50 protein-coding genes, 1 tRNA gene and 4 pseudogenes are annotated in these 45,758 nt (G+C 66.4%); 19 read left to right on the plus strand and 36 right to left on the minus strand.

All coding sequences use genetic code 11. The annotated features are described in order from the left end of the window. The 3 genes from B9S58_RS02630 to B9S58_RS02640 all read right to left on the minus strand — a co-directional run. Nucleotides 1-3,043 (minus strand): DNA repair ATPase (locus B9S58_RS02630; RefSeq protein WP_181009160.1); only part of this gene is annotated, 3,043 nt, incomplete at its 3' end. A 319-nt stretch (nt 3,044-3,362) separates the two neighbouring features. Then, nucleotides 3,363-5,507 carry a hypothetical protein gene (locus tag B9S58_RS02635; protein ID WP_103530530.1) on the minus strand — a complete coding sequence of 715 codons (2,145 nt, stop codon included), beginning with the start codon at nt 5,505-5,507 and terminating at the stop codon, nt 3,363-3,365. Between the two features lie 161 nt (nt 5,508-5,668). Then, nucleotides 5,669-6,355 carry a hypothetical protein gene (locus B9S58_RS02640; RefSeq protein ID WP_103530531.1) on the minus strand — a complete coding sequence of 229 codons (687 nt, stop codon included), beginning with the start codon at nt 6,353-6,355 and terminating at the stop codon, nt 5,669-5,671. Nucleotides 6,356-6,710: 355 nt separating this feature from the next. Between B9S58_RS02640 and B9S58_RS02645 the strand changes: the two genes are divergently transcribed. After that, the gene (locus B9S58_RS02645; RefSeq protein ID WP_103530532.1) at nt 6,711-7,784 is read left to right on the plus strand and encodes a CdaR family transcriptional regulator; all 1,074 of its coding nucleotides are present in this window, start codon (nt 6,711-6,713) and stop codon (nt 7,782-7,784) included. A gap of 55 nt (nt 7,785-7,839) precedes the next feature. On the opposite strand, the gene B9S58_RS02650 is transcribed toward B9S58_RS02645, so the two are convergent. Then, the gene (locus tag B9S58_RS02650; protein ID WP_103530533.1) at nt 7,840-8,295 is read right to left on the minus strand and encodes a tellurite resistance TerB family protein; all 456 of its coding nucleotides are present in this window, start codon (nt 8,293-8,295) and stop codon (nt 7,840-7,842) included. A 276-nt stretch (nt 8,296-8,571) separates the two neighbouring features. On the opposite strand from B9S58_RS02650, the gene hemC reads away from it, so the two are divergent. Further along, nucleotides 8,572-9,504 (plus strand): hydroxymethylbilane synthase, encoded by a 933-nt coding sequence (gene hemC, locus B9S58_RS02655; protein WP_103530534.1) that lies wholly within the window; start codon nt 8,572-8,574, stop codon nt 9,502-9,504. 128 nt (nt 9,505-9,632) lie between these two features. Here the strand turns inward: hemC and B9S58_RS02660 are convergent, their stop codons facing one another. From B9S58_RS02660 to B9S58_RS02670, 3 genes are all read right to left on the minus strand, one after another. Beyond that, complete coding sequence (locus B9S58_RS02660) at nt 9,633-10,907, minus strand: cation:proton antiporter (RefSeq protein ID WP_103530535.1); 1,275 nt, start codon at nt 10,905-10,907, stop codon at nt 9,633-9,635. A gap of 2 nt (nt 10,908-10,909) precedes the next feature. Continuing rightward, a complete protein-coding gene (locus B9S58_RS02665; RefSeq protein ID WP_103530536.1) occupies nt 10,910-11,380 on the minus strand; it encodes a cation:proton antiporter regulatory subunit in 471 nt (156 codons plus the stop codon). 146 nt (nt 11,381-11,526) lie between these two features. Next, nucleotides 11,527-12,096 (minus strand): flavoprotein, encoded by a 570-nt coding sequence (locus B9S58_RS02670; protein WP_103530537.1) that lies wholly within the window; start codon nt 12,094-12,096, stop codon nt 11,527-11,529. Between the two features lie 197 nt (nt 12,097-12,293). On the opposite strand from B9S58_RS02670, the gene B9S58_RS02675 reads away from it, so the two are divergent. After that, nucleotides 12,294-12,938, plus strand: coding sequence for a dihydrofolate reductase family protein (locus B9S58_RS02675; RefSeq protein WP_103530538.1), 645 nt, complete (start codon nt 12,294-12,296; stop codon nt 12,936-12,938). Nucleotides 12,939-13,009: 71 nt separating this feature from the next. Here B9S58_RS02675 and B9S58_RS02680 read toward each other — a convergent pair. The 4 genes from B9S58_RS02680 to B9S58_RS02695 all read right to left on the minus strand — a co-directional run bounded on the left by B9S58_RS02680 (nt 13,010) and on the right by B9S58_RS02695 (nt 14,838). Next, nucleotides 13,010-13,100 (minus strand) — tRNA-Ser (locus B9S58_RS02680). Nucleotides 13,101-13,167: 67 nt separating this feature from the next. Next, nucleotides 13,168-13,596: a tRNA adenosine(34) deaminase TadA gene (gene tadA / locus B9S58_RS02685; protein ID WP_103530539.1), complete on the minus strand. Its 429-nt coding sequence runs from the start codon at nt 13,594-13,596 to the stop codon at nt 13,168-13,170. 203 nt (nt 13,597-13,799) lie between these two features. After that, nucleotides 13,800-14,354 carry a hypothetical protein gene (locus tag B9S58_RS02690; RefSeq protein WP_103530540.1) on the minus strand — a complete coding sequence of 185 codons (555 nt, stop codon included), beginning with the start codon at nt 14,352-14,354 and terminating at the stop codon, nt 13,800-13,802. Nucleotides 14,355-14,595: 241 nt separating this feature from the next. Continuing rightward, the gene (locus B9S58_RS02695) at nt 14,596-14,838 is read right to left on the minus strand and encodes a hypothetical protein (RefSeq protein ID WP_103530541.1); all 243 of its coding nucleotides are present in this window, start codon (nt 14,836-14,838) and stop codon (nt 14,596-14,598) included. Between the two features lie 185 nt (nt 14,839-15,023). On the opposite strand from B9S58_RS02695, the gene upp reads away from it, so the two are divergent. Next, the gene (upp, locus tag B9S58_RS02700; RefSeq protein WP_103530542.1) at nt 15,024-15,659 is read left to right on the plus strand and encodes a uracil phosphoribosyltransferase; all 636 of its coding nucleotides are present in this window, start codon (nt 15,024-15,026) and stop codon (nt 15,657-15,659) included. 169 nt (nt 15,660-15,828) lie between these two features. Here upp and B9S58_RS02705 read toward each other — a convergent pair whose 3' ends face one another. The 4 genes and pseudogenes from B9S58_RS02705 to B9S58_RS02720 form a co-directional block, all read right to left on the minus strand. Continuing rightward, a complete protein-coding gene (locus B9S58_RS02705) occupies nt 15,829-16,431 on the minus strand; it encodes a LytR C-terminal domain-containing protein (RefSeq protein WP_103530543.1) in 603 nt (200 codons plus the stop codon). 206 nt (nt 16,432-16,637) lie between these two features. Further along, nucleotides 16,638-16,934 carry a type II toxin-antitoxin system VapB family antitoxin gene (locus tag B9S58_RS02710; protein WP_003967677.1) on the minus strand — a complete coding sequence of 99 codons (297 nt, stop codon included), beginning with the start codon at nt 16,932-16,934 and terminating at the stop codon, nt 16,638-16,640. Between the two features lie 271 nt (nt 16,935-17,205). Continuing rightward, entirely contained in the window at nt 17,206-18,726 is a 1,521-nt protein-coding gene (locus B9S58_RS02715; protein ID WP_181009161.1) for a M28 family metallopeptidase, read from the minus strand. A 185-nt stretch (nt 18,727-18,911) separates the two neighbouring features. Next, nucleotides 18,912-19,451, minus strand: a pseudogene (locus B9S58_RS02720) (HhH-GPD-type base excision DNA repair protein); the annotation flags it as partial. 57 nt (nt 19,452-19,508) lie between these two features. Here B9S58_RS02720 and B9S58_RS02725 point away from each other — a divergent pair. The 3 genes from B9S58_RS02725 to B9S58_RS02735 all read left to right on the plus strand — a co-directional run bounded on the left by B9S58_RS02725 (nt 19,509) and on the right by B9S58_RS02735 (nt 22,356). After that, a complete protein-coding gene (locus B9S58_RS02725) occupies nt 19,509-21,071 on the plus strand; it encodes a recombinase family protein (protein ID WP_146063447.1) in 1,563 nt (520 codons plus the stop codon). A 331-nt stretch (nt 21,072-21,402) separates the two neighbouring features. Then, nucleotides 21,403-21,729: a hypothetical protein gene (locus B9S58_RS02730; RefSeq protein ID WP_103530546.1), complete on the plus strand. Its 327-nt coding sequence runs from the start codon at nt 21,403-21,405 to the stop codon at nt 21,727-21,729. A gap of 270 nt (nt 21,730-21,999) precedes the next feature. Then, a complete protein-coding gene (locus B9S58_RS02735) occupies nt 22,000-22,356 on the plus strand; it encodes a hypothetical protein (RefSeq protein ID WP_103530547.1) in 357 nt (118 codons plus the stop codon). Nucleotides 22,357-22,394: 38 nt separating this feature from the next. Here the strand turns inward: B9S58_RS02735 and B9S58_RS37415 are convergent, their stop codons facing one another. The 4 genes from B9S58_RS37415 to B9S58_RS02745 form a co-directional block, all read right to left on the minus strand. Further along, entirely contained in the window at nt 22,395-22,724 is a 330-nt protein-coding gene (locus tag B9S58_RS37415) for a hypothetical protein (RefSeq protein ID WP_146063448.1), read from the minus strand. Nucleotides 22,725-22,813: 89 nt separating this feature from the next. Then, nucleotides 22,814-23,698: a hypothetical protein gene (locus tag B9S58_RS02740; RefSeq protein WP_103530548.1), complete on the minus strand. Its 885-nt coding sequence runs from the start codon at nt 23,696-23,698 to the stop codon at nt 22,814-22,816. A gap of 39 nt (nt 23,699-23,737) precedes the next feature. Beyond that, nucleotides 23,738-23,869 carry a hypothetical protein gene (locus B9S58_RS38660; RefSeq protein ID WP_258044161.1) on the minus strand — a complete coding sequence of 44 codons (132 nt, stop codon included), beginning with the start codon at nt 23,867-23,869 and terminating at the stop codon, nt 23,738-23,740. A gap of 268 nt (nt 23,870-24,137) precedes the next feature. Further along, a complete protein-coding gene (locus tag B9S58_RS02745) occupies nt 24,138-24,914 on the minus strand; it encodes a ParA family protein (RefSeq protein WP_103530549.1) in 777 nt (258 codons plus the stop codon). 427 nt (nt 24,915-25,341) lie between these two features. Here B9S58_RS02745 and B9S58_RS37420 point away from each other — a divergent pair, with 427 nt between their 5' ends. The 3 genes from B9S58_RS37420 to B9S58_RS37425 all read left to right on the plus strand — a co-directional run bounded on the left by B9S58_RS37420 (nt 25,342) and on the right by B9S58_RS37425 (nt 26,738). Next, entirely contained in the window at nt 25,342-25,554 is a 213-nt protein-coding gene (locus B9S58_RS37420) for a hypothetical protein (RefSeq protein WP_146063449.1), read from the plus strand. Nucleotides 25,555-25,588: 34 nt separating this feature from the next. Then, nucleotides 25,589-25,849, plus strand: coding sequence for a hypothetical protein (locus B9S58_RS02750; protein ID WP_146063450.1), 261 nt, complete (start codon nt 25,589-25,591; stop codon nt 25,847-25,849). Between the two features lie 388 nt (nt 25,850-26,237). Next, entirely contained in the window at nt 26,238-26,738 is a 501-nt protein-coding gene (locus B9S58_RS37425; RefSeq protein ID WP_146063451.1) for a hypothetical protein, read from the plus strand. A gap of 399 nt (nt 26,739-27,137) precedes the next feature. Here B9S58_RS37425 and B9S58_RS02755 read toward each other — a convergent pair whose 3' ends face one another. Continuing rightward, complete coding sequence (locus B9S58_RS02755; RefSeq protein ID WP_103530551.1) at nt 27,138-27,812, minus strand: NPCBM/NEW2 domain-containing protein; 675 nt, start codon at nt 27,810-27,812, stop codon at nt 27,138-27,140. A 160-nt stretch (nt 27,813-27,972) separates the two neighbouring features. Further along, a complete protein-coding gene (locus tag B9S58_RS37755; protein ID WP_181009162.1) occupies nt 27,973-28,143 on the minus strand; it encodes a hypothetical protein in 171 nt (56 codons plus the stop codon). Nucleotides 28,144-28,310: 167 nt separating this feature from the next. Here B9S58_RS37755 and B9S58_RS40130 point away from each other — a divergent pair, with 167 nt between their 5' ends. Continuing rightward, the gene (locus tag B9S58_RS40130) at nt 28,311-29,204 is read left to right on the plus strand and encodes a DUF6602 domain-containing protein (RefSeq protein WP_374935649.1); all 894 of its coding nucleotides are present in this window, start codon (nt 28,311-28,313) and stop codon (nt 29,202-29,204) included. Between the two features lie 129 nt (nt 29,205-29,333). On the opposite strand, the gene B9S58_RS02760 is transcribed toward B9S58_RS40130, so the two are convergent. From B9S58_RS02760 to B9S58_RS02785, 8 genes are all read right to left on the minus strand, one after another. Further along, entirely contained in the window at nt 29,334-29,546 is a 213-nt protein-coding gene (locus B9S58_RS02760; protein ID WP_103530552.1) for a hypothetical protein, read from the minus strand. Further along, a complete protein-coding gene (locus B9S58_RS37430) occupies nt 29,543-29,812 on the minus strand; it encodes a hypothetical protein (protein ID WP_146063452.1) in 270 nt (89 codons plus the stop codon). Before B9S58_RS37430 ends, B9S58_RS02760 begins: the two co-directional genes overlap by 4 nt. A gap of 674 nt (nt 29,813-30,486) precedes the next feature. Then, nucleotides 30,487-31,167: a replication-relaxation family protein gene (locus B9S58_RS02765; protein WP_103530553.1), complete on the minus strand. Its 681-nt coding sequence runs from the start codon at nt 31,165-31,167 to the stop codon at nt 30,487-30,489. Between the two features lie 131 nt (nt 31,168-31,298). Then, entirely contained in the window at nt 31,299-33,512 is a 2,214-nt protein-coding gene (locus B9S58_RS02770) for a type IV secretory system conjugative DNA transfer family protein (protein ID WP_181009163.1), read from the minus strand. Nucleotides 33,513-33,664: 152 nt separating this feature from the next. Then, on the minus strand, nt 33,665-33,823 hold the full coding sequence (locus B9S58_RS37760) for a hypothetical protein (RefSeq protein ID WP_181009164.1): 159 nt from the start codon (nt 33,821-33,823) through the stop codon (nt 33,665-33,667). A 205-nt stretch (nt 33,824-34,028) separates the two neighbouring features. Beyond that, entirely contained in the window at nt 34,029-34,295 is a 267-nt protein-coding gene (locus tag B9S58_RS02775) for a hypothetical protein (protein WP_103530555.1), read from the minus strand. A 6-nt stretch (nt 34,296-34,301) separates the two neighbouring features. Then, nucleotides 34,302-34,559, minus strand: a complete 258-nt coding sequence (locus B9S58_RS02780) for a hypothetical protein (RefSeq protein WP_103530556.1) — start codon at nt 34,557-34,559, stop codon at nt 34,302-34,304. Beyond that, nucleotides 34,560-34,886 carry a hypothetical protein gene (locus B9S58_RS02785; protein ID WP_103530557.1) on the minus strand — a complete coding sequence of 109 codons (327 nt, stop codon included), beginning with the start codon at nt 34,884-34,886 and terminating at the stop codon, nt 34,560-34,562. It lies immediately after the preceding gene. A 161-nt stretch (nt 34,887-35,047) separates the two neighbouring features. On the opposite strand from B9S58_RS02785, the gene B9S58_RS02790 reads away from it, so the two are divergent. Both B9S58_RS02790 and B9S58_RS02795 read left to right on the plus strand, forming a co-directional pair. Further along, nucleotides 35,048-35,782 carry a TetR/AcrR family transcriptional regulator gene (locus tag B9S58_RS02790; RefSeq protein WP_103530558.1) on the plus strand — a complete coding sequence of 245 codons (735 nt, stop codon included), beginning with the start codon at nt 35,048-35,050 and terminating at the stop codon, nt 35,780-35,782. 187 nt (nt 35,783-35,969) lie between these two features. After that, nucleotides 35,970-36,548: a TetR/AcrR family transcriptional regulator gene (locus B9S58_RS02795; protein WP_103530559.1), complete on the plus strand. Its 579-nt coding sequence runs from the start codon at nt 35,970-35,972 to the stop codon at nt 36,546-36,548. A gap of 233 nt (nt 36,549-36,781) precedes the next feature. Here the strand turns inward: B9S58_RS02795 and B9S58_RS02800 are convergent, their stop codons facing one another. The 3 genes from B9S58_RS02800 to B9S58_RS02810 are packed head-to-tail and all read right to left on the minus strand — an operon-like array spanning nt 36,782 to nt 38,186. Beyond that, complete coding sequence (locus B9S58_RS02800) at nt 36,782-37,366, minus strand: ATP-binding protein (RefSeq protein ID WP_258044162.1); 585 nt, start codon at nt 37,364-37,366, stop codon at nt 36,782-36,784. Beyond that, entirely contained in the window at nt 37,363-37,749 is a 387-nt protein-coding gene (locus B9S58_RS02805; protein ID WP_103530560.1) for a hypothetical protein, read from the minus strand. The genes B9S58_RS02800 and B9S58_RS02805 overlap by 4 nt, the downstream gene beginning before the upstream one ends. Beyond that, complete coding sequence (locus B9S58_RS02810) at nt 37,746-38,186, minus strand: ATP-binding protein (protein ID WP_103530561.1); 441 nt, start codon at nt 38,184-38,186, stop codon at nt 37,746-37,748. Before B9S58_RS02810 ends, B9S58_RS02805 begins: the two co-directional genes overlap by 4 nt. A 210-nt stretch (nt 38,187-38,396) precedes the next feature. Here B9S58_RS02810 and B9S58_RS02815 point away from each other — a divergent pair, with 210 nt between their 5' ends. Together B9S58_RS02815 and B9S58_RS02820 are read left to right on the plus strand one after the other, a co-directional pair. After that, nucleotides 38,397-39,257 carry a helix-turn-helix transcriptional regulator gene (locus B9S58_RS02815; protein WP_103530562.1) on the plus strand — a complete coding sequence of 287 codons (861 nt, stop codon included), beginning with the start codon at nt 38,397-38,399 and terminating at the stop codon, nt 39,255-39,257. Between the two features lie 4 nt (nt 39,258-39,261). After that, nucleotides 39,262-39,471: a DUF397 domain-containing protein gene (locus B9S58_RS02820; RefSeq protein WP_103530563.1), complete on the plus strand. Its 210-nt coding sequence runs from the start codon at nt 39,262-39,264 to the stop codon at nt 39,469-39,471. Nucleotides 39,472-39,723: 252 nt separating this feature from the next. On the opposite strand, the pseudogene B9S58_RS02825 reads toward B9S58_RS02820, so the two are convergent. Both B9S58_RS02825 and B9S58_RS40135 read right to left on the minus strand, forming a co-directional pair. Continuing rightward, nucleotides 39,724-39,846: pseudogene (locus tag B9S58_RS02825) on the minus strand (Fe-S cluster assembly protein HesB); the annotation flags it as partial. A gap of 241 nt (nt 39,847-40,087) precedes the next feature. Further along, complete coding sequence (locus B9S58_RS40135; protein WP_374935650.1) at nt 40,088-40,498, minus strand: hypothetical protein; 411 nt, start codon at nt 40,496-40,498, stop codon at nt 40,088-40,090. Nucleotides 40,499-40,699: 201 nt separating this feature from the next. Here B9S58_RS40135 and cbiE point away from each other — a divergent pair, with 201 nt between their 5' ends. From cbiE to B9S58_RS02840, 3 genes and pseudogenes are all read left to right on the plus strand, one after another. Next, nucleotides 40,700-41,977, plus strand: a complete 1,278-nt coding sequence (gene cbiE / locus B9S58_RS02830; protein WP_103530568.1) for a precorrin-6y C5,15-methyltransferase (decarboxylating) subunit CbiE — start codon at nt 40,700-40,702, stop codon at nt 41,975-41,977. Further along, a complete protein-coding gene (gene cobM / locus B9S58_RS02835) occupies nt 41,974-42,723 on the plus strand; it encodes a precorrin-4 C(11)-methyltransferase (protein ID WP_103530564.1) in 750 nt (249 codons plus the stop codon). The genes cbiE and cobM overlap by 4 nt, the downstream gene beginning before the upstream one ends. 69 nt (nt 42,724-42,792) lie before the next feature. Beyond that, nucleotides 42,793-42,984 (plus strand): annotated as a pseudogene (locus B9S58_RS02840) (short-chain dehydrogenase); the annotation flags it as partial. Between the two features lie 107 nt (nt 42,985-43,091). Here the strand turns inward: B9S58_RS02840 and B9S58_RS02845 are convergent. Beyond that, nucleotides 43,092-43,556, minus strand: coding sequence for a hypothetical protein (locus B9S58_RS02845; RefSeq protein WP_103530565.1), 465 nt, complete (start codon nt 43,554-43,556; stop codon nt 43,092-43,094). Between the two features lie 228 nt (nt 43,557-43,784). Here B9S58_RS02845 and B9S58_RS38665 point away from each other — a divergent pair. Continuing rightward, nucleotides 43,785-44,288, plus strand: a pseudogene (locus tag B9S58_RS38665) (BTAD domain-containing putative transcriptional regulator); the annotation flags it as partial. A 151-nt stretch (nt 44,289-44,439) separates the two neighbouring features. Here the strand turns inward: B9S58_RS38665 and B9S58_RS38670 are convergent. Continuing rightward, nucleotides 44,440-45,435 carry an endonuclease/exonuclease/phosphatase family protein gene (locus B9S58_RS38670; protein WP_258044163.1) on the minus strand — a complete coding sequence of 332 codons (996 nt, stop codon included), beginning with the start codon at nt 45,433-45,435 and terminating at the stop codon, nt 44,440-44,442. Between the last annotated feature and the right edge of the window lie 323 nt (nt 45,436-45,758).

The following is a 45,758-nucleotide window of genomic DNA, read 5'->3' on the forward strand; positions in this document are numbered from 1 at the left end:
AGAACAGCTGGGCGGCCGCCCGCGCCCCGGGCTCGTGGCGCAGCAGCCCGGCGTCCGCGTGCAGGCGCAGCAGGGCGGCCAGGATCGCGGTGGCGTCCTCGTCGTGGACGCCCCGTGTGTACCCCTCGTCGTACGCCTCGGCCGCCGACTCCCGAACCATCAGGGACAGTTCGGCGTCGGCGAGGGTGGTGAGGTGTCCGGCCCCGTGCTCGTCGAGGAGCCGGGCGGCCAGGTGCTCGGCGCGGTAGACGGAGGCGTTCTCCGAGGGGAGCAGCTGCTCCCAGTACGGGCGGGCCGCCGTGAACGCCGGGTCGGTGACCGGGGCCCGGTAGTCCGTCCCGGTCAGCGCGAAGGCGAGGCTCTCCCCGGCCGGCACGAGCGTCAGGTCGAAGGGCTGGGTGTTCACGGCGAACCGGTGGCGGCCCAGCTTGATCACGGACCCGCCGTCCGCGTACAGCTCGGTGCGGTCGCGCAGGGCGCGGCCCGCCTCCTGGCGGGCCGCCTTCAGCCGCCCGTCCAGCTCCTCCGCCCGTACGGGGTCGCCCAGTTCGCGCAGCTCGTCGGCCGTGCGGCGGACCTTGGCGACCATCGGGTCGGAGGCGAAGTAGGTGTGGACGGCGTCGAGGTCCTCCAGTGAGGCCACCCGCCGGGCGATGGTCTCCAGCACCCGGTCCGCCGACCCGGCCAGCCGCTCGGCGCGTCGCGCCCGCTCGTCCTGGAGGGTCTGCTTGCGTGCCGAGAACGCCTCGTACACCTCGGTGCGGCGCTCGGACAGCTCGGCGAGGAAGTCGTCGAACTCCGCGAACCGCGACTCCAGGTTCTCCAACTGGAGCAGCAACCGGGCCAGCTGGTCGTCGCAGGCCTCCGGCGAGTCGGCCGCCGCCAGCGCGCCCGTGACGGCCTGCCCGAGCAGCGCGAACTCGGCGGCGAACTCGGCCCGCCCCTCCTTCGACAGCAGCTCCCGGCGGCGCGCTTCCAGCGTGGCGCGGGCCCGGTTGGCACCGCCCAGCACCTCCGCGATCCGCTCCAGGATCGAGGTGCGCACGGTGGCGTCGCCGATCTCCAGGCCGGCGACCACGTCCGTGACGGTGGCCAGCCCCTGCGTCATCGCGGCCAGCCGGTCGGTCACGGCGGAGGCGTCCCGGACGGTCTCCAGCGCACCCGCCTCGGCCACGAGTCCCGCGATGTCCTCGTGATACCCGTCGAACGCGTCCTCGCGGGCCAGGAACGACACGGCCCGCTGGGCGGCGGACGCGATGTCGTCCTCGGTCCGCGCGGACAGCTCCGCGATCCGCTCGACGTCGGCGTACCGCATCTCGCCGACCGTCGCCAAGTGGCCGTGTGCCTGGCGTAGTTCGGTAAGCCGCTCGACCCAGACGGACGCCGAACCCGGCACCTCGCCGCGCACCCGTCGCACCAGCGCGGTGATGCGGACGGCGGTCTCCTCCAGCGCGTCGGCGGCCCGCCGGGTCAGCTCCTGTACGGCGGTGAACTCGGCCAGCACCTGCTGTGCGGTTGCCCGCAGCTCCTCCAACGGCTCGGCGAGCGCGCCCAGTTCGGGGTTGGAAAGCCAGTGGTACCGGTCCTGGGCGCGGGCGCAGTCGGCGGCGAGCTGCCCGTACACGGCGGTCGTCGGCGTCATGTCCCGTACGCCGTGGGCCAGGGCGAGACAGTCGGAGATCCCGCGCACCAGGTCGGCGTTGCCGGTCCGGGCGAGCGGCCCGGTCCCGGCGGGGCGGGCGGCGGCGTAGGTGTCGGAGACGTACGGGGTCTGCCAGCGCTGCGACGGGTGCACGCGCGCGGGCCCGTCCGGGTTGTCCCGGAGCAGGATCAGCGTCCCGTCGTCGAGGAGAGCGTGCCCGCCCCCGGTGAGCGGGGTGGCGACCTCCTGGCGGATCAGGTTGTAGGGGAGGAGGAGGCTGCGGAGGCCGTCGCGGGAGCGGAAGACGTAGAGCACGTCCTCCCCGTTGGGCGAGCGGACCGCGCCCTCGAAGACCGGCTCGGTCAGCTCCTCGGCGGTGTCGAAGGTCTTCGCGGTGCCGGTGGTGAGGTAGTAGCCGCCGGGGAAGATGATCCCCTGGTCCTCGGGCAGCCGGTGGCAGGCGGGCCCGATGCCGTCGAGCCGCCGCACGGTGGAGAGCAGCGAGTTGAAGACCAGGTGGCGCCAGGCGTCCTCCTTGTAGGGGCGCACGCGCAGCAGCACCAGCGGCCCGACCTCCGCGTACTCGACGTCGGCGTCGGCCAGCGACTGCAACGGCTCGTCGACGGGCTCCTCGTAGATCCCGTCCGGCGACTCGGTGTCGTCGGTGACCTTGACGGTCAGCGTCCCGCCGAGCGTGTCGACGAAGAGCCCGCCGCCCTTGCCGACGGCGATGTGCGGATGGCGTCCCGGGACGTGTGCCTCGCGCCCGGCCACGGTCCACGCGAAGTCGTGGGAGGGCGGGAAGACATGGTCGCGCTCGCCCTGTGCGTCGAGGAACGCCCCCGGCGACCCGTCCGCGCCCAGGGCCCAGCGCAGGACCCGGATGTCCTCGGCGTTCTCCCCGGTGCGGAAGACGGCCAGCAGCTTGCCGTCGACGCGCCGCAGCCGCAGGAGACGGGCGTCGCGGAAGTAGCGGTGGAGGGAGGAGAACTCGCGCCGGAAGTCCTCGTCGTCGAGAAGGGTGGACTCCACGTCCGGGGCGTCCGGGACGTCCGGGGCGTCGCCCTGCGGCGCGGAGTCCCGTACGAGCAGTACGTCCTCGACCCCGGCCTCCCCGCGCGCGCCCGGCCCCCGCTCGAAGCCGAAGAGCAGCTTCCCGCCCACGGCGACGAGGTCCCGCGGCACGGAGGCCCGCTCGGTGCGCACCTGCTCGGTGGCCAGCAGCCGCAGCCCGGTCGACCCGAACTCCTCGGTCCGCCGGGCGTTGAGCGCCTCGGCCCGCCGCACGAGCTCCCCGGCCTGCGCCGAGAGCCGCCGCCGCAGCACCTCGTAGGCGCCGGCGCCCACATCGCCCTCCCCGCCCTGAGGCGCGGTGACGGTGGCGGTGATGTCGCTGTCCATGCGTACGGCTCCCTACGTGATTCTTCGCACTCGGCCCGTCCGGCGTTCGAGACGGAACCCTCACGCCGGTGGGCCCGCCTACCGGCGTGCGGGGGCGGGCCCGGTGATCCAGCCCGTCCGGGCCTGCTTTCCGGCGTACGGGGCCGGGCCCGGTCGTACCAGCCCGTCCGGCGTTCGAGGACGGAACCCCGGGCTCGGTGGGCCCGCCCCTGACGGGCAGGCCGGTCCTGGTGCGCCCACCCCCGTGGGACGCAACCCGGACCAGCGGGCCCCCGGCCAGGGGTTCCGTTCTCAAACGCCGGACGAGGCAGGGACGGGGCTACTTGAGCGCCCCGGCCCCGTTCCTGGACGTGACATCAGCGGCCGGAGCCATCTGCCTACCGCCGCCCGCCGCACCGGTCAGCGAGGACACCGGCAGATCCGCGAGCCCCAGCTCCTTCGCCGCCGCCAGCAGCTGCTGCATCTGCCCCGAGGCCGCCCCCGACGACCCCGGCCCCATCAGCTTCATCAGCAGCGCCGACACCGTCAGGTTCTGCACATCGCCCGTGGAGAACGAGCCCAGCACCCGGCTGATGTCGTCCGTGAAGGACGACGAACCGTCCAGCCACGGACCCGCCAGCGCCTGCGCGGTCTGCGAGTTGTCGACGAACCCGTCGACGGCCTTGCCGAGCGAGACCGACGAGACGAGCCGGTCGAAGAAGACCGAGTCGCCGCCGACGATGTCGATGTCGGCGTTCTCCAGCCCCGTCGCCAGGACCGTGGCCTGCGCCTCGGCGACCTGCCGCTGCACTTCCAGGCCGGCCAGCCGGATCTCCTTCTCCGCGTCGAGCCGCAGCCGGTACTCCTCGTGCCCGCGCGACGCCTCGTCCAGCGCCGCCATCGCGGCCGCCTTCTCCGTGAGCCCCGCGGCCTCCGCCTTCAGCTTCTCGCCGATGACCGCCGCGTCGGCGGTCGCCTGCGCCTGGGTGCCCTCCGCCGTGGCGAGCGCCTGGAGCCGCGAGCCCTCCGCCTCGGCCTTGAGCCGGGCCGCCGTCGCCTCGGCCTCCGCGAGACCGGCCTTCTCCGTGACGTCAGCCTCCGCGTCGCGCACCTGTACGGCGGCGAGTCCGGGCGCGGCCGTCTCGGCCTGGATGCCCTCGGCGAGCCGCAGCTTGGCCTGCGCGTCGAGGTCCGCGGTCTTGAGCCGGGCCTCGGCGAGCGTGAGCTGCTCGGCCGCCAGGTGCGTGGACGCCGCCTCCGCGGCCTCGGCCGCCTTGATGTCCTTGACCAGCTTCTCCTGGGCCTCCGCCTCGGCCGCGATGATGACCGACTTGCGGGACCGCTCGGCGTCCTCGACGGCGCGCAGGGTGAGGATCGACTCCTCCTGCTCGGCGACCGTCCGGTCCACCGCGATCCGCTCCCGGATGACGTCGGCGACCTCGCGGCGCTCGGCCTCGACCTCCTTCGTGGCGGCGATCCGGTTCAGCTCGGTCTCGCGCTCACGCCCGATGACCTCCAGCATCCGGTCCTTCTCGATGCGCTCGCTCTCGACGGCGATGACGCGCTCGCGGTTCTTCTGCGCGACGGCGATCTCCCGCGCCTGGTTCTCGCGCTGGATGCCGAGCTCTTCCTCGGTCTTGATGAACGCGCTCTGCGAACCGAGCCGCTCCTCCTCCTGCACCCGGGCGGTGGCGGCCTCCTCGCGGGCCCGCAGGACCTCGACCTCGCGGCGCTGCTTGATCTCCGCCTCGGCCTGCCGGCGCTCCAGCTCCAGGATCGTCTCGCGGGCGTCGACATCCTGCCGGGTGATCTCCTTCTGCTCGGTGCGCTGGAACTCGTTGGTGCGCACGTGCTCGATGGCGGTCAGCTCGGTGATCTTCCGGATGCCCTGGGCGTCCAGGATGTTGGCCCCGTCGAGCTGGGCCATCGGGGTCTGCTCAAGGAAGTCGATCGCGGCGTCGTCGAGGTGGTAGCCGTTCAGGTCGGTACCGATGACCTGGATGATCCGGTCCCGGAACTCCTCGCGCTTGGTGTACAGGTCGACGAAGTCGAGCTGCTTGCCGACGGTCTTGAGTGCCTCGGAGAACTTCGCGGCGAAGAACTCCTGGATGGCGACCTTGTCGCTGGCCCGTCCCGTACCGATGGACTGCGCGACCTTGATGACGTCCTCGACGGTCTTGTTGACCCGGACGAAGAAGGTGATCTGGATGTCGGCGCGGATGTTGTCCTGGCAGATCAGGCCCTCGCGCCCGGCGCGGCGGATCTCGATCGTCTTCACCGAGATGTCCATCGTCTCGGCCTTGTGGAGCACGGGCAGGACGACGGCGCCGGTGAAGGTGACGTCGACCTTCTTGGTCTTGGAGATGATCAGGGCCTTGCCCTGCTCGACCTTGCGGAACAGCCGGGTGATGACGAAGGCGATGGCGACGACGATGAGCAGGACAGCGGCGATGAGCACGCCGATGCCCAAGGAGATGGCATCCATAGAAGAGTCCTTGGCGGCTTGGTGGTACGGATGTGGCACAAGCGAAGTAGGACGGCCGGCCGTGACGGAGACGGACAGCGCCGGCGGACGGGCCTCACGGGTGTGTCTGTCAGGGCGGTCCGGAGCAGCGGAGCCCCGAAGCCCCGGCCGGCCCGCCCGGGTCAGCCGTTCGTACCGCCCGGCGGTTGGTGCGGTCGGATGTTCGGGCCCGGATCGAGCGCCGCGTCGTAGGACGAGACCCAGAAGAACTCGCCGTCCTCGTCGTATGCGTAGAGGAGTCCGGAGCCGCCCATGACGAGTGGCGCTTCCGCCGCACCCGGCTCGGGGAGCCGGGAGGGGGGCGGGAAGGGCTCGGCCCGGCGGACCTGCACGATGGCCGTCGATCCGTCGTGTGACACGACCTCGGCCTGGCCGAACGTCGCGGTGACGGAGCCGGTGCGGATCGTGCAGACGCTCCCGACGAAGTCCAGCCGCGATGGCGGAGGTTCCGCCGGGAAGTACCGGCGGAAGCGGTTGACGAGGAGGCGGACGGCCGCCCAGGCGAGGAACAGCGACCCGGCGAGCACGGCGATGGCGAGCACGGCGCGGGTGGCGGTGCCGGTCTCGCTCCGGCGCAGCAGGACCGTACCGGTCAGGCTGCCGAACCAGGAGAAGACGACCAGCAGCGAGATGGAGACGGAGACCGGGACACCGCCGAGACCGGCCGGGCCGGTGTCGAGGTCCCCGTCGAAGGAGTCGTGGCCGACGGCCCCGGCCAGCACCAGCAGCCAGAAGCAGACGACGACCACCAGAGCGGCGCCGAAGATGACGGCGGGGAATCCGAGTGCCGCGCCCAGGAACTCGTCCATCGGTCCCACCCCCCCCAGCGGTTCTGCGCACGGGCCCCGAGGCGGTGCGCGTGCTTGATGTCGGTACGGGGGCGGCGAGCGGCCGCGGGCGACGGGGCCCCGGCGCTGCGGCGTGGCCGTAGCCAGCCGCAACGGCCGGGTTGTTCCCCCGTTCCCCGTGCTCCCCCGTGCTTCCCCCGTGTGTTTCCCCCGTGTGTTTCCCCCGTGTTGTTGCTGACCTGATCCTGTCAGCCGGGACCCGCCCAGTGCATTGCCGGATCCCGGCAATCTTTACGCTGTGCTCATGCCGGGCACCGGCACCTCCCCGTGTGCGTTGGGGAAATGACAGGACTGTTGCAAGGCTGGAGGGGAGTGCGTGGACGAGCCAGGGGTTCCCGAGGAAATGCTGGGTAGTTATGCCGACATCCTGGGTGAAGTCGCCCTGACCGGCCGCCGTCTGACGCGTAACGAACTGGAGGCGCGCCGTGCGCTGGGCCGTGCGGCGGCGGATGCGGGCCACCAACTGCGTGCCCTGGTGGCGATGCATCTGGCGCAGACGCGTGAGTCCTGGCCGCGTGCCGCTGCCGGAAACTCCCCTGCTGTGACCGACGCCGTCCTGGCCGCGGTGGAGCAGGCGGTCGACGCGTTCGCCGAGGGCTTCGAGCGCGCCCAGCGGCTCACGGTGCGCCGGGAGGAGGCGGCGCGCCGGGAGTTCATCGACGATCTGCTCTACGGGCGCAGCGATCTGGTCCGCCTGGCGGAGCGGGCGACCCGCTTCGGCCTGCGGCTCTCCCGGGCGCACGCGGTCGCGGTGGCGTCGGGCCCGGAGGCTTACACGGAGACGGACGCGGTGCCGCGCAGTGTGGAGACGGCGCTGCTGTCGCGGTTCAGCGGCCGCAAGATCCTGCTGACGACGAAGGACGGCCGGATCGTCTGCATCGCCCCGGGCAGCCAGCCCGACGTCCTGCGTTACTTCGCCAAGCAGGCGCACGCGGCGACGGACGGCGGCCGGGTCACGGTCGGCCGCCCGCACAAGGGGCCGGGCGGGGTGGTCCACTCGTACGACGAGGCGCTCGAAGCCCTCGATCTGGCGGACCGGATGGGGATGGGCGACCCGGTGCTGTACGCCTCGGATCTCCTGGTCTACCCGGTGCTGACCCGGGACCGGCAGGCGATGGCCGATCTGGTGCGCAGCGAGCTGGGCCCGCTCCAGAAGGCGAGGGGCGGCGCGGAACCGCTGCTGAACACGCTGGCGGTCTACTTCGACGCGGGCTGCGTCGCTGCCGAGACCGCCCGTCGGCTGACGCTGAGCGTACGGGCGCTGACGTACCGCCTGGAGCGCATCCATGAGTTGACCGGGTCAGACCCTTCGGACCCGGTCCACCGCTACAGCCTCCAGACGGCGGTCATCGGGGCGAGGCTGCTGGACTGGCCGGCCAAGGAGCTGTGACGCTCCCCGGCCGGCCCCGTGGTTCTCGGAGGGCTCCCCGCGCGGTCCGGCCGGCCTACAGGTCGAACTCGTGCGGCGGCAGGTCGAGTGCGAAGCACGCCTCCCGCACGACGGCCTGCTCGGACGCGTCGAAGTCACCGTCGGCGCCGCCGATGACGATGCCGATCTGGACCACGGCACGGGCCTCGGCCGGCTTCTTCTTCGCCTTGGCGATCTCCTGGAGCACGCTGACCTTGCCGAAGGCGAAGTCGGCGGTGAGCTGGTCGACGTACGCGTTGAAGCGCCGCTGCAGGTCGTCCGCGGGGAAGTTCTGCAGGACGTCGTTGGCCGCGATGAGCGATGCGACACGCTGGCGCTCGGACGGGTCGACGGAACCGTCGGCGGCGGCGACCAGAGCGCACATGGCCATGCTCGCATCCCGGAACGAGCCCGACTTCAGCTCGTTCTTCTTCGCCTCCAACTGCGTCTGCATCGACGACGCGGATTCCTTGATGCGATCCCACAGAGCCATGACATCTCCCTACGTTGCGGTGCGACTGCGTTGCGGTGCGAAGCCGGGGCCGAGGTAACTCTACAGACGTGTAGAGGTTAGCAGCCGGGGTGTTTCGGGGCGCTGGAATCGGACGGCTCCGCAACCTCCGGGGAGGCGGCTCCGCACCCTCCGGGAAAGCGCCGGGCGAATGTCGTCTCGCACAACTGACCGGTACTCAATACCCCTTGCGAGAACCGAAGATGAGGGCCGAGTCCGTTCGGCGGAACCCGCCTCCGAACCTCTATCGTGGACGCCATGTCCGTCGATCTGATCCGCATCGTGTCCCGAGACTCCCCCATGGCGCTCGCTCAGGTGGAGCGGGTACGCGTCGAGTTGGCCGGATTCCACCCCGAGATCCGTACCGAGGTCGTCCCGGTCAGGACGACCGGCGACAAGTGGATGGGCGATCTCAGCGCCGTCGAGGGAAAGGGCGCGTTCACCAAGGAGGTCGACCAGGCGCTCCTCGCCGGGGAGGCGGATCTGGCGGTGCACTGCGTCAAGGACATCCCGGCGGACCGCCCGCTGCCCGCGGGCACGGTCTTCGCCGCCTTCCTCCGGCGCGACGACATCCGGGACGCCCTGATCCACCCCGGCGGCCTGCCCCTCGACGAGCTGCCGGCCGGGACCCGGATCGGCACCTCGTCCGTACGCCGCTCCGCGCAGCTCGCCGCGTCGCACCCGCACCTCGACCGCGTACCGATGCGCGGCAACGCCAACCGCCGGCTGGAGAAGCTGGCGGCCGGCGAGGCGGACGCGCTGCTCCTGGCGGTGTCCGGTCTGGAGCGCATCGACCGTACGGACGTGATCACCAAGATCCTGTCGCCCGAGGTGATGTGCCCGCCGATCGGCGCGGGGGTCCTCGCCCTCCAGTGCCGCGAGGGCGACGACGCCGTCATCGACCTCGTGAGCGGCCTCGGCGACCCGGCGGCGTACCGCGAGACGACCGCCGAGCGGATGTTCCTCCATGTGCTGCAGGGCCACTGCAACAGCCCGATCGCCGGGTACGCGCGAGTCGAGCGGAACGGCGACCTCTCGCTGCGGGCGAAGGTGTTCACGCCCGACGGCAAGACCGTGCTGAACGCGCACGAGTGGGCGGGCCCCCTGGACCCGGCGACCCTGGGTACATCCGTCGCGGTGGCACTGCTCCGTCAGGGAGCGCGGGACCTGATCGACGGCATCGCGCACTGAGGCGTACGGAAGCGCGAAGCCCCCGGACACGAGGTTGAGTGTCCGGGGGCTTCGTCGTCAGCCGCGCGCGTCGGGGGCGAGCGGCAGGGGCAGGGGCAGGGGCAGGGCAGGGCAGGGGCGGGACGTGGCTATTCGCGCGTCTCGCCGGCCGGCGCCGGGGTGAGGCCGTCGTGCGTCGGCAGCCGGCGCTCGGGAGCGGACTTCGCGACGGGCCCGGTCTCCGCCGCACCGCCCGTGCCCTTGCCGCCGCCGCGACGGGCCTCGATCTTCGCGGCGATGGGCTGCGTCCACCGTGCGGTGAGCGGGCCGACGACGACGAGGACCAGGACGTACGCGGTGGCGATGGGGCCGATGCGCGGCTCGGTGGCCACGGCCAGACCGGCGATGACGATGGAGAACTCACCGCGCGCCACGAGGGTGCCGCCCGCCCGCCAGCGGCCGCGCGTGCCGATTCCGGCGCGGCGGGCCGCGTAGTAGCCGGTGGCGATCTTGGTGAAGGTGGTGATGATGGCGAGCAGGGCCGCGGGCAGCAGCACCGGCGGGATGTCGGCCGGGTTCGTGGAGAGTCCGAAGAAGACGAAGAACACGGCGGCGAACAGGTCCCGCAGCGGCGTGAGCAGCTTGCGGGCGCCCTCGGCGACCTCGCCGGAGAGCGCGATACCGACGAGGAACGCGCCGACGGCCGCGGACACCTGGAGCTGCTGGGCGACACCGGCGACCAGGACGGTGAGGCCGAGGACGACCAGGAGCAGCATCTCCGGGTTGTCGGAGGAGACCGCGCGGCTGATCAGGCGGCCGTGGCGGAGGGCCAGGTAGAGGACGAGCCCGACTGCCCCGAGCGCGATCAGGAGCGCGAGGCTGCCGCCGGCCAGGCTTACCCCGGCGAGCATGGCGGTGAGCAGCGGCAGGTACACCGCCATCGCCAGGTCCTCCATGACGAGGACGCCGAGGACGACGGGTGTCTCACGGTTGCCGAGCCGGCCGAGGTCGGTCATCACCTTGGCGATCACCCCGGACGAGGAGATCCAGGTGACCCCGGCGAGCGCGACGGCGCCCACGGGGCCCCAGCCGAGGATCAGGGCGGCGACGGCGCCGGGCGTCGCGTTGAGCACGAAGTCCACGGCACCGGACGGGTACTGCGTCTTGAGGCTGGTGACGAGCTCGGACGCGCTGTACTCGAGCCCGAGCAGCAGAAGGAGCAGGATGACACCGATCTCGGCGCCCACCATGGTGAACTCTTCGCTGGCCTTGAGCGGGATCAGGCCACCATGCCCGAACGCCAGCCCGGCGAGGAGGTAGAGGGGAATGGGGGAGAGCCCGATCCGGCCCGCGAACCGCCCGAGGAGCCCCAGCCCGAGGATGACGGCTCCCAGCTCCACCAGCAACGCAGTAGTGTCGTGCACGGTCAGCCCTCCGCAATGATCTCGGCGAGCGCGTCGACGCCCTCACGCGTACCGACGGCGACGAGTGTGTCCCCGATGGCCAGTCGAAAATCCGGTTCCGGCGACGGGTGCGCGCTGTGGGTGCGCAGCACCGCCACGATGGACGCCCCGGTCCGGGTCCGCGCCCGCGTCTCCCCCAGCAGCCGCCCGCCGTACGGGGAGCGGGACCCGAGCGGGATGTGCTCGGTGACGAGGTCGATGCCCTTGGTCCGTACGGCGTCGATGGGCGCCGGATCGATGAGGTGCGCGAGCGCGGTGGCCTCGGACATCGACAGGGGGACGGAGAGCCGGCACGCGTCAGGGTCGTCCTGTTCGTAGAAACCGATGAACCGGCGACCGTCGTGGTGGACGACGACCGAGATGTGCTGTCCCGTCTCGGTCGTGAAGTCGTACTGAGCACCCACTCCGGGCAGTGACGTGCGGCGGGTTCCCATGGCTTCCTCCCGAGACGTGCGGCGGCGCGCGCACTTGGTGATCTCTTTATCAGGCCATGACCTTATCGGGCGGCGAGAATCCATCGAGGGGCCGCAGCCGGCTGCCCGCCACGCCGCGTGACTGCGCAGGCCACCACGCCGCGTGACTACGCAGGCCGCCGGGACGTTCGCGCGGAGATCCCGGGGGCGAGCAGCTCCACGGCCTCTTCCCAGGGGAAGGCAGCCGCATCGCCGGAGTCGGGTGTGTGTGGTGTGCGGGTACTGACCAGGACACCCATGCCGCGCAGCTTCCGCAGACTCTCGGCGTACGCGGGGTGCGCGGCGAGGACGGAGTTCACGGCCGGGAGGACGGCGGTGGGGACACCGAGCCCGTACGCCTCGCAGAGGATGCCGAGGGCCAGGGTGTCCGAGATCCCGGCCGCCCACTTGTTGATCGTGTTGAACGTGGCGGGCGCGACGACGATCGCATCCGGGTCCGGCAGCGGCCGGGGGGCACCGGGGGAGCGCCAGGCCGAGCGGATCGGATGACCGGTGCGCGCCTCGACGGCCGCCGTGTCGAGAAACCCGAGCCCCTGCGGGGTGGCGATGACGCCCACGTCCCAGCCGGCGTCCTGCGCGGCGGCGAACAGCTGGTCGACATCGCGGGCGACCCCGGCCGCGCACACGACGACGTACAGGAACGGCTTACGGGCCGGTCGGCCGGACTGATCGCTCACAAGAACCCCCGTTGATCGCTGAAGCAGTGCGGCCCCGCAGCGTACGGGGACGGTCGTGGGCGGCGGTGGGCGAAGGGGCAGCGAACCCGTGAACGGCCCGGTCCTGATGGTCCCAGGCTCGACCGATGAGTTCTCCCCCTCCGAAGGTCTCACCATCGTCGTCGACAACACACAGCACACTGCAGCAGGAGAATGGCATGACCCAATTGCTGAGGGTCCAGAACTTCAACGTCTCGATTGACGGAATCGCCGCCGGTGAGGACCAGACCCTGGAGCGTCCGTTCGGTCACGTCGACCCCGGGCGGCTCTTCTCCTGGGCCGGTGCGACGGCGAGCTGGCCGATGCGCACGGACCCCGGCGGCAGCCGGGGCCTGGACGACTACTTCACGCGGGACTACGCACGCGACATCGGCGCCGAGATCATGGGCCGCAACAAGTTCGGTCCCCAGCGAGGCCCTTGGGAGAACCACGAGTGGCGCGGCTGGTGGGGCGAGGAGCCCCCGTTCCGTACGCCGGTGTTCGTGCTGACCCACCACGGGCGGCCGTCGATCACCCTGTCGGACACCACGTTCCACTTCGTCGACGATGACCCGGCGACGGTCCTCGACCGGGCACGGGAAGCGGCGGGCGGCAAGGATGTCCGGCTCGGCGGCGGAGTCACCACGATCCGCGAGTTCCTCGACGCCGGACTGGTCGACACCCTGCACGTGGCGGTCTCGCCGGTGAAGCTGGGTACCGGCCTGCGCCTGTGGGAGTCGCCGGACGAGCTGCTCGACCGCTACCACCTGGAGGCGGTGCCCAGCCCGAGCGGCGTGACGCACCACCTGTTCTGGCGGAAGTGACGGCGGGGCTGCACCTGACGGTACGCGAACGCCCTCCTGAACGTTGTTTCCGCAGTTCAGGAGGGCGTCGATGGCGGTAGCGGTGGGATTTGAACCCACGGTGACGGGTTACGCCACACTCGCTTTCGAGGCGAGCTCCTTCGGCCGCTCGGACACGCTACCGAGAGAGAGCTTAGACCATCCCGGGGCGTGGACAGAAATCGGTTCCCGGCGGCCCGGGGGCGCGGGGTCAGAGTGCGCGGAAGAAGGCCGTCAGCTGCTCGGCGCACTCGGCCTCCAGGACGCCGCCGATCACCTCCGGGCGGTGGTTGAGACGGCGGTCGCGGACGACGTCCCAGAGGGAGCCGGCCGCGCCGGCCTTCTCGTCGCGGGCCCCGTGGACGACCCGGTCCACCCGGGACTGGACCAGCGCGCCCGCGCACATCGTGCAGGGCTCCAGGGTGACCACCAGCGTGCAGCCGGTCAGACGCCACTCGCCGTGGGCCTCGGCCGCCCGGCGCAGAGCCAGGATCTCGGCGTGCGCGGTCGGGTCGCCGATGGCCTCGCGTTCGTTGTGGGCGGCGGCGAGCTCGGTGCCGTCGGGGCCGAGGACGACGGCGCCGACCGGCACATCGCCGGCCGACGCCGCCCGCGCGGCTTCGGCCAGGGCGCGGCGCATCGGTGCCTGCCAGGGGTCGCGTACGGGATCGGGTACGGGATCCGGGGCGGGCTCGGGTGAGGGGATCGGCGGTCGTGCGGTCACCCGCGGACCCTAACGGACGGGACAGGACTGGACGGGACAGGTGGTGAAGGGGGCAGGCGTGCGGGGACGGAGAACGTGGAACGTGCCCCCGCGGAGAGGTGGTCCGGATCCGGGTCCCGTCAGCGGACCGACTCCAGGACCTCCGCCGCTCCCACCGCCTCCGCGATCTCCGCGAGCGCGTCGGTCTGCAGGGTGAGCAGCTCCTTCTCGGACATCCCGAGGTCGGCGAGGACCCCGAGCTCACCGATCGGCCCCGCCGGCACGGCGTCCGGGTCGGGGGCGTCGTCGTCCGGGTCGGCGGCCGCGGGGGCGGGCCGTTCCGGTTCGCCGTCCTGGGTGCCGTCGAGGTCGACGAGCTCCTCCAGTGCGGCGATCTCGTCCTCGGCCCCTGGTTCGCGGCCGAGAATTTCGTCGGTGAGCAGGATCTCCCCGTACGAGGAGCGGGCGGCGGCGGACGCGTCCGAGACGTAGATTCGGGGGTCCTCCTCACCGTCCACCCGGACGACGCCGAACCAGGCGTCCTCCTGCTCGATATAGACCAGGACCGTGTCCTCGTCCACCGAGGCATCCCGGGCCAGATCCGTCAGATCGGACAGGGTCTCCACATCGTCGAGCTCTGTATCGCTCGCTTCCCACCCGTCTTCGGTGCGCGCGAGCAGTGCGGCGAAGTACACCGTGACTCTCCCACTTGTCATAGGCGAATCGGTCCGGCGGGAGGGCGAACGGTGATCCGTCCGTCCTGAGCCCCGCCCCATCGGCATCGTGGCAGAAACAAGCGCCGTGCGAGACCTCTTCGACCGTTGCGTCGGCCATCAGTTCCAGGAGTGCCTGGTCGGCCCTCTCCCTGACGAGCCGATCAGCGAGGGAGTGCGCCGGTGGTACGGGAGGGGGTACGGGAGGGCTCGTCGGCTGGTCTCACCAGCGGAAAGTGCGCATCCGCATCTGTTGCCGCATCCGGGCGGCACGGGCCCGGCGCGGCTGCACCCGGTCGCGCAACTGCTTGGCCTCGTGGAGCTCACGGAGGAAGTGGGCGCGTCGTCGGCGGCGGGCCGCGTCACTCTCCTGTGCGTCCTCGACGTCATCCACCGGGCCCTCGGCGTCACGCCCGTCGCGCGGCCCGCTCAAGGCCGGGTTGCGCCGCAGTTCCCCGTCAGCCATCGACACACCACCTCAGCGCTGGGTCCGTATGCCCCCACCTTCCCCCCGAACAGGTGGTTGATGCCAGCGCAGAGTGCCGGGCGGCGCGGTTCACCTCGGGAGCCACCTCGCTCCGCCGCCGGTAGCCTTGAGCGTTGGGTCGCTCCTGCGGCCGTAGTTGCAGATCAGACCCTTTGGAGGACATTGTGCGTCTGCACGTTGTCGACCACCCGCTGGTGGCGCACAAACTCACCACGCTGCGCGACAAGCGCACCGACTCCCCCACCTTCCGGCGGCTCGCCGACGAGCTGGTCACCCTCCTCGCCTACGAGGCCACCAGGGATGTGCGCACCGAGCTGGTCGACATCGAGACCCCGGTGACTCCCACGACCGGAGTGAAGCTCTCGCACCCCCGGCCCCTCGTCGTCCCGATCCTGCGCGCCGGCCTCGGCATGCTGGACGGCATGGTGCGGCTGCTGCCGACCGCCGAAGTGGGCTTCCTCGGCATGATCCGCAACGAGGAGACGCTTGAGGCGGAGACGTACGCGACCCGGATGCCCGAGGACCTCTCCGGCCGCCAGGTCTACGTCCTGGACCCGATGCTGGCCACCGGCGGCACTCTCGTCGCGGCCATCCGCGAACTGATCAAGCGCGGCGCCGACGATGTCACGGCCGTCGTCCTCCTCGCGGCGCCCGAGGGCGTCGAGGTGATGGAGCGCGAGCTGGCCGGGACCCCGGTCACCGTCGTCACCGCCTCCGTCGACGAGCGGCTCAACGAGCAGGGCTACATCGTGCCGGGCCTCGGGGACGCGGGCGACCGTATGTACGGCACGGCCGAATAGGCCGGACAGGGGACGGAACAGCCGGACAGGGGACGGATAGAGGTCGGACAGGGTCCGGGCCTGCCGGACCTTCCCGGTTTCGCGCCCCGCCCCGACGCCGTACGGACTCGTGCGGGTGCCGGAGCGGGGCGCGCTTTCGTGTGGTGCGCGGGTTCAGCGGTTCAGCAGGTCAGCAGGAGGGGGACGGAGCCGGGGCCGGCTTCGTCAGGGCCGCCATCGCCGCGGTGGCCTCCTGCGGGGTGCTGAACGCCTTGAACTTCGCCCCGAGGATCAGGTCGACCTCGCCCGTCTTCCGGGTGTCGGTCTTCTGCACCGTGCCCGCCAGCTGGGTGCCGAGCACCGTGAAGCTGCCGTTCGTCGCGGTCGGTGCGCCGAGCAGTACGCCCGCGCCGGGCACCTTCTTGTCGTACTCCTTCGACGCGTTGCCCACCTCACCGATGGTGAAACCGCGCTTCTCAAGCTCCTCGGCGGCGGATTTGGCCAGCCCGGTGCGCGTCGTCGCGTTGTAGACGTTGACCTTGATGGCGGCCGGTTTCGGCAGTGCCTTGGCGGGGGCCGCCGACGGTTTCGGGGTGGGGCAGTCCCGCTTGTGGCCGGCCGCGGCGGCGCTCTTGTCGCCGCCGGTGAAGACGTCGATGAGCTGCAGGGTGCCCCAGCCGGCCAGGCCGAGGGCCGCGACGGCTCCGATGCCCGCGAGGACGAGCCTGCGGCGGTGCCGGGGGCGGCGCATGCGGGGGTAGGCGTCGCCCGTGATGCGGTACTTTCCGCCCATGCCGGGGGGAGTGAGCATGCTCATGGAGGCAGCGTAGTGCGGCCCGGTGATGATGCGTACTAAATGATCAACGCAGGGCACCCGGATGAGCGTGAAAGCACCCGAAAGGCCCGAATAGGGGTCTTGGTGGAGTACGGAACCCGGGCGGGTTGTGCAGGCGGCTTCGCGGTGGCCCGGCGGCGGGGTGCGCGGGTGCCGGGGCGCCGTCAGCCCAGGTCGAGGACGCGGGCGTGCAGCACCTGGCGCTGCTGGAGCGCGGCGCGCACCGCCCGGTGCAGCCCGTCCTCCAGGTAGAGGTCGCCCTGCCACTTCACGACGTGCGCGAACAGGTCACCGTAGAACGTGGAGTCCTCGGCGAGGAGGGTCTCCAGGTCCAGCTGGCCCTTGGTGGTCACGAGCTGGTCCAGGCGAACCGGACGCGGCGCGACGTCCGCCCACTGGCGGGTGCTTTCCCGGCCGTGGTCGGGGTACGGCTTCCCATTTCCGATGCGCTTGAAGATCACACGGAAAGCCTACCGGGCAAGGGCCACCGGGCGCAGCCAGGGAAGCTCACCGCGATGCCGTCACAAACACCGTATAGAGCCGAATAGGGCGGGATACCGGGACAGTGGTTGCTGAGGGGTGACGAGTGGGAGCGCGAACACGGGTAGCGGACACGGACGTGGGCGCGGACGTGGGCGTGGGGGTGAGTGAGCCCGGTACGGGATCCGCACCGGGCTCACTCGTGGTTCTCGGGGTTCGCCGGTTCGCCGGTTACGCGCTCCGGAGCGGCCGTTACTCCGTGTCCCGGCCGTGCCCTTCGCGCAGGCCGCCGCCGCTGCCGGGTGTCCCGGTGCCGGTGCCGGTCTCGGGGGTGACCGGGCGGGTCAGGGAGCGCAGGTCGTGGGCGTACGTCCCGACGGCGTTGGCGATCACGTCGATGTTGGTGTCGAAGTGGCCCATGTCGATGTTGTCCAGGTCGTCGCAGGCCGCGTGGTAGCAGGGGTCGTACGCGATCCCCGCCTCGCCGCCGAACACCTCTGCCTGGGCCGCCGTCTTGATGCCCTCCGCCCCGGTGTCCGTGCCACCGGAGGGAATGCCGGCCTCGATGAACGGCCCGTAGTCCGAGCGGCCGGTGAAGTCCGTGCCCTCGTGCGGCTTGCCCTTGCGGTCGAGGAACTCGTTGATGTCACGCTCCAGTTGGGCCGAGCCCTCCGGGCCGGGGCCCTCGCCGACCTGATCGGAGTCGTCACCGTCGAAGACGAACTGGACGCCGTTGGGCGAGGCGATCATGTCGAAGTTCAGGTAGAGCGCGATCTGCTCGCGCTGCTTCTCGGAGAGCGCCGCGACGTACTTCTCCGAGCCGATCAGACCGTTCTCCTCGGCCGACCACCAGGCGAACCGCACCTTGTTGGCGGGGTTGCTCTTCGACTTCGCCAGTTTCAGGGCGACATCGAGCAGACCGGCGGATCCGGAGCCGTTGTCGTTGATGCCGGGGCCCTCGGTCACCGAGTCGAGGTGGGCGCCGAGCATCACGGTCCGTGCCGTGCTGCCGCCGGGCGTCTCCGCGATGACGTTGCGGGTGGGGCGGTCCTCCTGGAACTCGCGGATCTCGAAGGAGACCGTGACCTCGCCGCTCGCGAGGTCGGCGAGGAGCTTCTCGCCCTCCTCAAGGGTGAGGCCGCCGGTCGGGATCCGGCCGGCGGTGACCTCGCCGAGTGTGCCGGACAGGACGCCCTCGACGTTGTTGTGGATGACCGCTCCGGCCGCGCCCGCGTCGGCGGCGGCCGCCTGCTTCGCGGCGAAGGAGCAGCCGCCGCGCTTGATCAGCGCGATCTTGCCGGTGAAGTCGGCGGAGGCGTAGTCGGCCGCCTCGCAGCCCGGCGTCTCGTCGTCGGGCACCGCGAGGAGCCCTGCCGTCAGCCCGCCGGTCTTCGTCGACGGGGTGTACGTCATGGCCTTGATCGTGACGTCGCGGGGCGTCGGCGTCACCACGGAGAGCTTTTCGGCCAGCGTCTCCGTGTAGGTGAAGCGGAAGCTCTCGTACGACACCTTGTACCCGGCCCGCTGGAGCTGGCGGTAGACGTACGCCGCCGAGGCGTCGTGGCCCAGCGAGCCGGCCGCACGGTGACCTTCGGTGGAGTCGGCTATCGCCTGGAACTGCCGGAGGTGGCGGTGGGCGTCATGTGCGGACGTCTTCCTCACCAACTCCCGTGACAGCTTGGCTGCTTCCTTACCGGGGTCGTGCGGTGCGGGGCGTCCGGGGTGTGGGGACGCGGCCAGGAGGAGCGGTGTGGCCAGGGCGGTGGCGGCCACGACAGCAACGGCTCTGCGACGTGTTGCGTGCACAGGAGTCCTTCCGGTCTGAACGACTGGATCTCTGAACGGCTGAACGAATGTGCTGCGAAAGCTAGCGAGTGGGGTGACGCCTGGGAACCGTCGTGGCTGATTCTGATCGGTTGGGCGGGGGCATCGGCCGGTTCCGGTGGTGCAAGGGCGCGTCACTTCTTCCGCGAGCTGCTCTTCCGCGAACTGCCGGGCTTCTTGGCTGCTTGGGCCGCCTTCGCCGCCGCCTTGGCCTCCTGTTTGTACGCGCGCACCTCGACGAGCGACTCCGGGCCCGTGATGTCGGCGACCGACCGGCGGGATCCGGCCTCCCCGTACGGGCCCGCCGCCTCCCGCCACCCCGTCGGCCGTACGCCGAACTGCTTGCCGAGCAGCGCCAGGAAGATCCGGGCCTTCTGGTCGCCGAAGCCGGGCAGTGCGTTGAGGCGTTCCAGCAGCCCATCGCCGGTCGCGGCGGTCCGCCACACCGCGCTCGCGTCGCCGTCGTACTCCGCCACCAGGAACTGGCACAGCTGCTGCACCCGCTGGGCCATGGAACCGGGGTAGCGGTGCAGGGCGGGTTTGGCGGTGAACAGCTCGGTGAAGGCGTCCGGGTCGTAGGCGGCGATCCGCCCCGCGTCCAGGTCGTCGGAGCCCATCCGTTCCGCGAGGGTGTACGGGCCCGTGAACGCCCACTCCATCGGCACCTGTTGGTCTCAGAACATTTGCTAACGAGGTGATCAATGTTACACTGAGTAACAGGAGATCACGCAGTGCAGTCACAACCGAACATCCTGGAACGTGCCCGCAGGGGCGACCTGACCGGCCTTCGAGTCGCCGGATTGGTTCGGCTGTCTTTCGAGATCAACCCAGATCGTGAACGCCCCGACGTTCCAATGAACGGTTCGGACATCAACAACCGCGAAGAGCAAGAGCAGCTTTGCCGTGACTACATCGAGTCGCGCGGCGGCATCTACATAGGCACGTACGACGAACCGCACACCTCCGCCTGGAAGAAGAAGCGCATCCGGCAAGCGGACGGTACCTATGTGTACCGCGTCGTCCGGCCGGTGTTCGAGGGGATGCTGAGCGACCTTCGTAAAGGTCGGACAGAGACGGCCTACTTCACTCCGGTTGGCGGGTACACCCCGCATACCGAGATCGACGGCTCCATCGTGTACGACGTCGACCGCTTGACGCGCGACAACCGGCACCTGGAAGACGCGATTGAAACGGTGGAGTACTTCCACCGGCCGATCATCGACATCACGGGCACGTTGGACCTGCTGACCGAAAACGGCCGCGACATGGCGCGGGTCATGGTGACCATGGCGGGCAAGCAATCTGCGGCAACATCCCGCCGGGTCAAGAACATTCATCGAGCCATGGCGCGCGAGGGCATCCCGGTTGGTGGCGCCCGCCCGTTTGGATGGCAGGACGACAAACGGACGGCTGACCCGGTAGAAAAGGAACTCGTCACCAAGGCGGTCAATGATCTGCTTAGTGGCAAGCTCGTCCACACGCTCCTTGGTGAGTGGAAGAAAGCAGGCGTCCGTACACCCAAGGGGAACTATTGGGTGCGGACGACCTTCCGCAACATGATCCTTTCGCCGCGCCTGGTCGGCTGGCGCGTGCATGGGCCGGAAGATCTGCCGCTCCACGAACGCTGCGCCCGCGACAAAGAAGGACAGCCGGTCAAGGGGCAACACGAGGCGCTCGTAGACGAGAAAGTCTGGCGTGCGGTTGTCGACCTGTTGACCAACCCCGACCGTCCGGGCGCTGGTGTTTCTGTTGGCAGGCTGAAATACATGTGTTCTGGGCATCTTCGGTGCGGCAACTGCGCTGGAAAGATGCGCGGCAACGCCAAGGCCAAGAACGGCTACGAGTACGTCTGTGACAGCTGCTACAAGGTGACGGGTGCGGGTCCGGCGATAGACAGGCACATAACCGCGCTCATCTTTGCTCGGCTGGCCGCCCAGCAGATACCGGTAGAAGTATCCCCATGGTCGGGGGCGGATGATCTGGCGAAGTACGAGACCACCAAAGCTAACTTGCTGGCCCAGTTCAAAGAAAACCCCGACATGGGTACGCACATCTGGCCAGAGATCCGCAGGGCCGAAGCGGAGATATCGCGGCTCCTCAAAGAGCGGGCAACCTACATCCGTAAGACGGCGGGGCCAACGGTGGCGGACATAGAGAAGGAATGGCCCGACCTAGAGATCGAGCAGCGTCACGCCATCGTGGGCGAGAACTTCGAGGCAATAATCCTACTGCCCGCACAGAAAGGTGCGAACCGATTCAACCCTGACCGTCTGCAAGTGGTGCCGCGCCAATAACGGCGCCAATCCGCTTTAGTTGTTCGGGCCGTAGTGCAGGCAGCTTGGCTGCTTGGGCTGCGGCCCATTTCTTTACCTCAGCGTCCACGGTAGGTGACTCCGACCTACGGGCCGGCTGGTGCTTGGTTGGTTCTGGGGTTTTTGGGTGGGGTGCTGTCATGGGGGGTTTCTCTACAACCAATTATACAGCAAATCCCCAGGCGAATAGTTCATAATTTTACAACGTGGTCAATCCCACCATATGCAGACGACGCGCTGCATGAGTAAATAGATAAGGCCCGTAGTGAACAAATATGCGGCCAACCAAACAATCCGCCAGAGTGGAGCAGAAATGGCCATCGTGAGCATGAAAAAGTCCGACCTGAATGGTCAGGTCGGAGACGAAGGGGACTTCGTCCAGGTGGTGGTGCGCCAGCACCCCGAGATAGACCAGCCCAAGGTGCTGGACGTCATGACCGCCGAAGTCGACCAGTTCAAGGAGATCGGCGACCTGGTCATGCTGGAAGTCACCATGCCGGACAAGACCAAGCGAGACATCGCGATGCGTCTGACGGACTTCAACAAGCTGGCACCGAACATGAGCGAGGTACTGAAGGAAGCACGCGGCACACGTGGCCGCACCCCCGGTACCCGCATGGGCAGTAACGGCAACGGGTAACACCCATTCTTCCGCCTCCTACCACCGCTCCCGGTAGAGGTGGAACACCCCTGTCCTGGCAACTCTTTCAAGTTGCTGGGGCAGGGGATTCTTTCTTTTGCCGACCTCCGTTATTGGAGTATGTTGTTTATTCCGCAACGAAATAATGTTTACATTATGTAAAGAATGTTTTAAATTAGAAACAGATCGGGGGCAATTCCCGATTTACTCGTTTATCGAGTATCAATCCTATCCCGCATGGAAAAACGTGCGAGAAGGAGATGATTCCTAGTGACGGAACCTCTTCACGGTTATACGTGCACGTGCTGTGCCCCAAGGGGGCGCGGTCGTCAGCCGGTTGACGGCGGCGATCGAGTCAACACCGGGGCCTCCGTCGAGCAGGGAACGTTCGACGGCAAGGATGCTCGCATCGAGCGTGGTCAGACGGGTCGTGTCGACCGGGTCGACATCTACTACGGCGGCAGCGGCTGGGACCCGAAGGGCCCCGGTCACGGTCACGTCGTTTCCAACGACGGTGTCTTCATCAACTTCTGGCGTCTGCCGGACAGCGAGGGCGGCGCCATCGTGCTCAACGACGATTACGGCAAGAACAAGCGCGTGAGCGAGTACGTTCCGCTCTGGTCCTAGAACAAAGACCTGGACATGTCCCTAAACTGTCCGCTTTTCTATTTCACAGAAATTTTCTTGACCATTTCCTCAAGACGAGTCCATAGACTATCGACATAATCCTCCGGCTCGATGGATTGGTCGTCAGGCCATCCAGGCGGCCAACCGGGAGCTTCAAGCGCGCCAAATTCCGAACAGAGTTGATCTAACTCAATGTCGTACCAAGGTTCCCTCCCGCCTACTTCAAGTGTTGCGACAAAGACATAGTGCGCCAGATTATAATCAGAAACTTGATGCGTCTTCCGGTATTCGATCGCTGCAAGCCAGAACCCTATGAGGTTGTCTCTTGTTGCGATTGGAAGCAGTGCACTAAGTTCCGGAAAGTTCATACTTTAATTTATTGCACACAACACTAGAGAATGTCAATACATTAGCGTCGCAAAATGTTTATTGTGCGACGTTACATATATACGTTGCCCTACCTCTCCAACTCGATGTCTAGGAACCTCATCACCGACGTAGCCAGCATGAGGGCGTAGATTGCATTGATCCGCGAATACTGCACACGCGAGACGCCGTGCACGCTGGCGTGTCTGACAAAGAAGCTCGGGATCGTGTCCCTGTCCGAAGCTTTGAATGTGGCATGCGCGCGCCACACTGGAGCGAACGTGAAAGCGATTCGCATCCCGTAGCCATTTAGATCAAACTTGGGCGTCTTCTTGTGGGATGTGAGCTTGCCCTTGAGATCATCCTTAAAGTGAGCACTCATGAGGCTATCGAGCAGGTTCGCTGCGAGTGCCTGCGCAGGCTTTGCGTGTCCTGCCCTCAGCGCGGCCACACAGTCAATGGCGAAGTCGCGCGCTTCCAGTAGGTCCGGGTGGTCTACGGTGCTGGCGACGGCCTCACAATCGCCGACGATCTCCTGCCACCGCTCGCCAATGATGTCGCGACGAGTGGCAGCGTCCGGGGCATCCAACAGTGCACGCACAACCTTGGGACCAGGCACCCACATGAGCGGGATGCCTTCCTCAAGAAGGAGCTGTTCCAACTGGTCCAGGGTGGGCTTGGACTCGCGCATATTCTCGGGGTAGATCCGATCTGCCAGCGAGTCAATCGAGGCGAAGACGCCCTGGAGCTGCTCTCTAACGTAATCGTTTGCCCAGCGCGACACATCCTGAGCTAGGGCGTTCAGTCCAGACGACTCAGCTATCCGCCTACTCAATCCCCCGGCGATGCTCTCAAGACCCGACAGCTGCTTTGTGGGGTGGAGGCGGTCAAACCGCTGGAGTGCAGCGCCCACCCTAGACAGGTCGACACCGTCAGACTCCGAGCTGTCGTCAGCCCACTTGAACTCCTTCTTCATGACGGCATGGTTCCACGTGGTTGGTGGCCTGACGAGTGGTTACTTCTTCTTGTACTGCTTGCCATACTTCTTGGTGACGTACAGCTCTAACGCGTCGTCCAGGATCAGCCAGAACTTGCGGTCTTCGATGTACGCCAGGTCTCGCAGCTGCTTGTGACGTGATGGGCGCATCTGGGTGCCGCGTGACTGCGGGGTCTCGGTGCTGTCGACGACGGTTAGGTGTAGAGGTGGCCGCTCGGTCGGTGCCTGGTCGTCCGGTTCATCGGTGGTCGGGCTGTCCGATGGTGGCTCGGGCACTGCGGCCGAAGTCGGCAACGGTGGTCGCGCTGGTTCTACGGATGCGGCCGGCGCGGGCTTGGGTGCCTCGGGATCAACCTGGGGGATGGCGAACCGCGGGACGGTCGCTCTTTCGGTTGTCTGTCGTTGCTTCTTGAAGTCCTTAGCCATTGATCAGTATCTCCGCGACCCGCTTATACCCCACTGCTGCCGGGCTGCTGGGGTCATACAGCACCACGGGTTGGTTTAGTTGCTCGGCTTCATCTACGGCGGTGGACTCCATGATGATCTGCGGGATCACAAGGCCGCTGTACGCGCCCCCTATCCCCTCGTGCACTGCCGACGATGCGTTGGTGCGCTTGAACCGCGTCACCAAGATGCCCCGGAGCCGTAGGGCTGGGTTGTAGGTGGCTTTGGCACGCTCGTACGCCTCGATGGTCCGCGCTAGGCCGTCCTCGGTGTAGGCGCTGGCGGCGGCTGGGATCACCAGCTCATCCGCTGCGGCCAACGCGTTGATGGTCATGTAGTTCAGTGACGGCGGCGTGTCCAGGATGACGAAGTCATACAGGTGCTCCAGCGTCGCCAGTAGCCCCTTGAGTGATCCGATCGGATCGGGGGCGGTTGGATCGGCACGTTGCAGCGTCATCCCCGTCTCGGTGCGTGACAGGTCGGGGTGTCCTGCGATCAGGTGCAGGCCGTCTACGTCAGTGGCCAGCAAGGCCGATGTGGGCTCGATGTTGGGGTTACCGAACAAGCTGTTCAGCGTGACCGGTAGCGCCGACGGGTCTACGCCCAGTCCCTTGGTGGCGTTGGCTTGTTCGTCCATATCCACCAGCAGCGTGCGGCGCCCGGTCTGAGCAAGCGCAGCGGCAAGGTTCTTGGCGGTGGTGGTCTTCCCTACCCCGCCTTTGTGAATGGCGATTGCTATCTTTTTGGCCATGTATTCATTTGTTCTCCTGCTTTCAAATTAACACGAGTGCGCATTAACGCGCAATACTGTCCGCACGATAAGGTGCACATTAATTCGCGTGCACTTTCGCACACGTGCGATTTATAGTGCGAAATATAGTGCACGATATTCTGCACTATAACTATTGCAATAATGCGCACTAACGCATACAATAGAAAGTGGAGAGAAACGGAAATGACCAAGCAGCATCAATCAAACGCCACAGCCCCAATAGGGCAGCACGCCCGAACCTTCGTAACCGGGGTGTTGGGTCTCGATCCACGACACCACCAGCTCACCACTGAACCGACCTGGATACGCCTCGCCGAGCGCATCCTAGAAGGCCCCAGAGGCAACCAGCCGGCCAGCACCGTAGGTCGAGCTCATCAACCAAACACAACCCGATAAGGAGGATGCCATGCATAAACCAGCAAGCCCACAAGTACACAACCCAGCAACCCAACTTGCCGGGGAGCCTACAAAACCGCTAACGGTCAAATACACAACGCACCTGCCCGCGGCCATGGTTAAACAGGTCAAGCGCACGGCCGTCGAGCGGGAAGTGAAGGACTACCAGGTTGTCACCGAGGCGCTACGCCACTACTTCGCCCAGCAGGGAACCGCCGCTTGATTTTTTATTGAAAGAGATCATAATAGAGATCAATATGACGAATGACGAATTACTGACCGACCTAAAGCAATTTATTGAAGCGACCGTGTCGCAGAACATGTCGCATCTTGCGACTAAGGACGACCTACGCGAGATGAAGACCGAGCTAAAGAGCGACCTGCAAAACCTAGAATCGAAGCTGGACAAGCGGTTTGACGATCTGGAGACGCGGTTCAACGAAGTTCAGAACGCCGTAGGCGAATCACTGAACGAGGTAGAGGGACGCGTAAGCCGACTGGAAAGCAGACTGGCGTAACGCGCTGTCAGCCACGACCAACGAGCCACCCATGCATGACAGGGGTGGTTTTTGTTTTAGTTGCAAAACCGTTGAATTCCGATTATACTTGGATGCAAGCTAGCGTTTAAATCATGTGCAAAAGATTTATTTGCTAGCCGATCGGATTCGGGGGTTTTCTTGCCTGCTTAAATTTCGGCACAAAAAAGTATTGACTATTGTGTTCGCATTGTTTACTATTGAAGTAGCACATGATTTAGGCGCATAGGACCCTCGAAAGAGGGTCCTTGTCTTTTGCTTAAGAACCCTTGCCACCACACAGGTACGCCGAGCCGTTTCAAATCAACATAGTGACCCCCGCACGGGGACGGTTTTGTGTTGCCCGAAACTGGGGGTAAGGAGATACAGCATGGCTGAACGCATTGGAGCAACGTTAGAGCGTCGGAACTTCTATAGAAGAAACGAAAGCTCAAGCAGCGTTTCTTCTATAGAAGCAACGCAGGAAATACCACAGGTCATCGATGACCTGATTGACAACAAGATGTACCGCAACAAGTTCAAGGCACTCATTCGCAGGGGACACCTGCAAGATTTACTTGATCTGGTCGAGGTCGCCCACACCAAAGAGAAGCCGAGCCGTTGGTTCGCCACTGTCACGGCCAAAAAGTGCTGGGAACGTACCCTCGACTTCCTCAAGAAGCTGCGCAAGGTAGAGCGACTGGTTCAAGAGGTAGGCAAGCGCCTAACCGTGCCAGCCAGCAACCTTGGAGCTGTGTTCAAGGCGGCTTGGCGCCACCAGGACGCCACGGTACGTATGGCAGTCCGCGCCGCCGAGACAGGCAAGAAACACCCGTTCCGGCTGTTCTGTGCGCTTGCACTGCGCGATCCGGCCTCCAGCTCCGTCGTCTGATGTTCGGATCGGTTGTCGCATCGCCCGACGCATCGCGTTGGTTGCGGTTGTCGATGCGCCTCTGTTCTGGAGCGATATGTGCCAGCGACTCTCTACGTGTTCCGCATGGTCCTGTGACCACGTACAGCACGCTGTGAGCGCCGCCAACGTGAAAGACGGCGTCTAACCCGTTCCACCCGTGACGCAGGCTTGTGGGGCTTAGAAAGCGGCCAGTCGGCGGAGTTGCCAGGACTCTGCGAACATCGAACCGCCGCGTAGAACACGCTCACCACACGTACGCCGGCCATGGCTGGTAGGTGCGGTGTTCAAGGCGCTACGTCACAAAGCTGTGTTGTAATCCCACCCACGACTCCTTAATGCTCGTGTCGCTCAATTGAGGTGTTTACACGGGTTTTGCAGCTACTTGCTCAACTCGGCATTTCCCCATGCCGCATACCCAGCATTGCTACACAAGCCCATGTCTCCCTCGGCGAAGACCATATTGAGTGTCAACTCAATCGCACCCGAGACGTCGATAGGATCAGGTTCCGCAACTTTAAACTTATTTGTGCGGTACTGTTCGCCAACTTGAGTACCGTCAACATAGATGCGGAAGTAGACTACGGCATCTTGATCTGTGTCGGAAGTTAGCCCGAGGGTTGTGTTGAACTCTCGCCACTCACCTTTTAGCGCATAGGTGATACTCCTTTCCCTATCCCTTTCGCATCCCCCGATCCGCGTATAGATGCTGTTAGTGTAGTTTTCTCCAGCGAGGTTTACGCTTCCTTCGGGGAGTGACCCATGTGAAATTCTGTCGTCATCCATCTCGGATAGATACCGCTTTGTTTGAGCGGCACTGATAGACGGATTAGGCGAATCATCACCGTCGTTCTCTGGCAGGCTATCGGTAGGTTCACTGGTCGAAGGGGGCGACGACAGCGCCTCAGACGGCGAGGCGGAAGAATCTGGTGTCTGCGAGGGCGAGGCTGCAGCTGAAGGCTTGGAGTCATCATCGAGAAATAACGGAGCTATGACTCCGAAGAAGGTAATAATTGCAGCGATGATGGCGCAGATTCCCGTAATAATTGCACTCATGTGCTGCCTCCACCATGGCCCGCTGGTCGGGTTGGGCGTAGGATTGGTCACGTTGCTTCCCTTGCTACTCAGCAGTAACTGAGACCCTCTCAGATTGGTCGTGACAGTACGCGACCCTGGAGCATGAAACTCCAGGGTCAGGGGTGTTGTGACGAGGTCGTTACCTCTTGGTCGTCGCGACTGCGACACCCAAGACGAGCACAGCGAACATGCCGAGGATCTGTGCAACCGATTGGCCAGAGGTCGGATCGGGACCTATGACCACATGTCCGATCGCAGCTCCCGAGAGTCCGGCCGCCAAGATGCCAAGAATCATGTTCTTGATGCTCACAACGTTCTCCTTCAACAAGGAACACCAGAACCGTGGTGCGGCGGGTTCAACCTGTTGCAGGCGAACGGTGTGAGGTGAAATACATTCACCACTTCTATTTATCTCATATTTAGTTGCGTAAGTCAATGATGTTTCGCGCGGAAGCCTTTGACCTAGACGGGAGCTGCATGAATGTAGGGCTAGATGTCCTTGACGCTTTCATTCGAGATGCCATTTTCTTGGATCAAACGTTCAAGGAAACATCGACACTGAGACACCCGACAGATAAGGGAAACGAGCGCGAGTATGCGGCCCGGACCGTGATCGGAAAGCACATCCGGAGACACGCCACGATCTACAAACGCGCCGGTATTGAGGATTCCAGCACCGGGCAATGGTTCCGCCAACAGGATGTGGTTTTTGCTGATCCTAGGGTAGAACCCCACCGGATTCTTAGGGATGACAACCGGGTATACGTCGACCCTTCGGCTGTCCATACCGTAGTCGAGGTCAAGAGCGTCCTTGGCGGTACAGTTCTAAGTACCGCGATGCAGTCGATTGCGGACGTCCAGACAGCGCCTCGTCGCCGACAGGCTGATATCCACCACCTTCGATTCACTATTAGTACTGGGCAGACAGAGTTTGTGCCGACTTCAGGCGGCGTATTCGCCTACAGCTCCAGGTCGGCAAATGTAGAGACAGTGACCGGTTGGATTGAAGGCTGGTGTCAAGGGCGTCCTCCCGAGGAGTGGCCCAAGTTCGTCACGATCGCTGACCTTGGTCACTTCATGTGGTGCGACCCGCTCACCGGGAAGTGCATTCCTTGGCCTGTCAAAGGCACAGAGAGGCTCATGTGCTTCCAGGCAACGCGGGCACATCAGCCGCTGGTCGCTCTCGCAACCCACCTCAACCACCTATCCCGACTCTGGTGGGTGCCTGGAACAGCGTTTCAGCTAGGGGGAGCCTCGGACATTCCGCACGGCCTGCGCGTAGGTCAGGCGGTCTATCCATCCGGTGTCACGCCGTCCCCTGATACCTGTAATCACCCGTGCCTGGACTGCCAGCGGTTCAGTCCGCGCTGATGGGCGCCAGACCACGCCCCTGCGGCTACCCCTAGAACGAGCCGACCCACCGCACGCCGGCCACGGGCAGTAAGTCGCCGTGACCATCCCGCCCGTGCACCCTCGACGTGGTGCGCCCGTTCCTCCGTCCTACCGCCCCAGCACGAACGGCAACCAGCAGCCCAGCACGACACCGGCCGCAATGGCTACGTCGTACTGGAGTTGGACGCGCGGACTCTTGCGGACACGACGGCGCGGGGAGGTCGTGCGCCTGGTGGTGGCACGGGCGGGCGGCAGCTCGGTGACGATTACCCCGCTGTGGGTGTCGACCAGGTGGCCGTCAATGCGTTTGTAGCGGGTCATGCTGCTGTGCCCGGTTGTTCTAGATGGGCAAGGGCGGCTTTCCACGCACCTTGTTCACGTGGCCACTGTGCGCCGTGTTCGGGTTCAAAGGTCATGTCACAGTAATCGCACCAGTAGTAGTCAATGTATTCCGTGTCGCCGCCGCCCTCGCCGTAGTAGTCGGCAACGTCAACCGTGCCGCTACTGGTGACACCCCAACTACTTTCTACGAGGACAACCGCCCGCAGGTCTTCACGGGTACAGGGCTGTTGGTCGGGGTGGTTCATGCCACCCCCTTTACAGCGTGCTCAGTTATGGGTGCGTCGAAAGGCATTACAACAACGTTGTCCCTATATAGCGCTGTCACTTCGTCGCGGGTTAGGAGGTTATACAGCATCGTGTAGATATCCCGCTCTGACGTGTTCCGCTCGGCAAACGATATGCCGTAACCGTGTATGTCGTGCAGGGTGGCGCATGGACCAAATCCTCTACGGTCAACAGTAAGACTGACGATCCGGTCAAGTTTGGTGGTTGGTGTATGGGTGCCCCATAGCTGCCTAATGGCTTGCTGTAACTGTGGGGTCATACCCCGATGCGGTGTTTCGTTAGATGTATGCTGTATACTCATTCCTTTTAGTCTCCAGTGCGCCACGAGGAAACCAACCAACACTCCTGGGTGGTTGAGCTTCTCGGCGCGTGCTTACGTTTACCTAGTTATTAGCCGTGCTGGCTATGCTGCTGTGTTCTAGTGGTTGTCGTGTTCTAAATTAAAATGCACCTCCTTGACCTATGCGACAGGAAGTGCTAATAATAGCAATGGTTTTGGCTACTAACATTAGCCGAAACCTGTAGGAGTCCTGCCGCAAGCTGGGCTCTTACTTTATGTCTTTATTATACCAATTCCACCCCTGTTATTCAATACATTCCACCCCTGTTAGCGGTGTAGAAAAGGCAACGGTATTTACAGGGCGAGAAGTGCGGGAATTAGCTCCGCCAGTAGATATACCCGCACCATCTCTTGCTGCTCGTCCGGCAGTCCTTGAAACACCCGCACCAGTTCACGCCTACGCGCCTCGTGGCCGACCACGAACACCACAAACGGAAAGTAGTCGGCGGTGCTGGATTCAACCGCCCGCCAGTAGCCCGCCACCTTTTCGCGGATACGTTTGGGGGCTTCGGTCTGCCGGTCTATCTCTAGGTAGTACTGGCTTACGCGTCCCTGGGCGGGATACTCAACCGCTGCAAACAAGTCCGCCCGCACATTCGGCGGCACGGGCTTTTCTACCTCCCAGTCCAGTACTCGAAGTATCCCGGCGACTTCCGCCCGCTTTAGTTCTAGGTAGGTGTCGGCGACCATGAGGGCGTGAGCATTGACGTTGGGCGAGGCGATTCGAGCCGTCCCAATGAGCGACCGACCAAACCGCCCCAGCTTGTACACGTGAGCACCCGCGCCACCTTTGCCGCCGCTGGCGCGCCTGCCCACAATGGAAAGGTAGCTAAGAAGCGTCAATCGACGAAGAACAACGTCCGGCACACTGTGCGATCTATCCGCAAAAACAAGCTCCCGTAGGTGCGTCGAAGCCAGCTGGCCAAAGGTGCCAACCAACTTTAGGACTTCATGGTCTCGGTGGGTTAGTTCCATATGAGGTCTCCTCTCTAGGTAGTCATGGTGGGTGGGGTGGCATCGCCCCTGGTCACGGGGCACGGCAGGGTGGGCGTACGCCTAGGGCTGACCTAGGGTTGGCCTAGGGGGTTGGCCTAGGCCATGGCGCTTTATGCGCCGCCCCTCGGCCCGCCAAAGCGAGGCCGGTTGGTTCGGGGTGTCGGTTGCTGCGATCCGCCGCGCCGCTGCTTGATCTCGGCTTCTACGTCGGCCACCGGCCGGGCGTAGGTCGTACGGGAAATCCGTAGTACCTCGTCGGTGTATCCGGTCGGTTCTACTGGTGGCAGCGTTTTACCGGTGACCGGGCTACTGACGCCCTCGCTGGTGGCAATCCGCATCAGGACTTCAAAACGCCCCAGATTCAGGAAATCGTCGGCCGTGACCGAGCGGCCAAACTGCCGGGCAAAGTGTCCGGCCTCGTCGGCACTGGTTTGGAACACCACGGTTGTACGGGCGTTATTCTTGGTCGATTCCTGGAGGTCGCGCGTCAGTTGTCCGATGTGCTGGTGAGCTACCGTCATGGCCAGACCCAAACTGCGCGCCTGGGCGAACATGTCATCTGCCGGGATGGGCAGGCCGGTGAAGTCCTGGAATTCATCTAGAACAAGCGTGGTGGGGTCGAGCGGGTTGGTCGCGCCGCTCTGTACTTCGCTCCACAGTTGGTTAAGAAGCAGGCTTCCAACCAGACCGGCCGTGTCTTTTCCTTGAGTGGCACGTCCCGTGTTGACGAGCACAATTTTGTTGCCCCGCAGCAGCGCCCGCAGATCCATGGTGCTGTTGCTCTGCCCGATGATGTTTCGCACCGCCCGGCGGTTGTTGAGCTGCCAGACCCGGTCCATGATCGGCTGGAAGTAAACGTCTCTTTGGGCTCGCGGCATGTTGGTGATGTCCTGCCACCATCCGGCCAGTTCTTCGACGTGTGAAACACCCCGGATAAGCCGGTCTGAAAACTCGGCCTGGTCGGCCCTGGGAACCGCCAGCGGCCCAATGTCGGCAAACGTCATGGGCGAGGATGCGCCCTGGCTCATAAGCAGGGTCAGGATCAGGTGGTAAAAACCTTGGCGCACCCGGACGCCGCGTGCGTCTTGTGGGTACAGGTGGTCAAACAGGCGCTGGATGTCCGAGGCGACCACGTACGGATTGCCACGCAGGATGTTGAAGCCGACCGGAAAATTGGTGTCGGTTACGTCGAGCAACACGACATCTTGAACGCGGTGTCTTGGCACGCGGTCGAGGACAGCCTTGTACAGGTCGCCCTTTGATTCGATCAGCACCACTCCGCGGCCAGCCTGCATCGCCTGAACAATTATGTTACTCAGCAGAGCCGTCTTACCTGAACCTGTCGGGCCAACGATCTGCATGTGCTGCGCTGATTCCACCCGACCAAGCGCCAACGGCCGTTCGTTGCCGGGAAACGTCGAGCGGGCAAGAATAACGCCGCTTTGGGGAATGGCGGCGGTGGCGGGTAGTTGGCGAGTGCGAGCCCGGGGGATGCCCGCGATATGCAGCCCGCCTACCGGCCAGGCGAGCAGACTGGCAAGCTCCGACGCTGCCACCTGCGCCGGATAGACCACCAAGCTCTGTGCCTGAACGGTCCGTTTCATCGCACCGCGCGATGTCACCAGACGCTTCTTGAAGCCGTTGTACGGCCCGCCAACGCTCCGCAGGGCATTACGGATGGGCGTCAGCAATCCGAGGGCGTGACGCTTGTTATGGCCCTTGGCCGCCAACCGCAGCACCCCGATGAAGTTCGGTTCACTGAGCTTGGCCCGTCGGTCGGCGATCTCGTCACGTCCGGCCGTCCTGGTGCCGCCGAGCAGTTGGCCTGTGACGCTGTAATGCGTGCTGACTACCTCGCGCCCCTGGGGCGGTTGGCGCTGCCGGACAGCCGGAGCCACCACCCACTGAAAAAGGAGTCGTTCACCACGCGACAGGCCGGTCATGGCGGTCAGCAGGCTGCTTGCCACGGTCTCGGCGCCCTGGACATCGAGCGTGCGGGTTGGGTTGGTGTGGCCCAACTCAACGGCCGTGGTCCAGTCGTGGTCTGGCTCGTCTTCTTCGGGCGTCACCGTGATGCCCGGCACCAACGTCCGTAGCTGCGGCACGATGAACCGCTCTTGGTCCTTCGGCACCAACAGCCGGTGCACGATGCCGCGTTCGTCGGCCCGCACCTCGAACACCACTGATGGCAGACCAACCAACCGACGTGGCCCGGTATGCAGGGTGCCGCTTACCCGCCTGATCCACTCGACTACTTGGGCGGTGGCCAGGTCGGATGGGAACGTCAGCCGGTAAGAGACACGGCCGGTGTCAGTTTCGCGCATGAGCATGAGTCCCAAGAAGATGACGCCCGCGAGGAGCGCCAGAGCGAATAGGGGTAGTGCTGCTGTAGTTAAACTCATGCCATATTTCATTTTCCCACGTCAGCATGAGTTTTTGGTGTGTAGTTTTTACACCCGTCGAGCGTGACCGGTGGCTACCACCGGGTGATCTTGTAGTAGATGAACCCCATGGCCACAACGACCACCAGGGCGCCCACGATGTACGGAATCAGCGGCTCGACCGCCAACCACAGAATGCGGATCGTGAAGGCTGCGAGCAGCAGCGTGAACAGAAAACTTCGGGCCTTGCGCATGGGGTCGCTCCTCTTACGGGTGTAGGTGTACGGGGGTGAGTCCGGCCGACCTACGGGCAGCGGCCGGCGTGCGGTAGGTGGCGGGCAGCAAGCGGCCCGGCCCCATGTACGGGTGGACCAGGTGGGAGTGGCGCTGGCTTAGGCGTCCCTAAGCTGCCTTCTTCTACCTGGGCACGGATGCGTACGTGAGAGCCGGGCCGCTTCGCTACGGGTGCTTACTGTCCTTCTTCTTGGCTTCGTCCTCGGCGTCCAGCTCAGCGAGGACTTCAATGACGATTGGCCGGTCTTCCGCCGGGCGGCTGCGGAGCCAGGTGGTTATTTCGTGCTTGTGCCGCGCGCGGATGGCTTGGACCGAGGTGCTGTTCTTGTCGCGGTGGTAGAGCCAGATGAACAACACCACCAGCGCCACGACGAGCGCCGTACCGCCGCCGTCCGCCGCAGCTTGGCCGGACTCGGAGAGGGATTGGAGCATGGCGGGTTACCTCCCTTCGTGGCTGTGGTGGTCCTCAGCAAACTGGCGCAGGTTGCGCTGACGGGCCACTCGGCGCATCGCGTGCATGGTGTTGTACTTGCGGACCCGCATTTGGATCTCGCGTTCCCTGATCGCGTCTTGCGTTCGCTGCCACCGTCGCTTGGCATCCCTCTTTTCCTCAAACTTCTCGTAGAGATAGCAGCCGCCAAGCAAGAGGAAGCTGGGGAGCAAGAAGATGAGGAATGCGAAGTGATCGCTGTTCATTTACAGCCCCAACCCATTGCCGAAGCTGCGCAGATCCCGGGCCGTCTCGCGGGTGAAGTCGCTGACCAACTTGCTCAGCTCCTGGGTGAGGTAGGGGTCACCGGCCGACAGTTGACGGGCCAGACTCACGACGTCGGTGACGTCGTGCAGTGCGCCTTCGGTCAGGCGCAGTCGCAGGGCGGCGGTGAACTCCTGCTTCTTGGCCTCGTAGAGAAGGGCGTCACGGTCCTGTTCGGCCCGGCGCACGAGGTCTCGTTGCTGCTTGGTCGGACGGGGTCGGCGCTCCGGCTGGTTGCCGTAGCTGCCGAGGGTGAGGTCGGTTCCCATGGTGCTCTGGTCCTTCTTCCTTGTTGGGCAGGCCAGTTGGACCCGGCGGGGCTTGGCGTGAGGTGACGCCTCCAAGCTAGGGCGCGCCCCAACCTTTGGTCAACCCCAACGTTCGGCGGGCCCCAGTTTTAGGTTGACCTTATGTGGGTTACGCTAGGCGCATGACCGATGAAGAACTTGGACCAAGGCAGCGGGCAGCAGAGACGAAGCGACGCCGGACAAGGGAGGCGATCATCAACGGGACGCTCGACTTGTATGACAACCAGAAGCAGGGTGACTACACCCTTGAACAGATCGCCGAGGCGGCAGGCGTCAGTGCGGCCACGATTGCGAACCACTTTCCAACTAAGTTTGACGTCTTGGATGCGGCGTATGTACGTCTAATCTCGCCACTCGTCAATACAATCGTGGAGGCGCAGAGTGCTGGCGTCTATAAGCCCAACGACGGTACTGATGAGTTGGTTCGATTCGTCTACACCGCAACGCGAATCAGCTATGAGCACCGTGCACTGACAACTGCCATGGTGAAAGCATTCTTTGAGCTTCCCCCCGCCGAGAGTGCAATAGGATATGACGGCGAGCAGTCCTCAATCAGGCGAGAGCCTGTTGGCTTCTATCTCGCCGCGGGACTATCTCGCGTACTAACGGTAGACCCATTCGGATCGGCGCTTCGCAACACGCAGCGCTGGGGTATGTCTGCGCCGTTGGCGCGCACGCTTAGCGACATAATCCTCATAAATCTCTTCTACGATCCTGACGAAGAGGCGGTAATGCGTATTACCGAAAAAGTGTGCCAAATGGCGGTAGGTCTTATTCTTCTCGAAAATCCAGGTGACAGCCTCAAAGAAAAGATCGAACACGAAAAGAAATCAAATCGCTACCGATCGAGAGGGTAACGGTAATTCGTCTTGGGTGGCATTGCTTTACCCTTGAACTATTGCGTTATTCAACAAAATGTGATATAAATAGACACAGATTGCCCCATTTCAAGGCAATTGCCCGCTCTCCTAATCGGATAGGGCGCTCCGTCAAGCAAGCCGCTGGTTGCTGGCGCGCCCTATCCGAACGACACAGGAGAGACGCGTGTCAGAAGAATTGACCCCCCAGCAGCGCGCCGCCCGCACGAAACGGATGCGCTCTATTAACCAGACCGTCGAGGCGGCGCACGTCCTGTTCGATGCACACGGCTGGTACGGCGTAACCATCGAGGACGTCGCCAAGGAGTCGGGCGTAAGTACTGCAACCATCAGCACCTACTTCCCGACCAAGCAAGATGTCGTCATCGGCGCATACGCATCAACCCTCATTCCGGTTACGGAAAGAGCTGATGCGGAGCAAGAGCCTCGCGACGCGATGATTGGTCTCGTGACGGAGCTTGCCGACGCAACGCTTGCATCTCCCGCACTGGCCATCGCGCTGCTTCCCGCATGTCGCGACATTAAGCCGAGTGGCACAGCATCCGTGACCACCGAGATGACAACGGTCGGCTTCAACAGGCTCGCCGAACTTCTCGGTCGTCTGTTGCAAAGCTATCGGAACAGCGATGACAACCTCACGGAAGTCGCCGAGTTCTACCTGTCGGGTCTGCTGGCGTGGGTACTCAAGCATCCGGATCGTTCTGGCGATGACGCCGCAACGCTCGCCCTGTCCCAGCTCCTCTGACACAGCCACCCCGCACCCCCAACGATGAACACCCCGTGTCCGTTGGTCGGTCGCGGGGTGTTTTTCATTCTCGACCCCGTAGAACCACCCAACCAACCCCACGCCGGCCCCAGCCCCTTGGTCCCCGCCACCATCCCAACCCATCCGCACACACAGAAGCGCCGCCCCCATCCCCTCGGACAAGGCGGCGCTTCGTCGTGCAGTGGTCCGTTCGACCTGGGCGAGGTGCCCGGTCACACTAAATTCCGCAACCCATCCAACACCCGTTGCATCAGGGCGGTAGCAGCCTGCTCCTTCGTCGGGCCGGGTGGTGGGTTGAATCCTTCTGGGATGCGGAGCACCAGGGTGGAGCCGTCCAGTGCCGGACTGGGCAGCGTCGGCAGCGGCAGCATGGCCCACACGATCTTTCCGCCCGCAGGTGGCCAGTAGGTCCCCCAGTCCTTCACGAGGGCTTCGACCAGATGGAGACCGCGCCCACCTTCGGCGGTGTCGTCGGTGGGTTGAGGCACGGGGACCAAGTGACTGCGGTCCCATACCTCGACGTACAGCGCATCCCCCATAGCGCGGAGCTGCACGGCAATCACGTGGTGGGTCGTTACCTCCCACGGCTTCGGGTCACGGCCGTAAAAGCCGGTCGCCTTGACGGCGTTACTGACCAGCTCGCTTACGACGAGCGAGCAGTCCGGGGCGTGGTCATCCAGCTTCCAGTGGTCAAGGGTGGCCCGGACAAACGCCCGCGACACCGACACGGCCGACGCGGTGGCTACGAGGTAGATCCGGGACACGTGCAGGGTGCGGACGTGGTAGGCGGTGGTCACGTCGTCTCACCGCCGCATATGTCGAGTGGCTGGCACTCCGGGACGTCCCTGTCTGGCCGTGCGCACCACACCCGCCCCTGTATGACGTCCTCAATGACGGACTGCATCACGTGGGACAGGGCGGGCAGCGAGTGCAGGTGGCGGTAGTCCGGCACGACCACGTCACGGACGCCGTGGCGGTTGCAGCTACCAACCAACTCGTCCCACGCGGTGGTATGGAGCCACCGGCGCTCGACAAACACCTCGGCCAGGTGAAAGTGGTTGTCCCACGCCCAGCGCAGCAACTGTCCGCTGGTCATGAGGAGTTCTTCGGGGTCGAGTTCAGGTAGAGCCCGGATGTAGCCGTAGATGGGGGGCTTCATCCGAGCCGGCTCGGCGCTCACCGCTCGGCCTCCCTGTCGCCTGGGGTGGTCGGCTGAGTCAGGAGGACTTCGGCCCAGACGCTCTTGCCAATGACACGGGGGATCACGCCCCAGCGGGTAGAGAGTGCGGCCACGACGACCAGGCCCCGACCGCGTTCGGGATTGTCGCCGTTCGGTGAAACGGGCCGGATCAGTCGGGGCGTGCCGCTGGCTGCGTCGCGGACTTCAATGCGCAACCGGTCGGGCAGCAGCCGGTAGGTGACGTGGACCTGGCTGCCACGTCCGGTGGTGCCGTGGATCACGGCGTTGGTGACGAGTTCGGAGACGACCGCTTCAACGGTGTCGGCTAGGTCGGGGTGGTGCCAGTCGGTGGTTAACCGGCGTGCGTCGGTGCGGGCGGCACGTACAGATGCGCGCTGACGTCGGTAACGGGCTTGCTCTGTTCTCTGGACAGTCACGTATGCCCCTTTATTTGCCTCTTGGGGTGGCTTGCCCGTGATCCATCCCAGGGGGTACGGGGTCACGCATCGCCACAGTAGGTACTGTGCATCTTGGAGTACCCAAAGTGTCAAGTCCCCACTTTGGGTGGTAACTAGAGGCGGTTGCCGCCACAGCGCGGGGACGGCACACTTGACCTGCGGGAAGTAGCGAGGGAGGGGGCGCACTCGGTGCCCATCAACAGCAATCCGACGATCCGTCAGAGACGGCTTGCGCGCAGACTGCGTGAACTGCGCAGCCTGGCCGGGCTGACCCATGCCGACATCGCGAAGGTGCTTGGATCGGCGGAATCCAAGGTCGGGCGGATCGAGAACGCCCAGTCGGGCATCCGACTGCCGGACCTGCGCGCTTGGTTGGATGCAACCGACGTCACCGACCCGGCGGAGCGGGCGGAGATCGAGGAGCTGTCGCGCGAAGCCAAGAAGAAGGGGTGGTGGTCGCGTTACACCAACGCGGTTGATTCGGCGTACGCCGCCTACGTGGCGGTGGAGTGGGATGCGGCCGAGCTGTACAACGTCGAGACCAACTTGGTGCCGGGGCTTCTCCAGACGCCGGACTACACCCGCGCCCTGATCCGGCTGCAAGCTCCCGACGCCACCGACGAACACGTTGAGACGCAGATCAAGGTGCGAGCGGAGCGACGCCAGATCCTGACCCGTGAACACCCGTTGCAGCTGTGGGTAGTTATTGGGGAAGGCGTGCTGCGGCACCGGGTCGGTAGCCCCGAGGTCATGCGGGCGCAGCTTGAATCGCTGGTCGAGGACAGCCGGAAGCAGAACATCGAGCTACAGGTGTTGCCGCAGGACGACCCCATGAACGCCTGTTTGTTCGGGCCGTTCGTGATCATGAGCTTCCCGGCATCTACCGAGACCAGCATCATCTACACGGAGTCACCCACCAGCACCGTCTACTACGAAGAGGCGGCCGACGTGGAGACGTACACCACGCTGTTCCGCCGCCTCAACATGGCGGCAGCCAACGTCAGCAAGAGCCGGGCGCTCATCCTGGACGCCATACAGGGAATGGACTAAGACCGTGAAGGACTACATCACGAAGGAAGCGCTGGAGTGGGTGACGTCAAGCTACTCCGGTAACAACGGCAACTGTGTTGAGGTGGCTGCGCTACCTGGGGGCCGTGCCGTGCGTGACAGCAAGGACCAAGGCGGACCGGTGCTGACGTTTTCGGCCTCGGAGTTTGCGGCGTTCCTGGACGCTGCCAGTTGCGGGACGTTCCGCCCCGCCTAGCGGGCGGCTAGAATCCACCCCTACAGAAGCGCCCAACTTCCCCCCGTGGTTGGGCGCTTCTTTGCGTGCAAGATCATGTCGCTGGATGAGGCGATTCTCTCTGCGGCTCCCTAGTGCTTGCAGGACGGTACGGCGCAGGATCGCTGACGCTGCCTCAGAGGGCCGCTGACCTGCGAGTTTTGGGCGGTCCGGCGCCCTGTCAGGCGTACGTCGACGGGGGTAGACTGGGACGTGTCCAGTCCCTCGTTAGTGAATGCGCTGGTCCAGCAGCATGCCGACCAGGGCGGCCAGCGGGCTGCGGCCGAGGAGCTCGTCGGCCTCCGGATTCTGGGCGATCCGCAGGGTGATGTCCTTGCCGCTGTCGCTCGTGGTCATGCTGCCGATCATCGCGAGCCCGGCGGACGACGGCGACCGGGGCTGCGCCGATGGCCTCTTCCCTGTCGGCCGAAGGGAGTAAGGAGTAAGAGGAGGAGGCAGCCTGGAGGGATGGCCGTGCGGCCGCGCTGCCCGATGAGGCAGTTCCGGGTGCCCCGGCCGGGCCGGGGTGCGGGCTGGACGGTCCGGGGACCGCGCCGCGATCGTGGAATGCCGAGGACGGTGCGGTCAGGGGAGATGATCATGGACGCGCACGACATCGAGCAGGAACACCACGAGCGCCGCGGACACGGTGTGGGCGCCGGGCGGGAACAGGCCCACGAGCGTGACGAGCAGCGCGGCGAAACCGCCGCGGAGCCGCCCGGCGCGAAGCCGTCGCGAACGCGGACCGGGTCCTGGCCGACCCCGCGCCGGAGACGGCCCCGGCCGCCCCCGCCCCCGTGTCCGCCCCGCACCCGTCGCCACTTCTGCTGTGCAGTGGTCGGCCACGGAGGACGAGGGGATTGAGAGTGACCAGCTCGCCCGATTCGGCGAGATCGTCGTTGATCTTGCCCATGAAGGCGAACATCTCCCGCACGGCCTTCTCGTCCCAGGCCTTGGCCATCGCCTCGTAGTCCGCCTGGCTGCACTGGACCATCACCAGATACTTCATGACCGTCGCCTCCGTGGTCGTACTTCGTTGCTTCTTCGCGCTTACACGGGGGACGCCGGGGCGGATGCGGGATTCTCGACACCACGCGCGAAAGGTTTCGCGGATTCACCCGCTGGAGGGCCCGGAACGCGGCGTTCAGTAGAGTTCGGCTGCGTTGTGCCTGCCTCCGCTGTGAACTTTTCGAACGACGAGGTCCCGACCGTGTCTCCCGTCCCGTATGAGGTTTCGCCCGCACGCCCCGTCTCCGTCGTGGGGATCGGCGCGGACGGCTGGTCCGGCCTGTCCGGTACGGCACGGGAGGCGCTGCGGAACGCCGAGGTGCTGATCGGCGGGGCGCGCCAGCTGGACCTGCTCCCGCCGGAGTGCGCCGGTGCCCGGGTGGGCTGGCCGTCCCCACTGAGGCCGGCCGTCCCCCGGCTGCTCGCCGAGCACCGGGAGCGCAGGATCGCGGTGCTGGCCAGTGGGGACCCGATGTTCTACGGAATCGGGCGGGCGCTCGCGGAGGAGCTGGGGCCGGACGGGCTGCACGTGCTGCCGCACCCGTCCTCCGTCTCGTACGCCTGCGCGCGCCTCGGCTGGCCGCTGGAGGACACGGAGATCGTGACGCTGGTGGGCCGCCCGGCGTCCCGGCTGGCGGCGTCCCTGTACGAGGGCCGCCGGCTGCTGGTCCTGAGCGCGGACGCGAGCACGCCCGCGACGGTAGCCGCGCTCCTCACGGCCCACGGCTTCGGACCGAGCGGACTGCGGGTGCTGGAACAGCTGGGCGCCGAGGACGAGGAGCACGTCGACGGCGTCGCGCAGAGCTGGGCACACCCTCCGGGGGACCGGCTGAACGTGATCGCGATCGAATGCCGGGCGTCGGCGGAAGCGCTGCGGCTCGGCACGGTCCCGGGGCTGCCGGACGAGGCGTACGAGCACGACGGCCAGCTCACGAAGCGCCACATCCGGGCGGCCACGCTCGGGGCTCTGGCCCCCACGCCCGGTGAGCTGCTCTGGGACGTGGGCGGCGGCTCCGGCTCGATCGCGATCGAGTGGCTGCGGGCCCACCCGTCCTGCCGGGCGGTGAGCGTGGAACGGGACCCGGTACGGGCCGAGCGGATCACCCGTAACGCGGAACGCCTGGGAGTCCCCGCCCTGACGGTCGTCACGGGCCCGGCTCCCGCGTCCCTGGCCGAACTGGAAGCGCCGGACGCGGTGTTCATCGGTGGCGGCCTGACCGCGCCGGGCCTGCTCGACGCGTGCTGGGAGGCGCTGCGGCCGGGGGGCCGGCTGGTCGCGAACACGGTGACGCTGGAGTCGGAGGCGCTGCTGGCCGAGCGGCACAAGACGCACGGCGGCGAGCTGGTCCGCCTGGCGGTCGCCCACGCCGTCCCGGTCGGCGGCTTCACCGGCTGGCGCCAGGCCATGCCCGTGACGCAGTGGTCGGTAGGCAAGCCCTCGGGTTCCGAGGCACGTTCGCACAAGGGAGATCGATCATGACGGTGTACTTCATCGGCGCGGGCCCGGGCGCGGCCGACCTGATCACGGTGCGCGGCGCCCGGATCCTCGCCGCCAGCCCGGTCTGCCTGTACGCGGGCAGCCTGGTCCCGGTCGAGCTGCTGGCCGAGTGCCCGAAGGACGCCCGCCTGATCGACACGGCGAACCTGGACATCGGCCAGATCACGGCGGAGCTGGTCCGGGCCCACCAGGACGGCCACGACGTGGCGCGGCTGCACTCGGGCGACCCGTCGGTGTTCAGTGCGGTGAACGAGCAGATGAAGCGTCTGGACGAGGCGGGCGTGCCGTACGAGGTGGTCCCCGGCGTCCCCGCGTTCGCGGCGGCGGCCGCGGCACTGAAGCGGGAGCTGACGGTCCCGACGGTCGGCCAGACGGTCATCCTGACCCGCATCGCCCAGCGCGCCACGGCGATGCCGGAGGGCGAGGACCTGGCGACGCTGGGCCGCAGCGGCGCGCTGATCGTGCTGCACCTGGCGGCGAGGTACGTGGACCGGGTGGTCGACGAACTGCTCCCGCACTACGGGGCGGGCTGCCCGACGGCGGTGGTGGCGATGGCGTCCCGCCCGGACGAGATCGTCCTGCGGGGCCCGCTGGACTCGATCGCCGAGCAGGTGAAGGCGGCGGGGGTGATCCGGACGGCGGTCATCATGGTGGGGCGGACGCTGGGGTCGGAGCAGTTCCGGGACAGCTATCTGTACTCGGCGGGGCGGGACCGGGGGGAGTGCTGACGGGCGGGGGCCCGGCACTGTCGAGTCCCCCCTGAACACGTCCCCTGGAAGCACCCGGCGTACGTTTCTGCGGGCACCGCCATGTCACTGCTGCCGGGCGGGACCGAAGCCGGCCGCGCCGCGCGGATGGAGGACGTGGTGCCGCTGGGACGGGTCTCCTCGACCGCCGAGGTCGCGGCAGCCGTGCTGTCTCCGGCCTCGTCGGATGCCGCTTCGGTGATCGGCGGCGATCTGGTCATCGACGGCGGCGCCGCTGCCTGACTGCGGCCCCGGCCCCGGCCGTGCACCGGTCCCCTGCGGAGGCCGGCCGAACGCTGTCGCAAGCCGCGGGGGCCGCGTGCGGCGTGCTCGGCGGGGGAAGCGACGCCTCAGCCGTGCATCGCGGTGCCGTAGGCGCTGTAGACGTACAGGGCGATCACACCGGCGACGCAGGCGAGGACCACCCATGAGCCGAAGCCGGTGTGCCTTGCCCGGCCTTCTCGCCGCACGGACTTCCCGGACCGACGGGACTTCCCGGACCGACGGGGCCGACGGGACCCACGGGACCGTCCCGGTTCCGCCCGTCCCGGAGGGGCCCCGGCCGCATCGGCCGCCGCATCGGCCAGCAGGCGTCGGCAGGTCGCGGCGAGCACACCCGTGCCGGCGGAGAGGGGCACCACGGCCTCCGAACGCGCCGGAGCGGTGGTGCCGCCGTCCAGAATGCGTCCCGCGCGTACGAGGACCTCGCCCCGGCCGCCCGCCGGAGCGAGGCTGATCCACCGCCTTACGTGCTCACCCCGGATGACCATCCCGCCGGACCGCTCCCGGTACACGGTGTGTTCCCGCCACAACATGTCCGCCAACTCCTGTGCGGTGCTTCTCAGTTGTGCCCCCACCGGCCATCCCCCACCTCGCAGCGAATCGAACAAGCATCGCACTCTACCGGCGGGCGCGGCTCCCGTGTCCGTAGCCCCGCCACAGGGGACGGCCGGCAGCGGGACGGTCGTTAGAGTTGCCGTCGGAGACAGGGGGCGGCTGTGGACTTCGGGGTACTGGGTCCGCTGACCGTGTGGCGGGCCGGTGTGCCGCTGGAACTGGGCACGCCGAAAGGGCGGGTGCTCCTGGCGGTCCTGCTGAGCCGGCCGGGCCGGCCGGTCACCGACGACGCGCTGGTGGAGGCGGTCTGGGGCGAGGAACAGCCGAAGAGCGCCGCCAAGAACGCGCAGACCTACGTCCACCGGCTCCGGCGGCGCCTGGGGGACCCGGGACGCATCGCCCGGGAGGGCCGGGGCTATCTGCTGCGCGCCGGCCGTGACGAGCTGGACGCGGCACGCTTCGAGGATCTGGCGGGCGCGGCCCGGTCGGCACTGGCGGCCGGTGAACGCGAACAGTTGCGTCGGCTCTTCGACGAGGCGCTGGGCCTCTGGCGGGGGCCCGCGTTCAGCGGGATCGCCGACGTACCGGCGCTGAGCCCGGAGGCCACCCGCCTCGATGAACTGAGGCTCGGCGTGGTCGAGGAGCGGGTCGACGTCGACCTCCGGCTCGGCCGGCACAGCGAGGTGCTCGGCGAGCTGACCGCGCTGACGGGGGCCGGGCCCCGGGCTTCGGACACGCTGCCTACCTGGGCGTTCGAGGTCATCTGTCGGTCGATCGGTCGCTCGCATCGTAGTCGGGGGAGGGCGGGGGACCCGGTCACCGGCTCAGCGTGGCCGCGACCGGGGGGCCACGAGAGGAACGTCACCGGCTCAGCGTGGCCGCGACGGGGAGGTGGTCGCTGCCGGTGGCGGGCAGGGTCCAGGCGGCGCGCGGGGTCATCCCTCGTACCAGCACGTCGTCGATGCGGACCGTCGGGAACGCGGCGGGCCAGGTGAACCCGAGGCCGTCGCCCGCCTCCCGTTGCGCGGACCGCAGCTGTGAGGTCACCGGGGCCAGGGCGCCGTCCCGGTACGTGGCGTTGAAGTCGCCCAGCACCACGACCCGGGGCGCGGGCTCCGCCCGGAGCGCGGCGGCCAGCTCGCGGGCCGCGGCGTTGCGGCGGCCCGTCGTGAATCCGGCCGCCGTGACCCGTACCGACGCCAGATGGACCGCGTACACGGCGACGGGCCCGTCCGGGGTCCGGGCCGTGGCCCGCAGCGCGCGGGTCCACGGCATGATCGGCACCGCCTTCACGTCCGCCAGCGGGTGCCTGCTCCAGATACCGACCCCGCCGATCACCGCGTGGTGCGGGTAGGCGGCGGCCAGTTCGCGCGTGTACACGGCCGCCGACGCGTCGGACAGCTCTTCGAGCGCCAGCACGTCCGCGCCCGCCTTGGCGAGTGCGCGCGCGGTGCCGGCCGGGTCGGCGTTCCCCTCGTCCACGTTGTGGCTGACCACCGTCAGGTCACCGTCGCCGGCGGAGCGCTTGTCGGTGAGGGCTCCGCCGAAGAGCGTGACCCACACGACGGCGGGCGCGAGAACCGCCACGGCGGCGAGCCGGGACCTGAGCACAGCGGCGAGCACGAGCAGGAACGGCACGCCGAGGCCCGCCCAGGGCAGCAGAGTCTGGAAGAGGCTGCCCGCGTTGACGCCCGCGTTCGGGATCCACGCGTGCAGCGCCATCGCCGCGGCCCAGAGAACCGCTGCGGAGGCGAGCCAGCAGGCGGAAAGGCGGCGGGTGGCGTGCCCGGTGGGAGCGGGCCCGGGGGCGGGCGTCGCGTCCGTGGCAGGCGCTGCGGCCTCCGGTGGGCTCAGCACGGCACAGGTCTCCTGACGGTCGCGTACACCGGGGATCGGGTACACCGACAGCCTCCGGGAACGCCGCTTCGGGCCGGTCACGGGCGTGCTTCGAGCACCGCACGGCTCTGTATCAGGTACGTGTCGGTGCGCGTCTTCAGGTGCGTACCCGTGTGCGGGGAGGGTCGGGATGTCAGGTATGCGGAGGCGCGAGCCGGCCCAGCAGCGCCCGCGCCTCGCGCACCGCGTCCTCGGCGCTCTCCCGGCCGCCCCGGCCGAACGCCTCCGTGAATGCCGGTACACCCAGGACGGCCCGCGCCGCCGCCGTGACGCGGTCCACGTCG

Origin of the sequence: Streptomyces sp. SM11, from assembly GCF_002910905.1 — a bacterium.
In the GTDB taxonomy this organism is placed as follows: Bacteria; Actinomycetota; Actinomycetes; order Streptomycetales; family Streptomycetaceae; genus Streptomyces.

Excerpts from the sequence above, each read along its gene's own strand:
- B9S58_RS02705 (WP_103530543.1), bottom strand. The coding sequence starts at position 16,431 with ATGGGCGGAAAGTACCGCATCACGGGCGACGCCTACCCCCGCATGCGC.
- B9S58_RS02785 (WP_103530557.1), bottom strand. The coding sequence starts at position 34,886 with ATGGGAACCGACCTCACCCTCGGCAGCTACGGCAACCAGCCGGAGCGC.
- B9S58_RS37430 (WP_146063452.1), bottom strand. The coding sequence starts at position 29,812 with ATGAACCACCCCGACCAACAGCCCTGTACCCGTGAAGACCTGCGGGCG.
- B9S58_RS38660 (WP_258044161.1), bottom strand. The coding sequence starts at position 23,869 with ATGCGCCCATCACGTCACAAGCAGCTGCGAGACCTGGCGTACATCGAA.
- B9S58_RS02650 (WP_103530533.1), bottom strand. The coding sequence starts at position 8,295 with ATGGCTCTGTGGGATCGCATCAAGGAATCCGCGTCGTCGATGCAGACG.
- hemC (WP_103530534.1), top strand. The coding sequence starts at position 8,572 with ATGTCCGTCGATCTGATCCGCATCGTGTCCCGAGACTCCCCCATGGCG.
- B9S58_RS02845 (WP_103530565.1), bottom strand. The coding sequence starts at position 43,556 with ATGTTGTGGCGGGAACACACCGTGTACCGGGAGCGGTCCGGCGGGATG.
- B9S58_RS02635 (WP_103530530.1), bottom strand. The coding sequence starts at position 5,507 with ATGGATGCCATCTCCTTGGGCATCGGCGTGCTCATCGCCGCTGTCCTG.
- tadA (WP_103530539.1), bottom strand. The coding sequence starts at position 13,596 with ATGCGCCGCGCCCTGGCCGAAGCCGCGCGGGCGGCGTCGGCCGGCGAT.
- B9S58_RS02745 (WP_103530549.1), bottom strand. The coding sequence starts at position 24,914 with ATGGCCAAAAAGATAGCAATCGCCATTCACAAAGGCGGGGTAGGGAAG.
- B9S58_RS02695 (WP_103530541.1), bottom strand. The coding sequence starts at position 14,838 with ATGGCTGACGGGGAACTGCGGCGCAACCCGGCCTTGAGCGGGCCGCGC.
- B9S58_RS02730 (WP_103530546.1), top strand. The coding sequence starts at position 21,403 with ATGGCCATCGTGAGCATGAAAAAGTCCGACCTGAATGGTCAGGTCGGA.
- B9S58_RS02665 (WP_103530536.1), bottom strand. The coding sequence starts at position 11,380 with ATGGGAACCCGCCGCACGTCACTGCCCGGAGTGGGTGCTCAGTACGAC.
- B9S58_RS40135 (WP_374935650.1), bottom strand. The coding sequence starts at position 40,498 with ATGAAGTATCTGGTGATGGTCCAGTGCAGCCAGGCGGACTACGAGGCG.
- B9S58_RS37415 (WP_146063448.1), bottom strand. The coding sequence starts at position 22,724 with ATGAACTTTCCGGAACTTAGTGCACTGCTTCCAATCGCAACAAGAGAC.
- B9S58_RS02675 (WP_103530538.1), top strand. The coding sequence starts at position 12,294 with ATGACCCAATTGCTGAGGGTCCAGAACTTCAACGTCTCGATTGACGGA.
- B9S58_RS02760 (WP_103530552.1), bottom strand. The coding sequence starts at position 29,546 with ATGACCCGCTACAAACGCATTGACGGCCACCTGGTCGACACCCACAGC.
- B9S58_RS37760 (WP_181009164.1), bottom strand. The coding sequence starts at position 33,823 with ATGCGCAAGGCCCGAAGTTTTCTGTTCACGCTGCTGCTCGCAGCCTTC.
- B9S58_RS02740 (WP_103530548.1), bottom strand. The coding sequence starts at position 23,698 with ATGAAGAAGGAGTTCAAGTGGGCTGACGACAGCTCGGAGTCTGACGGT.
- B9S58_RS02755 (WP_103530551.1), bottom strand. The coding sequence starts at position 27,812 with ATGAGTGCAATTATTACGGGAATCTGCGCCATCATCGCTGCAATTATT.
- B9S58_RS40130 (WP_374935649.1), top strand. The coding sequence starts at position 28,311 with ATGAATGTAGGGCTAGATGTCCTTGACGCTTTCATTCGAGATGCCATT.
- B9S58_RS02790 (WP_103530558.1), top strand. The coding sequence starts at position 35,048 with ATGACCGATGAAGAACTTGGACCAAGGCAGCGGGCAGCAGAGACGAAG.
- B9S58_RS02775 (WP_103530555.1), bottom strand. The coding sequence starts at position 34,295 with ATGCTCCAATCCCTCTCCGAGTCCGGCCAAGCTGCGGCGGACGGCGGC.
- B9S58_RS02750 (WP_146063450.1), top strand. The coding sequence starts at position 25,589 with ATGACGAATGACGAATTACTGACCGACCTAAAGCAATTTATTGAAGCG.
- B9S58_RS02770 (WP_181009163.1), bottom strand. The coding sequence starts at position 33,512 with ATGCGCGAAACTGACACCGGCCGTGTCTCTTACCGGCTGACGTTCCCA.
- B9S58_RS37425 (WP_146063451.1), top strand. The coding sequence starts at position 26,238 with ATGGCTGAACGCATTGGAGCAACGTTAGAGCGTCGGAACTTCTATAGA.
- B9S58_RS37420 (WP_146063449.1), top strand. The coding sequence starts at position 25,342 with ATGCATAAACCAGCAAGCCCACAAGTACACAACCCAGCAACCCAACTT.
- cobM (WP_103530564.1), top strand. The coding sequence starts at position 41,974 with ATGACGGTGTACTTCATCGGCGCGGGCCCGGGCGCGGCCGACCTGATC.
- B9S58_RS02640 (WP_103530531.1), bottom strand. The coding sequence starts at position 6,355 with ATGGACGAGTTCCTGGGCGCGGCACTCGGATTCCCCGCCGTCATCTTC.
- B9S58_RS02765 (WP_103530553.1), bottom strand. The coding sequence starts at position 31,167 with ATGGAACTAACCCACCGAGACCATGAAGTCCTAAAGTTGGTTGGCACC.
- B9S58_RS02780 (WP_103530556.1), bottom strand. The coding sequence starts at position 34,559 with ATGAACAGCGATCACTTCGCATTCCTCATCTTCTTGCTCCCCAGCTTC.